Raw genomic sequence first — 57,671 nt, 5'->3', positions numbered from 1 at the left:
TACCAACGTGAGGCTCAGCGATTGCTTGTTGACCGTGAAGGTATGTTGGCCTAAAGCAATGATATTGTCGCCGTCCACATATAATTCCGATTTGTCTCGCAAGGTACGCAAAGCGTCTTCCTGAGATTTCTTGAGGAGGTTTTCTAAATTTTCGGCCTTCGACGTGTCGTTCAGGTTTTTCAGCTCAGCAACAAGTTGCCGAACCTTATCAATCATCAGGTCGGCCGCATAAAAACTGAAGATATCTTCCCGATTACTGAATGTAGAAGCTTTGTTCTCAATGTTTTTAAGAACGCGCAGGCCGATCTGTTCGAGCGATCCCGTACGTTTATTAATTTGTTCAACAAGCTGTTCCCGACGCGTTTGGAATACTTTGATGATTTCGTCCCGTTTGTCCGCGACTTTCAGGGCGAAATCATCAAAATCGGCAAACTTACTTTCGAGTTCCTCCAGTTGAACCAAAATTTTAGTGTAGTAAGTGTCTACTTTGTCGGCAGATGTGGATAGCTCCAAATAGTTCGTTACAGATTGCTCCAATAACGTCAGCTGAGCCGCGAATTCTGCCGAGGCTTCCCGACCCCGTAATGATTCGAGCTTTCGGGTCAACTGGGCGCGGACCTCATTCAGCGAGGAGAAGATCAGGGATATTTTTTCCGCAATCTCTGTAGTCTGCGTGGCATCCTCGATTTTTAAGCTATGGAGAATATCGATAAGCAATTCGAGCTCGTTGGCTATGGTCAGGTTATTTTCCTCGATAGCCTTTGCCTCAATCGCTTTTTCGATATGTGTTACAGCTTCTTTTTGCAGTAGAACCCGTTGCTCATACGGCGCTAGCGCTTCCGTACGCAATAAAAAATCGACGGTCTTTTTCGAAAGATCGTTCGTTATATCGTGTAAAGTTTCTTCCAGGACGTGCACACGCTCGAGATGCATGTAGCGAACATGTTGAAGCTCTATAACTTCACCCAGCAGACGTCTGCTGTCCGCAAGTTGATGAACCAATTGATCCAACTGATTCACCACCGTGCCCTGTATGGAAAATTCTACGCCTTTCAACTTTTCCTCTGCAGCATGTAGCCGCTCTTCTGCATGCTTACGCTGTGCTTGTACTTTTACAAATTCATCGATAGCGGCATTGGCGATCTCTTGTATCTGCTTTAGGGGTGTTCCCAAGCTTGATAAAGCCTCGTCCTGAATCCAGAAGTAAGCATCAAGTAAATTGCCGGATTTTTTCAGGATATCTTCATAAAGCCCCTCATAGCTATCTTCCTTATTGACCAACTGGATTACTTCCTGAACTTCGGCCATCGCCTGAACGATCTGCTTATTGCCCACCTTGTACAGCGGATCATTTTTTTTGTCCTCATTCTCCCGAAGAGTCTCCATGTAAGGCGTTTCCCAGATCTGCACCTGATGGTGGCGGGTGGCTTCGGCTTCCGTTCGAAAGTACGTCAGGCTACCGTCCTTGAAAATGGTGAACCCGTTGCAGATAATCGGCGTTTCCACAGACTGCTGTATAATATTATACGACAAAAGGATATAGGTATTCGTTTCAGCCTGATGGAAAATATATAGAAAATCCTCTCCATTGGGCGATGTGATCTTTCTTAGAAACGTCACCTGATCCGGACTTCCTTCAAAAATCTTGTACGTGCCATTTTGAAGATAATACCCGCTCGAAAAAATGAGTCCCTGATTGTCGGGAAGCAGGATAGCTGAGTTGTTGAGCGATTTTAGATGAATGACTTCCTTTGTCCGCTGATTAAATACATATGCCCTGAAGTCTTCTTGATAAGGTTTGATCCGGATAGCGATCAGATTGCCCAAGTCGGCATAGTAATATTCCGCGTCATCTAATTGCTGATCCACATTGGTAACCTTTTCCGAATAGATCCCTTTCCCTGTTTCCGTATTATTTTCAATTTTAAACGTGATGTCGCCGTGTAAGGCTTCAATAAATACCTTGTCTAAGATTGAAATGTGCGGATATTTACCAAGTCGTCTATCTTCTAGGCTCGTTTTTGTCCAGTCAAAATCGAATTGGGACGGAAGCCGTACTTCATGTACGCTGCGGTCGTCTTGGTAGTGTAATTTACCATCCTTGATCAGCCATTTGAATGCTTTCAGGTCCGTAGCTTTTTTACTGGTCTGAAAGATCATATACAGGTAATTTTCGGTGCGACGGAATTTAGCGAAGATGGAATCGCGATAGTATTTGTAAAGATTCTGATAATCCGCAACGAAATTAGGATCGTTGATTAAATCCAGCGACTGGGGGATGAATTGATTGTTTTCAAATAAGTAAATACTAAAGACATCATCGAGCTTGATTTCTGTTCGCAATCCAAAGTGGACATTGTATCCGAAAATACAGACCTTGTCGATTGCAACAATACCCCGTGCGACACAATTATTTTCCGTCGTGATACGTTGATTCGCTTTGAGCACAAAGGACGTGGCATTGAAGATGTCTTTCCGGGCATCGTTCAATGTCTGCAACCGGCGTATGAGATCATCCTTTTGCGTTTGTAAACGTTTTCGGATGATTTCATACGCACCCTGGTCAAGGTTATTGTTTTGTTCTTTCATATACGAGGCTTACGATTCGTCACGCCTTACGCGTACTAGTTTAATGTTTTGTTGGAAATGCCCAAGTTATTGGCTAATCCAAATAGCGATCCAATGAAGCTGCTGTCTTCCTTATTGTCGGTAGCGGCCTGTTGTAGTTTGATCAGGGCTGCCGATACCGTCAAGTTTTTAATATCGTTGGAGGAAATGCCATATTTCTCAGCTAGTCCACGGATTTTCTCACTGAGATCACCATTTCCATGCTCTCCGACCAAGGAATTTTTTATGTCTGTAGCATGTTTTGAATTATTAATTAAATGGTCGAATCCTTTGGCATTCGATACCTGCCGGACGATGTTTTCGAAAAACAGGGTTTCGCCTCCTACGATGTCTATTTTGGCAGATTTCAGTGCTTCCGAAAGGACGTCGGCTTGTGCAGATGCAATATCTTTTTGGATCTGAATATGTGCCAGCTCGATATCGCGCTCTTTCTGTAGCCGGAGCTTGAATTCTTCGTGTTCTTTGCCCACTTCATCCAGCTGTTTCATGGCAGCCGCTTTCTCTTCAATACCTTTTGCTTCGGCAAGCGCTTTTTCGCGGACAATTTCAGCCTGTGCTAGACCTTCTTTACGCAGTGCTTCCGCCTTTTTCTCGATCACCGACGCTTCCACGGTCCCCTGTTTTTCCTCTGCCTCCGCTTTGGCGATCATTACCTCGGCTTCCGACAGTCCAATAGCGGCTTCTTCTTTCGCTTGTGCCTCCGCAATAATTTTGCGGGCCTCCGCTTCTTTCGTTGATGCTTCTTTTTTCGCTTCCGCATCGATTAAGAGCTCCTGCGCTTTCTTTTCTGCGATCTTTCGAGCGGCTTCCGCATCTATTACTTTCTTTTCCGCTTCTTGCTCGGCCGCAATTTTTGCAGCTTCGGCTGCTTTCACTGTCGCAATCAAACGCTCCTCTGCCTCTTGTGAAGCGGCGATTACACCGGCTTGCTTCTTTCGTTCCACCTCGCGGAAGGTCTCCACGTCTTTCACTGACTGCTGCTCTTCAATAACCCCTTTCTCCAATTGCACCCGCTCTTTGATGACCTGCTGTATGCCTTTCTTTTCTGTTTCGATAGATCGCTCCTTATCTATCTGCGCAAGAGAAACAATACGTTCTCTCTCCGTAGCCTCCAACGCCCGATCTTTTTCAACACGTTCGGTCTCAATGGCATCTGTACGCAGTTTGTTTTTCTCTGCAATGATAATCTGACGTAATTTGTTCTCTTCCTGTATCGCTAGTTGCTCTTCCGTGGCAATGCGCACAGTCTCTGCTTTCAGGCGTTCCTCTTCGCGCACCTTGGTCATCTCCGCTTCTTCCCGGGCTTTAATATTGTCGATCTCCCGACGTTGCTTTTCCTCTTTCTCTGCCAGTTGCCGCTCCAGCTCTAGGATAGCTTCCCGCGCTTCTACGTTTTGTTTCTTGATAACTTTTTCCTCTTCACGACGTATCAGGTTTGCGTTCATGTTTTGCTGCGCCGTCAGCTCGGTGATCTTTTTAATACCTGCCGAGTCTAAAATATTATCCGGACTTAAAAACTGTAGCTCTGTTTGTTCTAGGTAATCAATGGCGCAGTCATCCAAGATATACCCATTCAAGTCTGTACCAATAATGTTTAAAATTTCCTCCCTAAACTCCCGGCGGGCTTCATACAATTCGATGAAGTCGAATTTCTTTCCAACAGTTTTTAAAGCTTCCGAAAATTTCGATTCAAAAATATTTTTAAGTGTTTCGGGCTCGCTCGCGCGGTCGCATCCGAGATTCTGCGCGACGTTCACAACATCGTCGACCGACTTGTTCACGCGTACAAAAAATGCCACCTTAATATCTGCCCGTATATTGTCTTTGCAGATCAACCCGTCGTGCTGCATCCGGGCAATTTCGATTTTCTTCACGGAGATATCCATGATTTCCATTTTGTGGAAAACAGGGACAACATACATCCCCTTATTAAACGCGACTTTGGAGCCTCCAACCCCCGTACGCACGATGGCCTTCCCCTGCGGGATTTTTTTGTAGAACATGCTGAGCACGACAAAGAAAGCGAGGATCAAGAAAACGACTGCGCCTACGGCAATCAGAATCACTCCAGTCAGTCCATCGATAAATAATAATGTGTTAATAGTCATTGGTCAATATGATTTAGTTAGAGATTGTTTACTGTAATTTCTTTTCGGACAAAGTAAAATTTTCTGTCGACGGATTCTTGCACCACGCTGATCTCGTCGCCATAGGCAATAGGTTCTCCCGTTTGGCTTTTTACATTCAGCCGGATAACGTCTTGATTTATGATAAAATCGGCCGAACCGAGCCTGTCTCCCTCAATGGAGGAACGCATTGTTCCCATGCGGCCTAGAAAATCGTGAGCTTCCTCGCCCATGTAGCCGACTTTCTTGTAGAGCTTCGCCACGGGAATGGTGACGTAGTGCATCAGCAAGTAAGTCAATAGCGCGACAGGGACAAGAACAAAGACCGATTTCCAACCAAACTGAGCTAAATTAAAGGCGAACGAGGAGGCTATTGTCACCAACCAGCCTATCAGTTTGAATAAAGTTACGATCACCATAAATGGTGCCTTACCGACATTTATAAAATCCATGGCTTTTGTTAATAAAGAAGGTTCACCATGTGCGTCTATGTCTGTGTCATCGGGCATCTCGACTTCGTGTACATCAGCGCCTTCGAAGCCAACGTCGACAGCTGTACCCCCTATATCCATGTCAAAGCCATCCCCCAGCAGCATCGTAAACAACCAATATAACAGGGATATGCCCGTTAATACCGTCATAATGGCATTGGGGAGTGGGTGGAAAAGCAGATGTAAAATAGCGTCCATGGTCATTCAGTTAGTTAAGGGGTCGTTTGAACGTGTAATGGAACGTCCATGAGTTGCCGTTCACGGATAAATCTTGCATGCATACAAGCTCCCATCCTTGTTGACCCAGTTCATTTAAGATTTTATCGATCTCTTCAGGCTCTAACTTCGTCCCCCAAAAACCCTTTGGTTCAATCTTTACGGTTTTGTATTCGTATCGTTTCATATTATTCTAATCCCATTTGTTGTTTTAATGCTTGTAATTCCTGTTGTACGGCTTGTTGCTGTGCTATTCGTTCCTGTTGAGGGGCGTTTGTTTGCTCCTGCGCAATTTCGGCATAAGCTTCTGCCAATGCCCCGTCTTCTGCTACCTTAGTTTTCATCCGCTGGAGCATATCCAACGTGCTATTCGTGTCGATATGTGCCATATGTTGATTGGCAAACAAGGCGGCTTGATTGACTTTTTGTTTCGCCTTCAGTGTCGTTAACTCTTTTTCCCACTTGCTGATGTTGAATTTTAAAATCTCTATCTGCGTATGGATTTCGTCTGCTTTGGATGCATGGTGCACCCCCTCTAACCGGAGTTCATGGGCATCATCCAGGTCCCTTTTTTTTAATAAAAGTGCTTCGGTGGCCAACTTCTCGGCTTTTACGGGATCTAAAGCGCCTTCTTGTACCTTTTGCAAGGCTGCCCGCGCCTTTTCTGTCCACCTAGCTCCACCGTCTGCTTTCGCTGCCGCCCTATTTTCGAAACGAATCGCCGTAGCCCGAACTTTGGCATAAGCCTCCATTGCGTCAGCCAGTTGTGTTTTCATATCTCGGATACCCTCTTCCGTTAGGGTGATTGGATCTTCCATTTTATCGACCAGGGCATGGATCTCTGCTTGTCCAATTTTTAGTAGTCTTTTGAAAATATTCATCATATTATGTTTTTGAAAAATGTAAGAGTTGCTCATAATACTCGCTCAGCAACAAGGATAGCGAATTGACTGCCGCTTCGAATTCATTTTGATCGAGATTGTGTACCTGTAACGTATAGCGAAATATAACTTTCTTGCCATCTTCAGTTAACGCAAATCCGCCATGTACAATGTCCCTGTTTTTCATAAGCAGTGCCTTAAATGTCTGCAGATTGTCTTGATCTACTGTAAACAGGTATTGTTCAAAAATAAGGATTGGAGGTGCCACGCCGATGATTAGGTTGCGGATTCCGTCCGCGTCGCTTTCGATCAGAAAGAAACCTTCTTGTTCACTTTTTTTCCGAATAGTGAAACCGCTGTGTTCAATGTATTTTTCAACTTTATGGAATGGCATTGGCTAATAAAATTGTATATTTGCTTATATTGTTTGCATAAAGATATGAAATGCAAAAATATTTTGCAAATTAAATTACTGTAAATTTTGAAATGAGTCAGATTGGGAATAATATTAAGAAGCTAAGAAAGGTGAAAGGGCTCAGTCAGCAGGCTTTTGCAGATTTATTTGGGCTAACTAGAGGAAATATTTCATCGTATGAAGAGCTGCGAGCCGAACCGAAGATCGAGGTTATGCTACAAATTGCAAAATATTTTAGCATACCCGTAGCCGAATTGCTTGAAAAACAGCTAACCGTAAATGAGATTTTGAATTTCGAAGATCATTTTATTGTAGAAGGCGAGGGGATGGGCACTCATCGATTGACGAAGATCCCTTTTTTAGATCGCGACTTTTTTAGACAAGGTGCGATTAGCGAGGGGCGTCACGACCAGTTGCCCACCTTACTTTTGCCGTTAGAAAGTAACAGTCTATTAATCGCGGTTGAAAACTGTTCGTATTTGCCTCATCCTTCCCCTTTCCCTTTTGAGGAGAATACCATTCTTTTCTTTGAGCAGGTTAAGGTGGATATTTTACATACCCTTCACGATCATATTGGTTTTTTCGAAGGGGAATCGCCTTTTTTTGGGCGTTACGACGTACAAGGGCAAAACATTAACTTGGTGCTTAATGATTGGAAAAAGGAAGTTTTTGCACCCGAAGAAGCGTATCACTTCTGGAAGTTGTTTGGTAAGTTTGAGCGCGTGCTTTAGTTGTTTCGATGGACAGCACCAATCTTTTTACAATTGGAAACGGCTAGGCCATTTCCAATTTTAAGAATCGAGCAGTTTCATTCTGTTTCTGCTTGATAAGATCTTCTGGTACACCAGCAAACATAAGTTGTCCTCCGTTTTTTCCGCCTTCAGGCCCCATGTCAATCACCCAGTCCGCTGTTTTTACGACGTCCAGGTTGTGTTCGATGATCAAAACCGTATTGCCTCTATCCACCAGTCGGTTGATAACACCCAGCAAAACGTTGACATCCTCAAAATGTAATCCCGTCGTTGGCTCATCCAAAATATAGAAGGTGTTGCCTGTGTCCTTTTTGGATAGTTCAGTAGCAAGTTTTACGCGCTGTGCTTCTCCTCCCGATAGCGTGGTGGATGACTGACCTAAGGTGATGTAACCTAAACCAACATCCTGTAATGTTTTTATCTTTCGATAGATGGATGGGATGTTTTCAAAGAAATCAACAGCCTCATCGATGCTCATGTCCAACACGTCTGATATGGATTTTCCGCGGTAGCGGACTTCAAGCGTTTCGCGATTATAACGTTTGCCTTGGCAAGTTTCACAGGGAACCTGTACGTCGGGCAAAAAGTTCATCTCAATGATTTTCATCCCGGCTCCTTGGCAAGTTTCGCACCGTCCCCCCTTCACATTGAAAGAAAATCTGCCAGGTTTGTATCCACGGATCTTCGCTTCCGGTAGCTGTACAAACAGCGTGCGTATATCCGAAAATACGCCGGTATACGTAGACGGGTTGGAGCGGGGCGTACGCCCAATCGGACTTTGGTCAATTTCGATAACCTTATCAATGTGTTCGAGACCTTCTATGCTCGTGTAGGGCATGGGGGTTGCCTTGGCCCGGAAAAAGTGTTTGTTGAGGATAGGGTATAGTGTTCCGGTAATCAGGCTAGACTTACCGGATCCGGATACACCGGTAACAAGTGTAAGTTTTCCTAAAGGAAAATCGACGCTTACATTTTTTAAATTGTTCCCTTTGGCGCCCGTAAGAGACAGCACGTGGCCGTTTCCCTGGCGTCGTACCTTAGGAATAGCCACTTCCTTCTGTCCATTAAGATAGCTCGCTGTGAGCGTGTTTGCCTTCATGATTTCTTTCGGTGTACCTTGGGCAACAACCTTTCCACCATGTACGCCGGCTTCCGGCCCCATATCAATGACATAGTCTGCATGTAGGATCATGTCCTTGTCATGTTCGACAACAAGCACGGAATTGCCGATATCCCGCAGGTTCTTCAATGAATTGATCAGCCGCTCATTGTCGCGTTGATGCAACCCAATGCTTGGTTCGTCCAAAATGTAAAGCACATTCACGAGTTGTGAGCCGATCTGCGTAGCTAGGCGTATGCGCTGCGCCTCACCGCCCGACAGTGTTTTTGAAGATCGGTCTAGCGTTAAATAGCTTAACCCTACGTCTAACAGAAAACCAATTCGTGCCCGTATTTCTTTTAAGATTTCGGCGGCAATCGTGTTTTGCCGTTCATTCAGCCGGCTTTCGATATCCCTGAACCATTCTTGGAGACTGTTGATGTCCATGCTGGATAGCTCGTGGATATCCTTGTTGTCTAGTTTAAAATGAAGCGATTCTTCTTTCAGCCGCGCGCCCTGGCATGCTGGACAAGTGACCTTCGTCCGAAAGTCATCCAACGTTGGCGCGTCGTCAGTGCTTTTGCCATTGATCTCTTCCAACATCTTAAAGAGACCTGAAAATTGTACCTTATATTCCCGGGCGCCATAGCTGCCGTACGAAATCGTTAGCGGCATCGGTTCTTCTCCGCCGAACAAGAGCAGGTCGAGCTGCTCCCCGCTCAGTTTTTCGATCGGGGTTGTCAATGAAAAATCCAGCTTTTTGGCCACGGCTTTAACAACCTGAAACGTCCAAGATTCACGTGCCGGACCCAACGGCAGGATCGCACCCTTTTGGATGCTCAACTTTTTGTCGGGAACAACAATATCCTTGTCGATCTCAAAAATGTATCCCAAACCGTCGCATGTGGGGCAAGCACCGTATGGTGAGTTGAACGAAAAGGTGTTCGGTTGAGGTTCATCATATGATATGCCCGATTCCGCATCCATCAGATAGCGGCTGAAAAAATGTTCGCGTCCTTCCTTATTGGCTATTTTGATAATCCCTTTCGAGGTTTTCATCGCCTGCATGACGGAGGTGTAAAGCCGTTTCTTGTCGTTTTCTGAGGCATGAAGGCGATCCACGACAATCTCAATATCATGAATCTTATAGCGATCTACCTGCATTTTCGGAACCAGATCTAAGATTTCTGCGTCTACACGAACCTTCGTATAGCCCTGCTTGCGTATTTGCTCGAAGAGCTCGCGATAATGGCCTTTTCGTCCCTTTACAACGGGAGCTAAAATATAGATCGGTTCGTCCTTGAACTCGTCCATGATCTTCTCTACAATCTGTTCTTCAGACATGCGCTGCATTAACTTTCCCGTGACATACGAGTAGGCTTCACTAGCTCGCGCATACAATAGCCGTAAAAAGTCATAGATCTCTGTAATCGTACCAACTGTAGACCGTGGATTTTTGTTAGTGGTTTTCTGTTCGATGGAGATTACAGGGCTCAGTCCAGCGATCTTATCGACATCCGGACGTTCCATGCCGCCTAAAAATTGACGACTGTATGCCGAGAATGTTTCCATATAACGACGCTGCCCTTCCGCATAAATCGTGTCAAATGCCAGTGAGGATTTACCACTGCCGCTAAGGCCGGTGATCACCACGAGCTCATTCCGCGGAAATCGAACATCAATGTTCCGCAGATTGTGCACACGCGCACCAAAAACTTCAATTTCACTTTGTTCGCCTAAATCGATATGGTTATGCTGCTTGGAGGAAGTCATGCTGTATTGTTCTGAATTTTGCAAGATACAAAGGTACAGAATTTTAGATGCACTCGTGTGGGGACGACTACCTGAAAGTATAAATTTTGAAATTAAAATGATAACCACGACAAAGGTTTGTGAAATCTACCGAAAACCATTTCCGCAATATTTTGTACTTTGGATGACGTAAACAAAGCTGACTTGAAAAAACTTGACTTAACAAAGCAGGAGAAGGAGATCGTTGAACACGCTCTAGATCATTGGCAAGCCTCGAATTTGTTGGATGTAGATAAGGTAGAAGAATTAAAACAGTCTATCGAAGAGAAAGGCTTCGAATGGAAAACCCTGGCCCGTTACGCCTTTTGGGTGGCGCTGGTATCCCTCATATTTTCAGTATTGTCGTTATTTGCTGATGATGCGATGGTGCGTTTTGTCGAAAAATTTTATGAAACGCCCAATATCGTTTTTTGCCTGTTCTTTGCAGGGGTTGCCGTCGGATTTTATGTGCTCGGGTTCCGGAATAAAGAGAAGTATCCAGAAAAAACGTTTTCGAACGAAACGCTTATGCTTGCGGGATCATTTGCTACGGCTGCTTGCATAGGCTTTCTTGGACAGGTGCTTGACCGAACGACGAGTCACTATACGCTGCTTTTTCTATTGTCTATTGCAATCTACGCCGTATTATCGGTCAAGCTTCATTCCAAGCTGATCTGGGTATTTACATTAGTGGCCCTCGGAATATGGTTTGCGACCGAAACAGCGTACCATAGCAATTGGGGTTTCAAGTTTTGGGGAATGAACTACCCGCTGCGGTTTACACTTTTCGGCATATTACTTACCACATTTGCAGTTTGGGGACAAAAGCGCATACACGTGCTGCAACCGTTCCAGTCGACAAGTTATGTCGTCGGACTTTTGTACACCATGATTGCCCTCTGGTGCCTATCTATTTTTGGTAATTACAGCAGCTTCGATGCTTGGACACAGGTTCGGCAGTACCATATTCTCTATTGGGGAATTCTGGCGATTGCCTTGTCGTTGGGGCTGGCCTTGTACGGCATGCGTACAAAGGACAACGTGTCGAGGGATATCGGATTTGTCTTTTTTATCCTGAATTTATACACGCGGTTTGTAGAATATCTCTGGGACAATATCAATCGAACGATCTTCTTCCTCCTATTGGCCGTTTCCTTTTGGTTTGTCGGGCGATGGGCCGAAAAAGTCTGGAGTAAAGGCCAGTCTAGCGAAAGGTAAGGCTATAGGTAATCTCAACACCGCCCGCCGCCAGCATATCATGTACCGAGCAATATTTTTTTACAGCCAACTCTGCAGCTTTCTGTGCTTTTTCTTGATCGATATTTCCCGTCAATATAAAAGAGATATGGATGTCCGTGAAGATGTTCGGAATCTCCTCCCGACGTTTTCCTTCAACTTCTACCTGTATATCGTCAATCTCTTGACGTTGTTTTTTGAGTATTGTAGTCAGATCGAAAACACTGCAAGAGCCCAGGGCCATTAATACAAGTTCCATCGGACGTACGCCTTTGCCTTCGCCTCCGATGCTGTCCGATCCGTCAATATTTACTTTTACGGCGGATAATTCGCTAGAGGCTTCGAAATGTACGGCTTCATTTTTCCGTTGTAATTGAACTTTCATGTTTTTTTAAATTAATCGTGCGTGTTTTACAGTATGCGTAGGACAAAGATACAGTTTCCCCTCCTGAAAAGAAAGTACACCGGATCGGATTGCGCGAAATAGCCCCTTGCTCGCGTCGATCTGCGTAACGAACCGTTCGGCGTGCAGGCGGCGCATGAACAGTGGCTCTATACTAAAAAGAGACGCTATATCGGCGTCTCTTGGTAAACTATAGCGTTTTCGAATCGTTATGGGAATTTCACGCCCCGATAGTGCGTAGCATCTACTTTTGTCAGCTTGCTGCCGTATTGTGCATTGATCGCATCTATAAATAGATTGGCAATAAGCGCATTGCCCATCGGCGTTAAATGTATACCGTCTAGGGAAAATGCGTTACCCGTGATGAAAGCCGCATTGACACCAATACCATTGTACATGATGCCCGGGCTTTTCACTCGGTTTAAATAGGCATGTGCGTCGGCTAAAGCCAATTTTTTAGCGTCGGCCACGTCGGCAATAATTTTGTTGAATTCATTAACACGAGCTTTGATCACCGTTACTTCCGCCGGATCCAATACATATTTGCTTTCAATGGGGTTGCCCGGATTTAAACCATAAGGAATAGGATTTTCTGTCGATGTGGAACCTAACAGACCCGAGGACGCAAACGGAAGGACAAACAAGTCGGCGTCGGTAGCCGCCCGTGCCACACCGGCTCCGGTTCGGATATAGATGTCGGTAATGCTGGCACCGCTCGCGTTGACCGCGGCAATTAGAGCCGCCCTTGTTACTGTTGTGAAATATGGGATAGCTGTCACATCGGGAATTGTCGCGACAACCCCTTTTTGTTGATTGGCTGTTAATGCGCCAATGAATTGGTTGTATCGCTCGTTGAATGTAGCCGCCGTCGTCAATGTTTTTGTCGGATCACCTTCCACGGCAACCGCGCCGTTCATGGCATAGCCTAGCACGTCATTATTGCCTAACCAAAAGCTGAAAAACGTGTGGTTTTTCTGACTCGCGTATTGCATATACGTGGTCGCGCCCACCTCGGCATCGGACAGCAAACGCTCGAAATACATATTTGCCGCGCTAAAAGCCGGCCACACCGACAGGTCCAGGCGCATTCCGGGCACACCAAGGTTTTCAATGTCGTCCGTATATTTGGCTAGCCTTCCTTCAGCACGGTACGCAAGGTTTGTCGTCACGTTTTCTAATTGGGGTTGGCCGTTGACCAATGCCGTAAGCTGTAAATATCCCGATCCGTTACGTTGCTCATCCGAGAAAAAAGGGCTGCGAAATTCACCACCGCCTACTTGTTTTAACTGGGCGGCAATTAAGTTCGGATAGGCCACCTGCTGCCCTTCTAAATAAAGTCCCCCATCCGCAAATCCAGCCGTTAATGAGTTCCCGACAGCAATGTATTTAGAGAAATCGGCCTGTCCGGCGCTGGGTTGAAATCCTTCAATTTCCGGTTTGCAAGAAGACGCTAAAGCAATGGCTAAAATGCCTAGGTATAGCTTTATATTGTTGACTAATCTTTTCATCGTGATTACCATTTATAAGTTAAGGATAAGCCTGGCGCATGGATATTTGTTTTGTACGTTCCAGCAAGGCCGGTTCCGGCGCTTTGAACGGTGCGCTCCATGATGCGCTGGAATACATATGCCCCGGTGATATCCCATTTGTCGTTGATATCATATGTAAAACCTATAGAACCCATCATGCGGTTATTGTCCGGTGTTTCAGGCGATACATACGGTCCGCGCACCGGTGTATATACATAGCCTGCTCCAGCGCGTAGCGTAAACTGATCGGTTGTCTTATAATTCACCCCTACTTTTGCCGAAAGGGCATTTTCATATTTTTTGATCTGTTTCGTATCGGTCAATACAGGTGTATTATCCTTGTAATCAAACACCAACTCCTTGTAAATCGAGTATCCGATCAACGTCGCATCCGCCGCAATATCTACTTTTTCACTAGCTGGGAAGCTTAAGCCGATGTTGAAAGAAGACGGAAGAGGTAGTTCTGCATCGAAGGTTGTATTCGGAAAGGAAGCAGCCAATGCAGGAGGAACCGTGAACTCTGCGTCGCCATCTTTTAACTTGGTGACGACTTTGGATCGGTAGCTCAGGGAAATGGCAACATTGTCTTCTAAGTGATAGTGTACACCGACATTGAAACCCATACCGGTGCCAACGCCCGAAAGCTCCGCTTTACCCGGTTGCCCGTCTGCGCCAGCTGTGGGGATAGAACGGGAAAGATCCACTAGTCCTACATTGTATACAAAACCCCCGCCAATTCCGAAGTTCTCGGTAAGCTTAAAACTTAAGGTTGGCTGTATGTATATGGCGCGCATCTGCAGATGGTTCAGTTCGTATCTCCCGGGCCATTGGTCGCCCCAATCAACCGAGCCACCGAATGGAGTATACACGCCAATACCAGCCTTCCACCACGAATCTTTGGGCCCGAAAGCCGCAAAAACCGAGAAAGGAGGGGTGATTTTGAATTTTGTGTGGTGAACATCATTGCTATTAAGCTCGCGAAAAGCGGACCGATACATGACCCCACTAGCGCCTATTGAAATGGCGTTGTGGCCCATTTTGGCCAATGCTCCCGGACTGTAAAATATGGAAGCTTCATCGATAAACAAAGCTGATCCGGCTCCCGCCATACCTACGGCTTTTTGACTTTGCGTGTTTACTTGTGATCCCTGCGCCCACAATAAAGTGGGGCTGGCAAGTAATAATCCGAGTAGTAATCTTTTCATATGTGAATAGTTTATTCTTCCAATGGTCATTTATGGAACATCAATTAGCTATTTTTTGTTTTCACGACAACGTCCTGGTTAGCGGATTTCTGAACGATAAATAATATGCTAACATAGTATTTTTTTGGTTGTAAAACAAATTTGTTCGAAAAATAAATAACGAGGTATGGAAACGTTCTACATGTGTTGTACAGTTTCGTTGAAACGCATTGTACCTTAATGGGGAATACCACGCGCTGGCCGTCAAAAAAAATAAAAAACATAGGAAAGTAGTAGACTAAAACAGTTAAATTTGCTCATCATGGAAAAAGATCAATCTAAAATCATTCGGGAACAAGCACCGCGGTCAGCGACGAGAGAGCATTCTGTCCCTTTATATTTAACGTCGAGTTTTATCTTTGATAGTGCCGAACAAGGTCGTGCTATCTTTGCCGAAGAAGAAGAAGGTATGGTCTATTCCCGTTATGCAAATCCCAATACAACGGAGTTTATCAATAAGGTCTGCATCTTGGAAGAGGCGGAAGCAGGACTGGCTTTTGCTTCGGGAATGGCAGCCGTTTTTGCTTCGTTTGCAGGATTCATTCGTCAAGGCGATCACATCGTGTCATCGCGGGCTATTTTTGGTTCTACCCACCAGTTGTTTACGCAGCTTTTTCCACGCTGGGGTGTTACCCATACATACGTAGATGCGGTGGATAACGATGCATGGGAAAAGGCGATCCAGCCCAACACCAAAATCGTGTTTCTAGAATCACCGTCTAACCCGGGGTTGGAGTTGGCCGACCTCGAATTTTTAGGCAAGTTAAAAGCAAAATATCCACACATCATTTTTGCTATTGACAACTGTTTTGCGACGCCTTATTTGCAAAAGCCATTGCCGTACGGTTTTGATCTGTCGATTCATTCAGCCACGAAATATATGGATGGGCAGGGACGTGTACTAGGAGGGGTAATCGTCGGAAAACAAGAACTGATCGATCAGCTTATGTTTTTTATCCGTCATACGGGTCCAGCAATGTCTCCATTTAATGCTTGGATCTTGTCAAAGAGTTTGGATACCTTAGGGTTACGGATGGATCGACATTGCAGCAATGCGTTGGCCTTAGCCGAGGAATTGGAAAGACATCCGGAGATTGCCGACGTAAAGTATCCATTTTTACCTTCCCATCCTCAATATGAATTGGCAACTAAACAGATGAAAGCTGGCGGGGGAATTGTAACGTTTGAAGTGAAAGGTGGAAAAGAGCGTGCTTATCGTTTTTTAGACGCGCTGAAAATGATTTTGTATACGTCCAATCTAGGGGATGCCCGTTCCATTGCTACCCATCCTGGCTCAACGACACATTCGAAATTAAGTGAAGAAGAGCGGTTGTTTTTAGGTATTAAACCAGGTAGTATCCGGCTATCGGTAGGGATTGAAGCGCAGGAAGATATTATTGGTGATATTCTCCAAGCATTGGATATCTCCAAATAAGTTGCCTGATCGGAAAAAACAGTCCAATCTTCGTTGTACTGCATGTCCGGTAAGGCCGGTTGAAAAATTTTAGTGTGACCGACTTCCGGCTGGAAATAAAAAAAAGCAATCTGCGAATGTCAGGACGCAGATTGCTTTGCTAACCGTCTTGATAAGACGAAATGTTAGAATACTTTTATAAAGCGGCAAGCGCCTGCTCGTAGTTTGGTTCTTCTGTTGTTTCTGCCACCTGCTCGGTGTATTTTACCGTGCCATTTTCATCGACAACCACCACCGACCGGCTTAATAAACCAGCTAAAGGCCCATCCGCAATGCGCAATTGATAAGCGTCCGAGAAATTGCTGTCTTTGTATTCGGAGAGCGTAACAACATTTGCAATACCTTCGGCAGCGCAAAAACGTCCCTGAGCGAATGGGAGATCGCGCGAAATACACAATACCACCGTATTGGCTAAACCCGCCGCCTTTTCATTAAATTTACGTACCGATGCTGCGCAGGTCCCTGTATCAATGCTCGGGAAGATATTTAAGATTACTTGTTTACCTTGAAAATCACGCAAGCTTTTCTCAGACAGATCACCTGCTGTTAATGTAAAATCAGGAGCTTGAGCCCCCACTGCGGGCAAGTTGCCCTGTGTGTTTACTGCTGTACCTTTAAATGTAATTTGAGCCATTATGTATATCTTTTGAAATATGTCCATTAAGGTACGAAATAATATTCGATTTGGAAGGCCGGCGCCTAGATGTGCCATCTAAATTATTCCTATGCTGTGGTTTTTCTTGACAGGTTGCATTCCTATCAATCTTTTTTTGGGGGGGGGCTGATAGTTTGTTCTCAACACCACAATGGTCAACGTCCTTTTATTTTTTTACCCTTCCTGTAATTTTTTTATGATGTTAGCACCAGCTCAAGCACTCCATGTCCCTGGGTTTAACGAACGGTCAGGATACGGCGGGAGCTGGCAGACAGCCTATTAGGATCACCCATGTGTGGAGTGATCTCAAATTGCGCTATCGTTTGCGTATACTGCTGCCGGGGAAAATATCATTCATAATGCTTATTTTCACTGATTATAGCACAAAGACATGAGAAAACCTACATCCTTTTTATTTTCGATGCTGGTACCAGCGTTCTTATGGGCGCAGGAAGCTCCAAAACCTTACGGAGCGTTACCGTCCGAACGGCAGTTGCGTTGGCACGAGATGGAAACCTATTGTTTGATCCATTATACGCCGACCACCTTTCAAAATAAAGAGTGGGGATTTGGCGATGCCGACCCGGCGATTTTCAATCCTAAAAATTTCGATGCCGGTCAAATTGCGGCGGCCGCGGCGGCAGGAGGGTTCAAGGGCTTGATCTCCGTTGCGAAACACCATGATGGATTTTGCTTGTGGCCCACGGCGACAACGGCATACGGTGTGAAAAGTTCGCCCTGGAAAAATGGAAAAGGGGATATGGTGAAGGAGTTTATGGAAGCCGCTCACCGGCATGGGATGAAATTCGGTGTTTACTTATCCGCATGGGATAGAAATGATACCCGTTACGGAACACCTGCGTATGCTGATGCGTATCGGGCTCAGCTGACAGAACTGATGAGTAACTATGGTGAACTGTTTACCTCCTGGCATGATGGGGCCAATGGTGGGGATGGATATTATGGAGGAAAGAACGAAAAACGGATTATCGATCGATCCACCTATTATGCATGGCATGAAAAGACTTGGCCTATTGTACGGGAGAAGCAGCCGATGGCGGTTATCTTTTCGGATGTAGGTCCCGATATGCGTTGGGTAGGAAATGAGCATGGCTTCGCCGAGGAGACGAGTTGGGCAACCTTTACGCCGAAAGGCATCGACGGACGTCCGCCAGTGCCCGGAGATTCCGACTATACCCAATCGCCGACAGGAACACGCCATGGTACCCATTGGATACCTGCAGAGTGTGATGTTCCGCAACGGCCAGGATGGTTTTACCATGCTGATCAAGACGCGCGGGTCAAGACGCCAAACCAATTATTTGAAATCTATATGAAGTCGGTCGGACGCGGCGCAAATATGAACTTAGGCCTTGCGCCGATGCCCGATGGCTATCTGCATGCGAATGATGTTAAATCGTTGAAGGCCTTCGGAAAGAAACTACATGAAACGTTTAAAACAAATTTAGCACAAGGGGCAAGCGTAAAGGTCTCTAACTTACGGGCGCAGTCGGCCCGCTTTGATGGATCACGTATCCTGGACGACGACCGATACAGCTATTATGCACCGGATGACGATGTGCACGCACCAGAACTGGAAATCACCTTGGATGGAGCGCAGGAGTTTGATCTTATCCGTTTACGCGAAAATATCAAATTAGGCCAGCGTTTAGATAGCGTGGTGATCGAAACAAAACAAGATGGCGATTGGAAGCGATTGGTGTCTGCGACAAGTATTGGGGCAAACCGATTGATCAAACTCGATAAACCGGTACGTGCAACACAACTGAAAATCCGCTTGTTTGCTCCTGTAGCTCCAACATTGAGTGATTTTGGGCTTTTTAAGGAGTTTGACGAGCCTTTTTCGTTTGATACACAAGAAACAGAACGTACTCCCTTATCCAATGAAGACTTTGTCGTGAAAACCGCCAACGGACTTCCGAAAAGTGTAGACGGTAATGCCGATACATGGGAGTCCCTATCCACTTTTGACGCTGGTGTTCTCTTTGAGCTAAAACAGCCCGTGGCCGCTATCGGTTATCTGCCACGCCAAGACGGGAAAAAGGACGGAATTGCTCTAAAGTACGAGATCGCGTCGAGCCAGGACGGAAAAATATGGACGCTCGTTAAGGCCGGCGAATTCTCTAACATTCAAGCCAATCCTATAGAACAGGTTATTTCTTTTGACGGGCCTGTACGCAGCAAGTTTCTTCGCTTTGTGCCGAAGGAAACCGTCGGTAAAACATTTTCTGTGGCATCATTTCGTTTATTTAAATAAAAAATGAACCATTCAACAATCATTCGACGACTGGTATTCTTCACCATGTTGTTCAGCGGGACACAGGCATCAGCCCAACAGCTCGCCATGTGGTATGATAAGCCTGCTGAGCGCTGGGAAGAAACACTGCCTTTGGGGAATGGACAGATAGGTATGATGCCCGATGGAAAAGTCCGTGATGAATCTATCGTGACCAATGAAATCTCGATGTGGTCAGGAAGTCCGGAAGATCCGAATAATTATGAAGCATTCCGCAGTGTGAAAGACATTCAGCAGTTGCTCTTTGCCGGAAAAAATGATGAGGCGGAAGAATTGGTCAATGACAACTTCGTATGTGTTGGAAAAGGTTCGGGACATGGCCGGGGCGCCAACGTTCCGTACGGGTGTTTTCAGAATTTTGGCTATCTGAACTTTCTGCACACCATACCCGGGGAAGTTAGCAACTATAAACGAACCTTAGATCTCGCAGGGGCAAAAGCAACCACTTCGTTCGTGGCGAATGACGTTCGGTATCTGCGCGAGTACTTTACCTCGTTTGATCGTAATATCGGTGTGATCCGGCTATCCGCGAGCAAAAAAGGAAGTATTACGTTCGCTACACATTTTTACAGGGACGAAAACCTATCGGATATGCAGGTTTCCGAAACCGGATTTCGTTGGGGGGGCGCATTGCCCGACGGCAGGGGCGGAAAAGGCCTGCAGTTTGCCGGAGGCGTGAAAATCGTGCCGAAAGGAGGCACCAAGATGGTGTATGACCATCAGGTGATCATCAAAAATGCTGATGAAGTACTCATCTACTTTACGGCAAGCACGAGTTATTACGGACATGATCCGAAATTGGCCGTGACGGAAGTCCTGAAAGACGCACCGACATGGAAATACAGTAAAATACGCAACGATCACCAGCAGCGCTATCGCACCGTTTTTGATCGGGTATCGTTGAAGATAGCCGACGAAGCGCCGCGTGATGATATCCCTACAGACCGACGAATACAGCTGTTTTTCGAGAACCCCGCACAAGACAATGCCATGGCGGCCTTGTACTACCAGTTTGGGCGCTACCTGAGCATCGCCAGTACCGCGCCGCAAGTAGAAAAAGCGCTCCCTCCGAATTTGCAGGGGTTGTGGGCTCATCAAATACAGACCCCTTGGAATGGAGACTATCACCTCAATATTAATGCACAAATGAACCATTGGGGTGTCGAGGTCAGCAACCTTTCGGAGTATCACAAGCCTTTTATCGAGCTGATCAAACGGATTGCGAAAGAGGGAGAAAAAACTGCCAAAGCTTACTATAACGCTCCGGGCTGGGTGGTGTACATGATGACGAACATATGGGGCTATTCGGCACCGGGCGAACAAGCATCGTGGGGTGCCAGCACGGCATCGGGTTGGTTATGTAATCACCTGTGGGAGCATTACCAGTTTACGAAAGATAAAGCCTACCTCGCGGAAATATATCCTATCCTAAAAAATGCGGCCGTTTTTTACAACGCCACATTGGTGCAGGATTCTAAAACAGGCTGGTGGGTCACATCGCCCTCCGTGTCGCCAGAAAATGCTTTTCGTCTGCCCAATGGAAAGACTACCGCTGTGGTGATGGGACCAACCATAGATAATCAAATTGTACGCGAGCTGTATGAATCCGTGATACAGGCCAATGACATATTAGCGTTGAATGACCCATTTGCGGATACATTAACGAACCAACTCCGTGATGTACCACCTCCGGTGGTTATAAGTAGTTCCGGCCGCGTCATGGAATGGTTGGAGGATTATCAAGAAGTGGAGCCCAAGCACAGACACGTATCGCATTTATACGGATTATATCCAGCCCGCTTTATCTCACCGGTAACGACGCCCGACTGGGCGGAAGCTGCTCGAAAAACGCTTGCCGTACGGGGGGATGAGGGAACGGGATGGTCCCGTGCCTGGAAAATTCTTTTTTGGGCGCGCTTGCATGACGGCGATCATGCCCTTGAAATTTTACGGCAGTTGCTCAAACCCGCGTTTGTCGATGCTACTACCTATGCAGGAGAAGGAGCGGGCACCTATCCGAATCTTTTTTGTGCACATCCGCCTTTCCAGATAGATGGTAATTTTGGAGGATCAGCCGGCATTGCGGAGATGTTGATCCAATCCCATGATGGTTATATACATTTACTGCCTGCATTACCTAAAGCATGGGCCAGTGGCGCCGTGAAAGGGCTAAAAGCCAGGGGCAACTATACGGTGGATATGGTCTGGGAACAAGGCAAGGTCGTAGACTATCGTGTGCAAGGACAGCGAGGAAATGAGGTCCGTTTACTTGTTAACGGCAAAGAAATAATAAAAAAGTTGTAGAAAAAATCAGGATATCGTTCCTGATTTTTTTTTATCTTAGGGAAACGAAGCGATTATGAACCAGTTTCCTTGGGGCCTTTTTATTTTGCTTTGCTGTCTGATAAGCTGCCAGCAGAAGAAGTCGCAGTCCGATACCGCAAAGCAGTCCGCAACCGGCTATCCAGAAGCCTTTAAAATCCGCCTGACAGGAACGATAGCACTTCCCGATAGTACCAAGATCTATGTGAATACCGATGAAAATACGTTGCAACCATTGCTTTCCGCTTACGTGAAGCAGGGAAAATTTGCGTTGGAAGGAGAACTGACGGAACCAAATTTCTATAACCTAGTGATTCAGAAGAAAAACTTCAAAGTGTACCTCGAGAACGGTGCTGATTACACGTTCAAGGGGGAGGTAGGCAGTGCGGGACGTATAACACATGGAGAAGTCACAAGCAGCTCCAAGATAATGAATGACTACGTCCGCTTCCAAAAGCTTTTCGAGCAACGGCATGGCGCACTCTATGCACAATCCAGAGCTTTGGTGGACGCCCTAAATAACCCAAAGACTTACCGAGATGCCGTCGGAAAGTCATTGGCCTTGGATGAGCAGAAAAAACGCCTCAAGGAAACGATTCAGGACGAATTTTTAGATGATGGAGATGTTCACCCAGGCATGAAGCTCTTTATTATTAAAGAAGACCGCATCGGTCAACAAAATTATAAGCGGTATGATCATGTACTCCAGCGCGTGCCGGATACGTTGAAGAATACCGTTTTATATAAACAAGCCAAACAGAAAGTGGACGCCGTAAAGAGCTTTTACGATAATATGCCCAACTTTCCCGATATATACCCAAGAAATCCAGCCGGTGATAGCCTCAAGCTAGATCGGTTTAAAGCAGAAGGAACATGGCTAGTTGTCTTCTGGGGCAGTTGGAACAAGGAGTCAAAAGCGGATATCCGAATGATTAAGCGCAAAGCTGCCGCATTGGCCAGTATGGGGGTTAGGCCGATCTATCTAACGTGGGATAAAGACTTCGATGCGTGGAAAGCGGCGAGCGATGAACTGAACCTAGGACAGGATAACTACCGGCTCAATGCCCAGGACCAGGAATTTGTGGTGAACCACTACGGTGTCCGGGCAATGCCGCATTATCTACTTGTTGACGCAAGCGACCGAACGATTATCAATCCTGATTTTCGGTATCCATTACATGGCCGACTGGAATCGTCTATTGAAAAAGAATTAAATAAAAAATAAAAAAACACTCCTTGAGAAATTCGTCCGCGGAAGTGTCTGTCAAAGATCGTACTACCTTGTTCGACAAAGAGAAGTTACATTCAACCTACCGCCGGGGCGAATATATGGCTTCCTTTATCGTGAACCTATTCAACATGCCGCTGACTATTTTGGATGGAGGCCACGTAGCAATTACTATGTAGCATGTATTTTCGAACGGTTAGGCAAAGATTTTTGGCGTGCTGGATAGCTGTTCAGTTACCGCGACGGTCAACATAAACTGGTGCTGAATCGTTATTCTAGTCAAGTAGTGTTTGAATTTACGGACGAGCGAAGCCTGACAAGTGTGGTCAAGATGGCGATCAACAGAAGGCATCACCGTGAGTTCTACGCCTTTTAATCCATCATTGACGAATCCCATACTGGATCAATCGGAGGTTGAGTTAAAGCCAAATTTTTGCTATGGGCGGCAAGTAGATCAGCTTTCATCAGTTCTTGGGACACATCTCCGCTCCGTTTTCGCTTGCCTATACGGTGGTAGTGTTCGATGGCGAGGATAACTATTGCGCAGTTTCTCTTTGGGAGATGTCGTCCGGAATAACATGCAACTGGTGTTCCGGGGAGAACTCCTAAACGGTCTGCAACCAACACCCATATTTATTATCCGTCTTAATGAAGAATGGGACGGAGAAGAATTGTAGACTACGAGTAGGCAAAAATCACCAACAACAAAAAGGGCAATTCATAAAAACTGCCCTTTTTATAAGTGCGATAGCTTTATGGGAAATTGATAAACGTTATACTAATTGTTCTAACAGGTTATTCCAACTCACAAGGTCGCCTACAATATTGTTCAGATCAGCGGCAGGAACCCGTTCCTGTTCCATACTATCCCGATGGCGGATCGTAACGGTATTGTCTTCCAGCGTTTGGTAATCCACTGTTATACAAAAAGGTGTACCGATCGCATCCTGACGGCGATAGCGTTTGCCTATTGCATCTTTCTCGTCATATTGGATGTTAAAATCCAGCTTGAGTTTCGCCATGATTTCCCGTGCTTTTTCCGGTAGTCCGTCTTTTTTTGTCAATGGCAATACTGCTGCTTTAACGGGTGCTATAGACGGGTGAAATTTGAGTACTACCCGGGAATCCTGTTTATCAGCAGTAGATAAGTCCTCCTGTACGAGTGAGTTCGCTAATACCGTTAAAAAAAGACGGTCTAACCCAATAGACGTTTCGATCACATACGGAATGTAGTTCTGATTGATCTCCGGATCAAAATATTGCATTTTTTTCTTGGAGTATTCCTGATGCTGTTTTAGATCAAAGTCTGTGCGGGAGTGGATGCCTTCCACCTCTTTGAAACCGAATGGAAATTCATATTCGATATCGACCGCAGCATTGGCATAATGAGCTAATTTGACGTGGTCATGGTAACGATATTTTGCAGGATCGGATCCGAGCGCCAAATGCCACTTTAAACGTGTTTCTTTCCATTGAGCATACCATTCCAATTCAGAACCTGGGCGCACGAAGAATTGCATTTCCATCTGCTCGAATTCGCGCATACGCATAATAAACTGGCGTGCTATGACTTCGTTGCGGAAAGCTTTACCGATCTGTGCAATACCAAACGGTACTTTCATGCGGCCGGTTTTCTGCACATTCAAAAAATTAACAAAAATCCCTTGCGCCGTTTCCGGGCGTAGGTAGACCTGTTCGGCTCCGTCGGCCATCGCGCCCATCTGTGTAGCAAACATCAAATTGAATTGGCGCACATCGGTCCAGTTTTTAGTCCCGGAAATCGGGCAAACAATATTATGTTCTTCGATGATCGTCTTTAGACGAGTTAAATCATCGGCGTTTAGCGCATCGTCCAGATCTTTCTGCAATTGGGCTGCTTTGTCGGTTTTGCCGTCTTTTTCGTAGCGGTCAATTTTGTCCTCGATCAATTGGTCTGCGCGATAGCGTTTTTTTGAATCCTTGTTGTCAATCATCGGATCGTTGAAGCCGTCCACGTGGCCAGAGGCTTTCCATGTCGTTGGATGCATGAATATTGCAGCATCGATACCGACAATATTCTCGTTTAACTGCACCATGGATTTCCACCAATAGGTCTTTAGGTTGTTTTTTAGTTCCGAACCTAACTGCCCATAATCGTACACGGCACTCAAGCCGTCGTAAATCTCGCTCGAAGGGAATACAAATCCGTATTCCTTAGCATGAGATATGATATTCTTGAAAAAATCGTCTGTTTGCTTGCTCATAAGAGGCAAATATAAAGATTAGATATTAGATTTACGTAAAGTTGCATCACGGTAAAGGCGCGAAGATGTCGCTACGTAAAATCGTGTGGATCGAAGCACACGTCGTCAGTCGTACCGCTCGCGATTCGACGCATACACGGCTTCACCGTTTACACATACAGATCACGGATTTGCTGAGAAGCATTTTTATTGTCTACTTTTTTTATAATATGATCAATGACGCCCTCCTCATTGATGACAAATGTAGTACGCGCTGTTCCCATATATTTCTTGCCATACATGTTTTTTTCTACCCATACACCGTAGTCGTTGACAATCTGCTGTTCTTCGTCTGCTAGCAGGTTGAAAGGTAGGTCAAACTTCGTAATAAACTTCTGGTGCGACTGCTCACTATCGATACTGACGCCGAGCACTTCAAAGCCTTCACTGACCAACGACTGGTAGTTATCGCGGAAATTACATGCCTCCGTTGTACAGCCCGGTGTATTATCCTTTGGGTAAAAGTATAGGATCACCTTTTTTCCTTTGAAATCAGACAGTTTGATAGTATTTCCCGTTTGGTTTTTTGCGATAATTTCAGGCGCTTTATTGCCTACTTCTAATGTTGTCATATAATCGTTTTCTTTCTGTTCGTTTTTGTACAACCCTTATCGGGTAAAGGAAGCTTCATATGTTTTTTCATTGTCCTTCCAATCCGTGACCACTAATTTGAACGTATGCTGACCTTTCGGTAAAGAAGGGTCGAAGCGGTGCCACAGATGCCTGTTTTTAGAGTCGTATTCCATCAGCACCCATTGATCGTCGATATACGCATGAAAAGACTGAATTCCTGAAAAGTTGTCGCGGATGGTAAAGTCGATCTTGCTTTGTGCTGCAACACGTTTACCATGGCTGAAATTGCGTGGCACGATGGTAGGGGCAATGGTATCAACGGCCACGTAAAAACTCCCGAAATTGCGTGTGTTGACCGTTACCCAGCCATCATCAAATTTACCCCCTTCCGCACCGTTTTCCGCCGAGGCGATTAACGCTTTAGATTGGAGGTGAGTAGGGAGGTTGGTCGGTTTAATACGCAAAGCGTATGCCGAGAATAATGGGGTGAACGTGTTATGTACCCGGTGTGTTACGGAATATCCACCAGTCGGCTGAGGCGCTGTACTGTAAGCAAAATCAACATTGTCGTACAAGACACCTTTCGGTACCTGAACTTGAAATGCGTCGGTCTGGTAACTGTTCTCTTGGTCGTATTTGAATAAAGCGACACCTTGGTGCTTGCGCTCAGCGGCTCCAGAGGGTGAAGGCACGTTTTTTACTTGAAAGTTCAGTTCACTGCAGTTTCCCTGTGCATCTTTTACGACATATTTAACGTCGTATATTTTTTCTTCGGGCAATTGGATAACGCCTTGATTTTCCAGTGTTTTGAAAATTTCGATCGGGTTTCCGGGATCTTTAAAGCTCTTTTGAACTTTGGCTTTCGTTTTTTTCCAATAAGGATAGTCTATATACGAATGAATGGCCCTAGATGTATTGAAGTCAAGCTCCTCGAACAAGACGGTTGACAGTGCCTTTCCGTCCACGAAAAGCTCGATCGAATATAATCCATTCTGAAATCCGCCTGCACGATGACGATCCACCGCGTTTATCCCTAATCCAAATTTGCCGTGCACGGTGATTGGTGCTGTGGAAGCTAACACATAACGGCCGCTTTGTAAAGCACGGGCGGTTACTGGTCGACGAGGAGTATGCTCATTGAAGATGGAACTGTTCAGGTCATAGACCATTATGCTGTTGATTGTCGGGTTAAAGCGGTCGGTAAATCGCAATCCGAAAAGCTGTGGATTGAGCGGATGCTGACTCTTTGAGTCCCGGATTTCAAAATGAAGGTGAGGACCTGCAGATCCGCCCGTGTTGCCGGCGTCGCCAATATATTGCCCTTTGGTGAGTTTTATCTGATTTGGTTCGACGGTTACATCGACATCAAAGCGTTTCTGCTTATATTGTTCCGCCCGGACAATATTGGTGATCACATCATTGAAAGCATTCATATGCAGGTATACGGATGTATAGCCATTAGGGTGGTCGATATACACTGAGTTCCCTCCTCCTCCAATCTGTACTCGGACACGCGACACATACCCTTCGGCAGCCGCGTGCAAAGGCAAGCCTACCCGCTGTTGTGTGCGGTAATCGTCGCCGGCATGGAAATGCGTAGAACGCAGTTCTCCGAAGGTTCCCGATGCGTCCGGAGCGATATTCAGCGGATTTCGGAAATAGCCCTGGGGATATGTTCTAGAGGTGATAATGTCTTTATTCTGCGCATTCAGACCGCCCCATACGGAAGTCAAACACGCCAAGAATACACTATATTTTTTCATCAATCGTTTGTTTAAAATATGTACGCGCTTACGCTGCAAAAGCCATGCTAACTGTTCATACCCGTATACTGTTTTTGTCGTTTTCTGTGAAGACTCTCGTATGGGTCCTATTTGATGTAGCAGGTAAACATCGATCGAGCACCAATAAACCCTTCAAATTTATCGCCAATGGCAATAGCTCCTACGCCGACTGGCGTGCCCGTGTATATAAGGTCTCCTTTGCGCAAGGTGATATATTGGGAGATGAAGACTAATAGGGTGTCGAAGTCGAAAATCATATCTTTCGTATTGCCCGATTGCACCGTATTGCCATTTTTTTGCAACGAAAAAGACAGGTCTTTCAAATCGGCGAACTCCTCTTTCGGAAGGAGCGGGCTAATAACGGCTGAATGGTCGAATGACTTCGCCAGCTCCCAAGGCAGGCCTTTGTCCTTGTGTTGAGATTGGATATCTCGTGCCGTAAAATCTATTCCTAGACCAACAGCGTCATAATATTTATGTGCAAACTTTGGGGCAATATGCTTGCCTTCATTGCAGATGCGAATAACCACTTCTACTTCATAGTGAATATCGTTGGAAAATTCGGGATAGTAAAAATCTTTGTTGTCTTTCAGCACCGCTGTATCCGGTTTCATAAATATCACCGGAGTGGAGGGAACGGGGTTATTCAGTTCTTTGGCGTGATCGATATAATTTCTGCCTACTGCAAGTATCTTCATATATGTAAAATCTATGTTTTCAGAAGTAAACCAAACGATCAGGCTTGTTAGAGCCATGGCGTACGATGGTAGTTTGGTTTCTGAAAACGCGTAAAAACGTGGTTTAACAAACTTAGTAAATCTTATAGCCTTATCCAAGAGAAGGATATAACACGGGGTGGGAATACAGTAGAAAATAGTCTTATTATGAAGGTGTAAGGAAGTATTATAGAGGGGTTGTAGAGTATGGCTATATATCTCCCCATAAAATTTTCGAATTTTCTCATTTATTTTAACCTTATTATCAGATTGATAATTTGTTGTTTTGATTATAATAAATAGCTTATTATGGCGATACTTAAACAGGGAATTGATGGTGCCTTTTCTGGAAAGGCCGTCTGAACGCGCCCTGCGCAACGGTAAAGCATGAAGGTGGCTTCGGAATTTTGTACATGTCCGTGATGGGGCATTTACATTTTGCATTGCCGACGTGATTGACGCGGCACACCTTAGGTTGGTGGTAGTCGCATACGCGTTGGGCAATGCGGTCGATTTTGGTTCTGTCAGCATATATCCGCAAGACGGGCAGGTTCATATTGTCCTGATGCCTTTTTTTGAACAAATTCCTGACTTAAACCCCCTATATAGGGTATCGCGATACGCTGGCAGATGTGTGCTCGGACTCAGTTTATTTAGGATGTTTTTAAGAAGGTGTAAAAAATACACTATAATTCCTTTAAATTGAGAGAATACTGTTACATTTATCGAATGGAACATATAGAAGCCGTCCTGTTTGATTTAGATGGAACGCTCATTGACTCGGAGCATTTTTACTATAGCAATTGGAAACCTTTGCTCGCTATGCATTTCGGACTAGAAATAAATTTTGACGATTGGATCCGCTATTTTGCTGGACACACCTTGGTGCGGAATGTCCAGTTTCTAAAGGAGCATTGGGGGATTGATACGACGGAAGAATTTATGTGGAAGGAAACGCGGGCGGCCTATGCAAAGGCTGATATGACCAAGATTGCGCTTATGCCTTATGCCAGGGAAATTTTAGACGCATTGCAACAAGCGGGCAAGCGTATGGCATTGGTGACCTCCAGTTACCAAACGACGGTAGACACCGTATTGGGTCATCATGGTCTCTTGCCGTATTTTGAATTTTTTGTTACCCGGGAGAATGTGGAGTATGCAAAACCTAACCCTGAACCTTACTTACAAGCTGTGGCTCTTCTTGGGGTAGCCAACGAACACGTGGTGGCTATTGAAGATACGTCAACCGGGCTGAAAGCTGCACAAGACGCTGGGATTACCTGTATCGCGGTTTCCAGACAGGCTGTGGAGCGACCGAAGCTGGAAAAAGCTTCCCACCTCGTGGAAAACTTGTTGGAGGTTTCGCAGATCTTGCTGTCTTCACACCCGTCGTAATTGTTCGATTTTTATAGTTAATTTAGAAGCTTTAATACCAAAGATATATGAATAGAAGATTGGCCATCAAGCAATTGTTTGTTTTGGCGGGAGGGATGATGATCGCTACCTCTTGCTCGACAAAGAGCAATTCCGCGTCTATCGCATTGAACAATGTCGCATTCACCGCCTCGGACGAAGCATTGCTCGCCAATTTGGTGGATGCAATCATTCCCAAGACGGACAGTCCGGGGGCAAAAGAACTTCATATACACCTGTTCGTGATGAAGATGGTTGATGACTGCCATAGCCCCGAAGATCAAAAATTGTTCATTAAGGGATTAGAAGACGCGTCGCCGTTGGCCGAGAAGCCCGCGGATGCGGTCATTTCGTATTTGAATACGCTGGAAAAAGAGGATGTATTTCTGAAGATTTTAAAACAACGTACGGTACAAGGCTATCTAAATTCGGAATATGTCATGAAGAATAAACTAAAGTATGAATTGATCCCTGGTCGATATGATGGGGCAGTAAAAGTGAATGCGTAAGACATGGCAAATATAAATATAGATTCGCAGAAAGACAGAACGTATGACGCCATCGTCATCGGTTCGGGCATCAGCGGTGGTTGGTCGGCGAAAGAACTAGCCGAGCGTGGGTTGAAAACCTTGGTGCTGGAGCGCGGGAGAGATGTGCAGCACGTGAAAGACTATCCCACCACAAATATGTATCCTTGGGAATTTGAACACCGGGGAGAAATGCCGTATAAAGTGCAACAAGAAAATCCGATTGTTAATCGTTGTTACGCTTTTCATGAGGATGCCGCACACTTTTTTGTTAAGGACAATGAGCATCCTTATATACAGGACAAACCATTTGATTGGATCCGCGGATATCAGGTAGGTGGTAAATCTTTGTTGTGGGCACGGCAGACACAACGCTGGTCTGATTTCGACTTCGAGGGGCCGGCACGAGATGGGTTTGCAGTGGATTGGCCGATACGCTATGCGGACTTAAAACCATGGTATGATTACGTAGAGCGTTTCGCCGGTATATCTGGAAATCGGGATGGTTTACCCGAATTACCAGACGGAGAGTTTTTGCCCGCTTATCCGTTGAATGTGGTGGAGAAATATTTCAAGCAGAAAATGGAAGCTAAATATCCGGCGCGCAAAGTGATATCTGCCCGGTGCGCGCATATTTCCAAACCGCAACCGATACACATCGAACAAGGCAGGACACAATGCCAAAATCGGACGTTGTGTCAACGAGGCTGTCCATTTGGTGGTTACTTTAGTTCGAATGCTTCGACCTTGCCTTGGGCAGCCAAGACCGGAAATATGACCTTGCGACCCGACTCGGTTGTTCATTCTATACTCTATGATGAAACCAAGAAGCGCGCTGTTGGCGTAAAGGTTATCGATAGGAATACGAAGGAAGAAATGGATTTTTATGCCAAACTGATCTTTGTAAATGCAGCGGCTATTAATACCAACCTAATTCTTCTCAATTCGCGGTCGGGCAGGTTCCCGAACGGATTGGGTAACGATAGCGAAACATTAGGCAAGTACGTCGCTTTTCACAATTATAGCGCCCGTATCTATGCGGAATATGATGGTCTTCTCGATTTTAAGACAGCGGGTCGAAACCCTGCAGGGGGAGGATATATTCCTCGATTTAGAAACCTGCATAAACAAGAGATGGATTTTTTACGAGGATATGCAGCCGGATTCGGCGCATGGCGCTCCTCGAACACAGACCGCTCCGGTTTTGGGAAAGAGTTGAAAAACAATTTGTTAAACCCCACACTCGGGAATTGGGGAGTAGGATCGCATATGATGGGTGAAACGATTCCGAAGGCCTCGAGTTATGTCGCCCTGGATGCACAGAAAAAAGACGCTTGGGATGTGCCCTTGTTAAAAATTAACATGGACTACGACGATAACGATGAAAAAATGAAGAAGGATTATCTGGATACGATGGAGGAGATGTTTGTAGAAGCTGGTTTTACAAATATTCGTCGGGACGATCGATGGCAAGCTCCCGGGCTGGATATCCATGAAATGGGAGGCGTGCGCATGGGAACAGATCCAAAAACATCGATGCTGAATAAATGGAACCAAATGCACGCCGTGCCGAATGTTTTTGTGACGGACGGTGCAGCCATGACATCCACCTCTACGCAAAACCCTTCGCTTACCTATATGGCATTTTCCGCACGTTCGGTTGATTATGCGGTAAGCGAAATGAAAAAGGGAAATATCTAGACGCAGTTTAATGATCTCGTAAACATGCTCGGTTGTAAAGACCGGGCATTTTTTTTTCTTTTTAGCAAAAAAAATTTTTTGGGTTATCTTCCCCATAAATCCGTTTCCATATAACCTTTATTATTTCTTGGTTTTCCATGCACGCCGTCGGTGCTAATATCGTTTTAGCAATGTAGCTAAAAGGTTTAAAATCAGATGTGAAATTGCTGCAAGGCTTTGTTGTTTCAGACTAAATGTGTTAATTCGTGTTAACGTTTACGGATTATAAACCGGCTTTTGTAACTCCTTTTTTGACGAAGAACGGGGAATTATGATTGTCCATTTGGAAAAACGTGCTAGCTAAACTACAACTTAACAAACTTTAAACTTATGTGGAATTCTGACAAACTTAAAAAAAGTGGAAGCAGGCTTTGGATTATTCCGCTCGCCCTTCTCGCAACGAGCTATGGTCAACTCCATGCACGCCCTGATCTGACGAAAGAGAAGATGTACGGCGTGCCAGCTCAGCAAACTGTCAACGGAACCGTCAAAGATGCCAATACCGGGCAACCCATCGTGGGCGCGACGATTACCGTAAAAGGGATGACAACCGCGTCGCAAACAAATGATAAAGGAATGTTTTCCATTGAAGCAAGCTCGGGTCAGGTCCTAACGGCAAGTTTTCTGGGGTACAAAACAGCAGAGTTAACGGTCGGTTCGGGTACGGTAAACTTCTCCCTGCAATCCGATGAATCTGCGTTGGAAGAAGTGGTGGTCGTTGGATACGGAACACAACGGAAAAGCGAAGTTACATCTGCTGTGGCTTCTGTAAAGGAAAAGGATTTCAACCGCGGCGGTATGCGAAGTCCTTTGGAGTTGGTTCAGGGGAAAGTTGCCGGTTTAAATATTACCAGACAGCACGGAAGCAATCCGAATTCGGGCACAAGTATACAGCTTAGAGGAATGAGCTCTGTGAATGGCGCTTTAAGTCCGTTAGTGGTCATCGACGGTATTCCAGGCGGTAACTTGGACCTTGTTAAACAAGGTGATATAGAATCCATAGATGTCTTAAAGGATGGTTCAGCTGCCGCAATATATGGCACTAGAGGGAATAACGGCGTAATTTTAGTGACCACAAAAAAGGGACGTAAAAATGTCGACCCCCAGTTTGAGTATTTTACCTACGGCCAGCGGGAATTCGTCGCAAAAAGGCCCAATATGTTAAGTGCTAGTCAATTTCGCGACTATATCGCGCAAGGGGAGATAGACGAAAAGGAGGACCTCGGGGCATCAACAGATCTTTTCGATGAATTAATCGACAAGAATAATTTCTCGCATTTTCATAATTTCGCGGCCACAGGTGGAGGTGAAAAATCCAGTTATCGCGTATCACTCAATTATGAAGACGCGAATGGCGTCGCCGTACAGAACGGTCGGGATCAGTTTGGTGGGCGTATCAGTGCCTCACAAACAGGTCTTCAGGATCGGCTAACCTTTGATGTGAATATAGCTGCCAACTTCAATAAAGCGAATTTACTGGGTGGGAAATCGGATGACAATGGAAATGTTCCGGATTTCGAGCAAGCTGTGCAACGAAATCCTACTGCTCCGCTGTACAATCCCGATGGGACATTTTACCAAACGCAGGCTTACAACAATTATAATCCATTAAGCCGCTATGCTTATCGGATAGATGAACGCGAGCAACAGACGTTTTCGGGAGATGCTCGAGTGAAATTGCAACTTATAGACCAATTGAGCTGGACCGCATTTGGTTCCTATGTTCGGGACAATTTCAATGATAGGAATTACCGCTCAACATTGGACTGGGATCAAAGACTTAACTCGAACTACCAAGGGATGGGATACGCCTCCAAGAGCAATGAATTGTCATGGACAAAGACTTTTGAAACAATGTTTGATTATAACCAGACATTCAACGAGGAACATAATGTGACAGGTTTATTGGGTTATAGTTATCAATATGGCACGTTGGAGCGATTCAATGTGAATAATAACGGTTTTACAACAGATGGCTTTTTAGACTGGAATTTGGGTTCGGGAACCGCGATTACGAATGACAAATTGCCCCGCCCGGGCATGGGATCGTTTAAGGAGGATAACACCTTAATCGCTTTTTTCGGTCGTGTCAATTACAACTATAAGCGTAAATACTTTGTAAGTGCGATTTATAGACGAGAAGGTTCTTCTCGTTTTGGCGCTAACTATAAATGGGGTAATTTCCCGGCGATCTCGGCAGGATGGACGATCACCGAAGAAAGTTTCTTAGCGGATAATCCAGCAATTAGCAATTTAAAAGTGAGGTTGGGGTACGGGGTGACCGGGAACCAGGACATTGGAAACTATCAATCCCTTATCACCCTGGGTACTGGGGGAGTATATCCACAAAATGGTGTTTATTACCAAACGTATGGACCCAATAAAAATCCAAATCCGAATCTACGATGGGAGCAAAAACAGGAATGGAACTTAGGGGTTGATTTTGGCTTCTTGAATAATCGCATAACTGGCGCGTTGGATGTGTACAGTCGCAATACCGTAGATCTTTTATTCAATTTTAGAGCACAAATGCCATCGTATCTACCAGGCGGTATTTTTACAAATGTGGGATCGATAAGTAACAAGGGTATTGAGCTTCAGGTGTCGGCGTTGGCCATGCAACGAAATGATTTCTCTTGGAGCATCGATTTTACCGGAAATTATCAGAAGTATCGTCTAACAAAGCTATCGAACGAAATCTACAAAAATGATTGGTTGGAGTACGGAGGATTACCGTCTCCCGGAAACTTGGGTAGTGCAATCCGTCTGGAGGAGGGAGGCGAAGTAGGCGCATTTTATGGCAAACGCTTTGCTGGTTTTACAGACGAAGGAAAATGGTTATTTTATAAAGCGGATGGTTCTACCGCTTTGGCGCGAGAAATTAATAACGACGATTTAACCTACATCGGAAATGGCGTACCAAAATTCCAGGCCTCGTTTGGCAATCGTTTTTCCTATAAAGGTTTTGATCTCACCGTATTTTTCCGTGGTAAGTTCAAGTTCGATATATTAAATACGCCACAACTGTATTTTGCAAATAAAAAATGGTTGCCAAATAACGTATTAGAAGAGGCTTTTACGAAGCATGGGCAATTGAACGACGATCCGCAATATTCAGACTATTACTTGGAAAATGGAAGCTTTGTTAAACTGGATAATATTACGCTTGGCTACAATATAAAAATGAAAACAAGCTATGTCCGTAACTTGTATGTATATGCCACAGGGCGAAATATTGCGACGTTTACTGGATACTCCGGTCTTGATCCTGAAATTAAAGATACAGGTTTTGACGCGGGAATTGACTGGCGGGGATTCTATCCGCGTACCAAATCATGGTCGATCGGTTTAAATGTTGGTTTTTAAATTTTATGAAAAATGAGACAGATGAAAATAAATGTATTGGGTGGAATTAACCTGCTCATTGGAGGGATGTTAATTTCGAGTTGTACTAATCTGGATGAAACGTTGTATAGTTCGTTAAATAAAGACAATTTCTATAATAATAAATTGGAGGTGAATCAAGCGGCGTTACGACCGTTTACACATATGCAGGCGTGGTTGGCTCCTACTGGCCAAAATGGCTACTATTATCATTCCGAACTCAGTGCCGACCAATTGGCCTGGCCACAAAAAGGAAGGCATGGCTATGATGGAGGAGACCATTTTAGAATGCATTATCATACCTGGACAGATAATGAAAACAGGATGCGCATCGGATGGGAATTGTTATGGGGTGGACTTGCGTATGTGAACGCAGCGATTTCGGATATTGAGGAGCTCGACTTAGCCAGAGTGGGAATGACAGAAGACGAGCGAGCAACGATGGTGGCGCAACTGAAGGTTCTTCGGGGCTATCATTATATGAAGATCATGGACATGTGGGGGAATGTTCCTTTAGTGACAAAAGTCGGAGACCCGTTGAATCCAGAGACACGTCCCCGTTCCGAAGTGTTTGCTTTTGCCGAACAAGAAATCAAGGCGAATGTCGATCTATTACCGGCAACGAGCGCGGAGAATATCGGCCAGGTTTCACGAGCAGCGGGTTATGCCATGTTGGCAGAGCTCTATTTGAACGCGGAGAAGTGGTCCGGAAATGAACGGTGGGACGATTGTATAGCGGCCTGCGACAAGATCATTTCGGGGCAGGCAGGGGGAATTGGCGGCACACCGAAGCTCGCTCAAGATATCAATACGTTATTTGCTAACGACAATAGTGCGAATCCAGAATCCCTCTTTCAATTTCAATACAGCCGAAAAGCTGGATTTACGTTTGATTGGGGAGGATTCTTTATGGGATACGATAATATTAAAGAGGTATTGAAAGTTGGTTACGGCGGTTGGAATGCTTTTGTGGTAATCCCTTCGGCGTTTGATGCCTATGCAGAAAACGATCTCCGAAAGAAAGATTGGTTTCTTTTTGGGCCGCAGTACAAGTATGGTACAAACCAACAGGTGTTGGGAACCGAAGAATGGAATGGAAAACCATTTGCATACGTTAACTCCATCCGCCGGGAAAGTGAAGGAGATGTGACGTCGGAAGGCTCCATGGCGGAGGGAGAAGAAAACTCGGGAGCGCGGTTCCATAAGTATAAGTCGGGTACGCTAGACAATCCGAATTATCAGGAAAACGACTATATTATCTATCGGTTGACGGAGATCTATTTCAATAAAGCGGAGGCCATCATGCGTAAAAATGGGGGTACAGCAGATGCCGAAGCGGTGGAGCTGATCAACACATGCCGGAAGCGCGCATTTTCTAATGCGGATTGGGCATCCGCACAATATACGGCCGCTACGCTAACGCTGGATGAGCTTTTGGCTGAGCGCGGGCGGGAGTTTATTTTTGAAGGGAAAAGGCGGACGGATCTGATCCGGTTCGGCAAATTCACGACGGCTGCGTGGTGGGACCACGAACCTTCGAATGACGCGAATAAAGAGTTATTTGCTATACCGCAAACGCAGATTGCGATCAACCCGAATCTAAAACAAAACCCGGGTTATTGAGCATACTGAAGTTATGGTGAAATCTTGGATTGACCATACGGATCTCGCTATTGAGCCGCCATTAGGATGATCTAGGATTCCTTAAAAAAGCATAAAGGGCTTGTGATTTGTCATGCACAGGCCCTTTTTATTTGTCGTCTCCCTGCCCCATTGTCCGCGACGCTTTTGTTACGCTTCTTTTAGCAGATCCCTCTTTATTAGTAGTTATTTACTACTACAGCCCTTTCGGTACTAATTCTTTCTTTAAGCTGTTTTTTAACCGTTATTTCTATGCTAATATCGTTTTAGCGAGCTTGCTAAAAGGTTTAAAATGAACAAGAAAGTTCGGAAAAGTTTTTTTTGTTCGAAACTAAATGTGTTAATTCGTGTTAACGTTATACTGATTTAAGCCTGTCACGCCCTGTTTCACATCCTGTGAAGCGCGTGCTGATCGACAAGAAAATCGGTACATCGTACGGCTAAACTATATTTTACAAACATTAAATTTATGTGGAACATTGACAAACTAAAGCTATCCAAGGGGAAACTCTATGCGTTCTCATTGGCCATCCTGGCGACTAGCTATGGTCAAACTTATGCCAACATCAACTCAACTAATTTAACGTCTTCGACAGATCTTTCGCAACAACAAACCGTTTCCGGACGCGTCACCGACGCGAAAACAGGCGACCCTATAGCTGGGGCGACCGTCAGCGTACGGGGCACGACCACGGCCACGCAGACCGATGAAAGTGGCGCGTACAGCATACAGGCTAGTGCGGGACAAATGTTGGTCTGTACCTTCGTCGGATACAAGCCCATTGAGTTGCCCGTAGGTACAGCAAATGTAGATTTCCCGTTAGAACCCGACGGAGAATCATTGGATGAGGTCGTGGTCGTTGGATACGGTACAATGCGTAAATCGGATGTAACCGGTTCCATTTCCATGGTAAAGGGACAGGATATGATCAAGAACCAAAGTTTCAGCGCGCTGGAAAATTTACGCGGTAAGGCGGCGGGGGTGAACATCTATTCCAATTCCAGTCAGCCCGGCGCGTATGCAAATCGTGTGGTCATCCGCGGACAGGCGACAATCAATTCATCTTCCAATCCGCTTTACGTGGTAGATGGTGTGGTCATGGAGAATTTCCATCTGTTGAACCCGAATGATATCGAGCGGATTGAGGTCTTAAAAGACGCATCATCAGCTGCTATCTATGGAGCGCGTGGAGCGAATGGTGTTATTCTCGTGACGACAAAGCGCGGAAATAAAGACGGTACCAAATCGATCAGTTATCAAGGCTCCGTGACGTCTAATTCGGTGCAACGGTATATGGATCTCTTGAACGCTCAAGAGTGGGTCGACGCTTTTATGATTGGCCTGGAGAATGAGAATAAGTGGCAAGGGAAGTCTTGGTCCTTGGATAAAAAGTCTTGGTTCAATGATCCAAATTATTTTGATAGTAACGGTAACCCGATTTACGATACCGATTGGCAACGAGAGGCAACTCGTCACTCGATTTCCCAAAATCATCAGATTAACATCCAGCAGGGCGATGAGAAATCTTCCGTCGGTGCTTTTTTGAATTACTCGGATCAGCAGGGGATCGTGCGGAATACCGACAATAAGCGGATCAACGGTAAATTGGCGTATGATGCTAAACCAAAAGATTGGCTTTCAACAGCCGTGAACTTAACCGTCAACCATACTTGGGGAAGATTTACACCAGAAGATGGAGGTGGACAGGAAGCGCGCCGTACCATGATCGAGATGCTGCCTTGGCTGCCGGTTTACGAACCCGATGGTACGTACACAAACTCATCTTCATCGACGTTACCGTTGGGATTCGAAGGTATGTCTAATCCTGTATCTATCCTGGATTTACAAAAACGTATGCGCTATAACACCCAGATCTTTGGTAATGCGGCCTTTACTTTTCACTTGATGGACGGTTTGGATTTAAAAACGCAAATCGGGGTTGACAAACAGCGTAAAGATTATAAAGGGTATTCTTCCATTACATTGAACAATATTTCCATGCCAAATGGCTGGGCGGAGATAGAAAGCGAAGATGTGCTGTATTGGCAGGAAGAGACCTACCTGACCTATAATAAGACGTTCGATAAGCATCGTATTAATGCCATGGCCGGTCTATCCTGGCAAGGGCGTACGATGAATTTTAATGGTTCGCGTACAGAAGGGTTTACTAATGATTTCTTCGACTGGAACGACATGGGCGTGGGCAGTATCCCACAAGCCCCTGAATCGGCTTACGACAAATGGGCAATGAATTCCTATTTCATGCGTGCAGCTTATTCGTATGATGATCGTTATTCGGCAACAGTGACCGGTAGGTACGATGGTTCTTCGAAATTCGGAGCCAACAATAAGTTTGCTTTTTTCCCGTCTTTGGGATTGGCTTGGAACATTTCCAATGAGGAGTTCTTGAAGAGCAATCCGTTGATCAGCAACTTAAAGTTACATAGCAGTTTCGGTTTAACCGGAAATTCGGAAATCGATCCCTACGGCTCTTTGGCGATGGTCGAATCAGGTACCATCTTACTAAATGGCTCGCGCTCTGGTTATTCGTTTATCAATACGATGCCTAACCCGAATCTGAAATGGGAGCGTACAGCAACGTACGACGTCGGTTTGGAGTTAGGTTTGTTTGCCAACCGGTTGAATTTTGATGTGTCTTATTACAACCGGACAACGAAAGACTTACTGTTAGCCAGACCGCTACCTGGATCGACGGGTTTCTTGACTGTGATGGAAAATGTAGGATCGGTACGAAACCAAGGAATAGACCTCATGATTAACGGTACGCCTGTACAACGTGAAGATTTCTCTTGGAACGCTACGTTTAATATGAACTACAATAAAAACAAGGTCCTTCAATTAGGAGAAAACGATGAGGATATTTTGATGAATAATTGGGTCGGCGGACCCAACAGTATTATCCGCGTCGGTGAAAACTTAAATAGTTTCTACGGCTACCAACGTAATGGGATATATACTGTTGAGGATTTTGAACGTGGAGAAATAGAGGAGAGCAAAATTGGTAGGCCGAGACGTTCGGCTACGCAGCAGATTCTTGGGAAGGGCGTTCCAGATTTTACCGGGAGCTTTATCAATACATGGAATTACAAGAATTTTGATTTGACCTTGGATCTGCAGTTTGTGTACGGTGTAGAAACCATGCAGCAGTTTTTCCACTCGACCTACGATCGTTTTGGGATTACCAATGGCTTGAAGGAAATCTTGACAGATGCGTATAACGGGTCTAATCCGAATACACAGCAACAGGCTATTTATTTGACAAACGGAGGGCATGCCGGTCAAGACACCAATGTGGATTCCTCTTGGGTGGTTGACGGCTCTTACCTGCGGTTTAACTTGATTCAGTTTGGTTACAGTTTTGATGCTGCAGTAGCGAAAAGACTGGGCGTATCGGCGTTACGTATTTATGCGAATGCAAGTAATCCCTGGGTGATTACCTCGAAGGATTTCAAAGGGTACGATCCAGAAAGTACATCACAGGGGCCAAATAATGAATTTGGGCAGAACATTACGTTTTTCTCTTATCCTAGAGCAAAAATGTTCACGTTTGGCTTAAATCTAACATTGTAAATTATTAATGAAATTCAAGATGAAAATAAGAAATATTGTTTGGAGCTTATTATGTGGAGGTGTCCTTGGATTCAGTTCATGTGAAAGCTTTCTAGAGGAGACTCCGTTATCGGATCTGAACAGAAATATATATTATGAGAATGAAGCGCAAGCCATTGAGAATATCAATTCGATGTATCGGAGAGGAGCTCCCGTGCGTTATGGCGTAGCTCCCAGTGCCTACATTGGGCCGACAGCTTCTATCAATACCATGCTGACCGGATATTTTACAAATAGCTACGAGGGGCAGGAACTTATTACCCAATATGCCCGATTGCTAACGCGTCAACAGAACACACGTATTGTATCCAATACGATGAATACAATTTGGAATGAGTCCTATCAAGCGATCAATATTGCAAATGGCGCTATAAAGTATATCCCGACCATTGATATGGATGAAGAAAGAAGGGCCGTATTGGTAGCCGAAGCAAAGTTCTTCCGCGCATTCAACTACTTTTATTTGGTGAAGACATTTGGTCCACTTCCGCTGAGCACTGAGCCATATGAAAATTTGGAAAATCTATATTTGGAACGGCAAGGTATAAATGAGGTATACGCACTTATCGAAGCGGATTTACAAGAAGCTGTTGACGTATTGCCCGCCACGGCTTTTTTGGATAATGGTCGGAGAATTACGAAGTTCGTTGCTGCCATGGCGTTAGCCAACGTGTACCTACAGCAAGAAAAATATGAGCAGGCCGCGACTTATGCAAAAATAGTGACCAACTCGCCCCATAGTTTAACGACGAATACGGACCTAGCTGAAAACAGTGCGTATAATAAACTGCGTACCCAGGACAATCTTCCCGAAACTATCTATTCGTATGAATTTGACGAAACAATAAGCAACAGTAGCTGGTGGCCGACTTATGCATTTAGTTCTACCGCAACCTCGGTATTCGATACGTATTCTATTTTCGAACGTATTTATGGGCCGACAGATCGCTTCTTGAATGTCTATACGCCGAATGACCTCCGAATTAAACCAAATCAATTCTATCACTGGGAATATACCAATCCTGACAACGGCAAAACGTGGACTTCCACAACAGCTGGTGTATGGTACTTTTACGATGAGACGGCACTGTTATCCACTGGTCGGGGGACAAAAGACTGGAACATCTATCGTTATGCAGAAGCGCTCTTGATTGCTGCGGAAGCCCTTGTAAAATCTACTGGTTCGGTGAATGCGGAGGCAGCAGGCTATCTGGCGCAAATCAAAGCGCGCGCAGACGTGACCGGGAAGAGCATCGCTTCGTACACGACAGAACTGCAGGCATTATCGGCACAGAAGTTTGTCGAAGAGTGTTGGACGGAACGGTTACGCGAACTGCCATTGGAGTTTAAAATGTGGGATGATTGTTTGCGCACAAAGAAGTTTCCAGTGATCTCTGCTACCCAAAAGGGTGTAGTAACCTATCAAAATCTGGTAGGGGCTTCGAACGCTTCGGGAGCTGTATTTAAGCAAACTGATTTGGTGTGGCCGATATCGATGGACGAACTGCAACGCAATACTAAGCTAACACAAAACGAAGGGTATTAATTTTTGCTTTCTGAAGCAAACGGGGAGGGGTCAGGCGATTCCTCCCCGTTTTTTTTGAAAGGTGTCTCCGCCTATGACGCAAAAAAGCCTGGCTGTAAAGTAGATCAGCCAGGCTTGTAGGTATGATACGGGTATGTTTGTTTATACCTCTACGGATACTTCCATTTTAAAGTCGTCGTCCTTTAAATGTACGATTTCCATGGCTTTTTCATAGTTGGTCGACTTTTTAGAGAAGAAGTCGTGCTGTGTGGTCTCCGTGTTTAGGCCATTTAATACGATTGGATTGACTTGTTTTACTTCGAAAATAGGATCGAATCCTAAATTCATCAGCGCCTTGTTTCCGTTGTAACGTACATATTCCTTCACTTCAGCCGTTAAGCCTACCACGGTGTACAGCTCTTCCGTGTATTTGAGCTCGTTTTCATACAATTCGTTCAGCAGATTCAAGAAACGTGCTTTCACTTCTTCTTTGTTTGATAAGCGGCTAAAAACCTCTTGAGCGATCAAGCCGACGAATACCCCGTGAATGGATTCATCCGCTACAATTTTTTTGATAATATCAGCTGACGCGACCATCTGTCCCTGTCCGCATAACCATAGCGGCAGGAAGAAACCGGAATAGAATAGGAAGGACTCCAAAAGTACCGAAGCAGCTAACGCCATAAACAGCTCTTCGTCGGTAACATTTTCTTTGTCAATAGCCCGGTAATATTTGTCAATCGTGCTGGCTTTGTATTGTAGAAATTTATTTTCTTTTACCCAGCCGAATACGTCGTTGATCTCATTGGTTGTGGATACCGTCGTAAAAATGGTGGAATAGGATTTGGCGTGGATCGCTTCCATCATACACATGTAGGATAAAACAGCCTTATTTTGAAGCGAACCGATATGATCGATGATTTTCGGCATGCCCGTGTGGCTCTGTAGCGTGTCCAACAGGGTTAGTCCGCCCAGCGCTTTCTTATAACATTCCTTCATATCCCAGCTGAGACCTTTCCAGCTGTCGATATCTTTGGAGGGAATATATTCGGTATCGATCCAAAATTGCTTAATATTTTGTTCCCAGAACATCAATACGTAATCGTTGTCTGGTGTATTCCAGTTTACGGCGGTAAATTGTTTCATGTTAAATCGTCTTGAGAGTGGAGACACGAAATCGGAAACGGTCTATCACAGGATAAACAGGTTTCCGATTTCTCGTCTGCTATGTGTTTAATTTTTTTATTTCCAGTGGGCCTGTTATGCGGAACAGGAGATACATTCTTCGACGGTCGATTTCCTTGTTCTGGTGTAGTATAAGGATTTCAGACCTAATTTATGCGCATAGATATAGTATTTCGCTAAATCTCTCGTAGAATCTTTTGAATTCGTATGAAGAATTGTCGAAACGCCTTGGTCAATATGCCGTTGTATAACCGATATCAGTTTTAGCACTTTGAACTGATCCATGTCGTAGGCCGATTTGAAGTAGAAGTAATTGTCGTTTGTCAAATAAGGCATAGGATAATAGGTCGTGCTGTCCCCGTATTCGCGCACTTCGATAATATCAACCACCGGCATAACAGAAGCTGTTGCATTCATAATGTAGGACGTCGACTGGTTCGGAGCGATAGCCAAACGGTAAGCGTGATAGATGCCATGTTCTTTCACCTGTGCTTTCAGGTTTTCCCAATCTTGACTTGTTGGAATATGTATGCCTTCAAACAGTTCTTTAATCTTATCGGTCGTCGGCGTGTATTCGCGGGATGTGTACCGGTCAAAGTAGGTTCCGTCCGCATAGGCTGATTTCTCAAAACCGGTGAACGTAGCTCCGCGCTCTTTCGCGATTTCCATAGAAGCTTCTAAGGAATAATAATTCATCATCATGAAGAATGTATTTGCGAAGTCAAGGGCCTCCGTTGATTCATACATGATAAAACTTTTCGCTAGGAACCCGTGTAAGTTCATCGCACCCAATCCAACGGAATGAAGTTCTCTATTTGCTTTCGCGATAGAAGGGACCATATCGATATTGGTCACATCGGTTACTACCGTCAACGCGCGCATCGCTGTCTTAACGGTTTCTTTGATGCGCTTATTATCCATGACCGTCGCGATGTTCAGGGAACCCAAATTACACGATATACCATATCGGATGGTATCTTCTTGTCCATAGATGTTAATGTCAGACACTTCGGACACTTGCATAATCTCGGTACATAGGTTAGAAAATTTTACTTTTCCAAGTCCGTTTAATGCATGGACTTTATTTGTGTTTTCTTTAAAGAAAATATAAGGATAGCCTGACTCTTTTTGGGTTTGCGCAATACGAACCAACAGATGACGTGCATTAATCTTCTTCTTTTTCACATTTGGATTCGTAATCAGTTCATCATACATGACGTCCATATCCAATTCATCGAGGTATTGGCCGTACTCTTGCATAACGGTATGTGGATAGATCAGATAGCATGCTTCGTCCTTCTCTGCAAGCTCCATGAATTTATCCGGTACAATGATGCCGATGGAAAGGGATTTAATACGTACTTTTTCGTCGACATTGATCTTTTTACAATCCAAGAATTCCTCGATGTCCGAGTGGAAAATGTTCAGGTATACGGCTCCAGCGCCTGGACGTTGGCCCAATTGGTTGGCGTAGGAGAAGGTATCTTCCATGATCTTCATAATGGGCAATACGCCACCGGCACGACCGTCGACTCCTTTTATGGCTTCGCCGCGTGCGCGGATTTTGGAAATATTAAACGAAACACCGCCACCGATAGAAGATAGCTTCATGGCCGAATCTACGGCATAACCAATACCGTTCAGGTTGTCACCGATCTCATCCAAAAAGCAGGAAACCAGCTCACCGGAACGTTTCTTACCAGCGTTCAAGAATGTCGGGGTAGCGGGTTGATATTCTTGATTGATCATGATTTCGGCGTACTCGATAGCTTTTTGTACACCCTCTTGGCGAGCCAAAAATAAAGACACTGCGACAACACGGTCTTCATAGCGTTCTAGGAATTTTTCACCAGAATCGTCGCGTAACGCGTAGCTTTGAAAAAATTTGAAAGCAGCCATGAAAGACTGAAAGCGGAATTTTTTCGCATATACAAAGTTGAATACTTCTTCTATTTGCTCGAAGGTAAACCACTCATAAAAGTCGATGTAATAGTTGTTTTCTATTAAGTAATCTATTTTTTCTTTGAGTGTATAAAAGAATACTGTATTCTTGTTTACATATTCCAAGAAATAGGCGCGCACAGCTTCTTTATCTTTGTGTAAGCTGTACTCGTCATCATGCTTAATCATGATCTCATTATTAAGCAATATCCAATTTTTTGCTACCTCGTTTGCTATCATTGTACTGGTGTTTAATTATGTCAATAAATTGATTAATATCTTCCATGGTGCCTGAAAGCTCGAATTTCATGGCTAATGGAACATCGTAATCTTCGGATACTTTGTCGGCGGCCAGCCCAAAGTTCTTTCCCCAATTTCTGTTTCCACTCGATGTCACCGAATAGATTTTGTGGGCATGATTATCCATAAACTGTTTTGTGTAATCCGGCACACATCCCAGTTTGGTGGTGTAGGTAATAAGATGTCCTGCCTCCGGGACATCTAAACCATCCTCTATTTTATGCGCGTGCCAACCGGTGATCTGTATCACTTTATGAATGAAACGCTGTACATTTCCCGTTTTCGAATCGTAATATAGATGAACCATATCTCGCTTGATTTGGGTGAAACTTATTAAAGTGCTATTGTGGCCAATTCTTCTGGTTTGAAACCAATGATGCGTTGTTGAACTTCTTCATTGTCTAGAACAAGAACAGTAGGAACAGTCCTGATTTTAAACTTAGCTGCTAAATCAGGCTGATCAAAAGGATTAACCGTTTCATAGCGGATACCTTTGTTATCTAAGTACGCTGACACTTGTGCGCATGGTGCACAGTCATTTTTTTCGAATTTAATGATTCTTGCCATGTTGTTGTTAAGTTTAATTTGCGGTGCGGGTTATCTCCCGCAACCTAGAAGTTAAAAACACGAAACTTGGAGCAGATGTGCATCTCAAGCCTAACAAATATCCAATATTTTAATTCGGAGTGGGAGTGATACTTTTCCACATGCCGCGGAAAACTTGGGAATAAACCGCCTTCCCTGCTTGTTTTTTAATGTAAAATACTGAGCAACAGTTTGTGATAAGAATGTTGAAAACTTTAAAAAGGCCTTTGTGGCCGAAATTCTACGGTAAAAATACAGTAAAATTTTAGGTGTTTATAATGTGGAAAACTGATTGAATTTTGACGGATTTTTCCTTCCTTCTGTGGGTGAAGGTGTTGGTGTTTTGTCAACCGGCGTTCGCCTGTTATCCCCCCCGGATACGCCCCGATCCGGAGGGAATACCAAGCAGCGTATGTACAGATTTATTAAATAATGTTTATTTTAGCAGAAACTAACACATATATGAAACTATTCTTTAACCTTTTACTTTTTTTATCCCTGCTTAGCTGCGTACAAGCGCAGGAGAGTATCACTTTTCAGAAGCCTTCCGCAGAGATTTTGCAACTAGCGGATTATCAGCGTCCGCCCAGCGTCAGTATGAGTCCGGACGACCAGTGGCTGATCTTATCGTACAGGCCTACCTATAAGGGGCTGGATGAATTGAACCAGCCCGAGGCCCGCCTCGGCGGTTTACGCATCAATCCGGTCACGAATATAAGTGGAGCGACAGTCTATATGAATAATTTAAAGGTTAAACGCTTTGGGGCAGAAAAAGAGACGCAGATAAACGGGCTTCCAAGCCCTGCGAAAATAGCCAATTTGGGATTTTCTCCGGACTCGAAACACCTCGCATTCACGCATACCACTGCCAAAGGAGTGCAGCTTTGGGTGGTCGATCTGCAATCTGCAACGGCAAAACAAATTACCGACGACGATTTAAATGCCAGTATGGGGACGCCCTATAGCTGGTTTCGAGATGGACAACGATTGTTAATAAGCAAGCTGCCCGCGGGCCGAGCGGATCTGATTGATACCGAAAAAGCGCTCCCTAAGGGGCCAACGGTTTCCACGAGTGGTGGGCAAGTGTCTCAATTGAGAACGTATCAAGACTTGTTAAAAACGCCCCAGGATGAGACGAATTTCGAGACACTCACTGCCTCCGAATTATACCGTGTCGACTTAAACGGGCAGCAATCCAAGATCTTAGATGCGGCGATATATACACAACGGTCGTTTTCGCCAGACGGGAAGTACGTGTTGGTGACCACCTTGAGCAGACCTTTTTCGTATGTGGTGCCTTTTTATAACTTTCCGCAAAAAACTTCGGTGTACGATACGGATGGTAAATTGATCCGTGTCGTTAATGAAACGCCCTTGATTGAGGTGATGCCTAAAGGTTTCTCCTCGACACGAAAAGGAAAACGCAATATGAGCTGGCGAAACGACCTACCATCCTCATTGGTTTATGTGGAGGCTTTGGACGAAGGAGATGCGGCTAAGAAGGTGGAGTTTCGCGACGAGATTTTCTCGTGGGATCTACCTTTTACGGAAGCCCCCGTGTCTTTAATGAAAATCACCGATCGGTATGCGGGAATTATTTGGGGAGACAAAGAACACGCGCTCGTCTACACACGCTGGTATGATACGAGGAATGAAAAAATATTTCTTTTAAATCCATCAACAAAAGAAAAGAAACTGGTTTCCGAGCGCAATTCGCAAGATGTGTACAGTGACCCCGGAAGCGTACATATGGAACGCAACGAATTTGGAGCGTACGTTATGCTTGTAAAAAATAAAAAAACGTATTGGATTGGTGATGGCTATACAAAAGACGGACAATTTCCGTTTGTAGAGGAACTGGAATTCGGGAGCTTAAAGAAAAAGCGGCTGTACACCTCCCAAGTGAAGGGCAAGAAAGAAGATATATCTGCTATTTTGGATGTGGATAAAGGGGATATTTTGGTATCCCTGCAGTCGCCCACAGACTACCCGAATTATTACACGAAAAATATGAAATCGGGAAAAGCGATTGCCTTGACGCAGCTTGAAAATCCGTTCAAAGGGCTTGATGGTGTACATAAAGAGGTGATTCATTATAAACGGAAGGACGGTGTAGATCTAACCGGGACGCTTTATCTGCCGGCAGGATATGATAAGGCCAAGAAGGAGAAACTTCCATTACTGATCTGGGCTTACCCTACCGAATACAAGGATAAACAGACGGCCGGGCAAAATACCGCTAATCCGAACGAATTCACCTATCCGTCCTACGGGTCATTTGTGTATTGGGTAACCAAAGGGTATGCCGTGCTGGATGATGCTGCTTTTCCAATTATTGGTGAAGGTACTACCGAACCAAACGATACATTTATCGAACAATTAGTAGCCAATGGGGAGGCTGCTATTGATGCAGTGGATAAACTGGGTTATATTGATCGTACCAAAGTCGGTGTAGGGGGGCACTCCTATGGGGCGTTTATGACAGCGAACCTCTTGACACATTCGAAGTCGTTCGCGGTCGGTATAGCCCGATCGGGTGCTTATAATCGTACCCTAACACCATTCGGTTTCCAATCGGAACAACGCAACTACTGGGATGTACCGCAGGTGTACAACACTATGTCACCTTTCATGCATGCCGACAAAATGAAAACCCCGATGCTGCTGATACATGGGGCAGCGGATAATAACCCGGGTACGTTTACCTTACAGACAGAGCGTTACTTTCAGGCGCTGAAGAATCTCGGGGCGCCCGTTCGCATGGTGCTGCTCCCTTTTGAATCGCACGGGTATGCATCGGAAGAAAATATTCTGCATACATTGTGGGAACAGGATCAGTTTCTAGAGAAATATTTAAAGCATTAACGATTTCGATACGCATAAAAAGAGTCTTTGTTTTTCAAAGACTCTTTTTTGTACGTGTATCTTTTTTCCGTTGGAAGTACTCGTTTTATTGAGCAGCTTTCACGTGAAAAGGGATGGTGTAGGTTCCCCATGTAAGGGTGACCGTTCCGTCTGCGGATGCGGATATCGTGAACTGCTCCTGCGAGGTTTCGCTTGTTCCGTTAGAGACGTCGACACGCAAAGCATCTTGTGCTTGGTCGTATTTCGTACCCCATTGATTCCATGTTTTGTTGAAGATGAGCGTGGTTTGTTGTTCGCCAGGAATAGAATATAAGCTATACTTACCGGCGGGTAGCTTTTTGCCTTCGATCGTTACATCTTTGTCCACAGCAAATGTAGTCGCTTCATTGGCTCCTGTTCGCCACACTTTGCCTGCCTCTGCGATATCAACTCCCAACTGACGGCCTTTTAACGACGGTTTGCTGTAATGGATATCTATGGTTATCCCGTCTGTGGTAGTTACATTCACACTGTCTGGTGGGCTCGGTCTTTTGCTTTTGTCGGTCTGTCCAAAGCTGAAGGAGCAGATCATGGTCAATAAAAATAGGATGCTTGTTGCTTTCATGTTTTTTCGTTTAAATACGTCTGTTTAGCATAACAGCAAAACGGTGTTTTTGTTTTTTTAGTATAATCGGTTAAGCCAGCTTTTGTTGAAGTACTCTTTTACTTGCCTCCTACGCTTTACTACTTTGGCAATCGGCCGCCTAAGCTTATCGTGAATATTGACGGGATTATTTTGAGTAGGAGTTTAAATAAAATTGAGCAAATAATAATACATAAAAACGGAATAATAAAATAACCAGCCAATTGTCCCCAACCGGATCCGAATAATGATGAATTATAGAACGCGCCTTTTAACCAATTTATAATATAAATTTCATGAACGACATAAATGAAAAACGCCAAGGAGCTTCTTTCGTAAATCCATTTGGGTAGCCGATCTGCCTTGACCAGTTCATGAAAAAGATGTAAAGTGGTTGCGACGCCAAAGACAATAAATAGACGGACCAGGTATTCGTGGTTCTCCTTGCCGTTTTGACTAAGGGCCGCAAACAAAAATACCAATGAAAGCACAAGTGATGGTACTTTTATACGGTCAAATAGATATAGGAAGTCGATGCGGTTGATCGCAAAGTAAGCTCCTACAGAAAAAAAGAATAGCGCAGTTGTACTGACACCCGTAATCGGAAGTTCCCAAACAAATAGGTATGCAATGCCCAGGATTAGCAATCCGTACCATCGTGTATACCGCATCAAGAGAAAGATGCACGGTGATAACAGCATCATACATACAAGGTCTCTGATATACCATAACGGAAAATTGATCGGCATTCCCCAAAAAAGCTGGTATATCGATGTCTCAAAAAAGCCGTTATAGCCTTCTTCGGCAGGTTTGCCGATCTTAAGGAATAACATATTTTTTAGGAATATTGCGGCGATCAAAAGCGAATTCCAAATAAGGTACGGCACCAAAAGCGTCTTCAGTTTTTTCTTAATGCTTTCGAGATAAAATTGCTGAAAGGAGCCAGCTAACCTATTGAAAAAATAATAGCCAGAAATTAAAAAATAACATCGTACCGAAATTTTTGCAATGTGGTGGGAAAATAGTTCAGAAATTAACACATAGATATGATGGCTATCCATTTTCCATGCGATAACGGGGGAGGAAAATGGTACAAGATGTGCTATGACAACAAAAAAGATCAAAGGCAAGCGAAGCGAATCGATTACTTTAGACAATTCTTGTTTTTTATTTGATGAGATTTTATCCATGTATACGAAATGTATCACGTGTCTAAATTAAACATTTAGTTAAAAAGAGGTGTGAAATCCCATTGATTGTGCCAGCCCTCTTGTGTATTTGTAGAGGCTATGCTACATGACTGAAGGGAGCGGTGTTAAAAATGTACAAATATGCGTTTATTTATATTTTCCATAGTATCTTCGTATTCGGTGTAAATTACCCTATATGAGAGCAGTTAGATATATCGGTTACGCGTGTTTTGCCGTTTTGATGATCGCGTGTAAAAAGGAGATCGACAAACCCGAGCCAGAACCCGAGCCGGAACCTCCCGAAATCACTGACCAGCAGGTGATTCGCGAAGGGATTTATGATTATTATAATAAATACTCGTTGTGGACAACCTCTATTGACGACTTAGAAGGCGATGTATTGCGCACGTTTACAGCGCAGTATACCAGTTATAATGGATTGTTGTCTGCCCTGAAGGAAAAGACACCGGCGTATTCCTTTGCCGCGTATACGTATTTGGATGTTAATCCCGGTACCCACTACGATCGTTACTCTTATCTCGTCGACGATAATACGTCGAGCGGTCAGGTCAGTCGAGCAGATGGTTTACGTATGGATACGAATGAAGGGTACGGAATGTATACGGGATGGGTGATCGTTGATGAAGCGAACCGAAAGGCTTTGCCGGTGCTCTACTTTGTGGAGGGCGGATCACCGGCGGCCGTGGCAGGTATAACACGGGGAACAAAAATATTGGCGCTCAACGGTGATTCTGATATGCAGGTTTCGTACACCTGCTCGGGCGGGAGTTGCTCCGTGAGTTCTGCTGATCACCTGGCGTTCCAGACGAAATGGAATAATGCCTTGGCGGGTAGCAGCATGGAATTAACAGTACAGAACGTTGATGGAAAACAACGTGAACATACGTTGACGTCTATCACGTACGATATCGATCCCATATTGGCGGATACCGTGTATGCGGATAGAAAAGTGGGGTATTTTGCGTTTTCGTCTTTTGAGGAGACAGACCCAAATACCGTTAATCGAAGTAACTTTGAAGCTATTTTTGATGATTTCGAACAAGCAGGTATTCAATCGCTTATCGTTGATATGCGCTATAATACCGGGGGGTATGTAAATACAGCAGAATATTTGGCAAATAAAGTTATCGGGCCTGGAGGTAATGGAAAAGTGATGTTTACCTATGAAGTGAATGATTACTTGAAGCCGTACACCATCAACGCTGGTGATGGACTGGATTTTCGTCCGGTTAAATTTGCTAGGGACAATAGCCTGGCTTTAGAGGCGGTTTATTTTATCGTGACCGAGCAAACGGCGTCTGCGGCCGAACTGCTCATTAACGCGCTGAAGCCGCATATGAAGGTAGTTTTGGTTGGAGAAACGAACCGTACATATGGCAAACCTGTTGGTTTTTTTGAACAAGAGATTCGGTCGAATCAGCTGAAGGTATCGCTTTGGGCAACCTCCTTTAAGACGAAAAACGCAGCCGGAGAAACAGATTATTGGAATGGGTTATCTGTCGATGTCGATAAGATGGCTGTGGATCGAATCGGTCGGAACTTTGGGGATCCTACGGAAGATATGATTGCGAAAACGTTGCAATTGATTGCGGGGACTACGGCGAATAAGGCGACTGTTGTGCGCGTCGGGGCCAAATCGTCGACGCTATCAGGTAAATTCGATTTCGTGAATAAGCCGACGGAAAAAAACATGTTGAAAAAACGGAAACAATAGCTATTCCGGATCGATAACCTGTCCTGATGGATGCATTTAATGACTATGTGGAGGCTCTTTGTTGTAGAGAAGAAAGCGGGCAACGGTTGCCTTTGGCAGACGAATTGAACATGCTGCGCGCATCGTTGTCGATGGAAGCGATCCAATTTTTGCAGAGGCGACTCCACTTGCTTTTTGCAGACGAGCATCCAGATCACAACACGTGTTTTATTGCACATAACGAAGGGATTCGGGATGACTATAAATCCGTGTTCCGTGTGCAAGATATTTTTTATTGCTTGATTGCAATTGCTGCCCAGAAAGCTGACCTGATGTCCTCCAAAGAACGTATACCTGCTGATCGAAATATGTTTTGGAAATTGGTGGCTCAAGGCCAGGTTTATTGGGAAACGTAGATCGTGGAACGGCTAGATAACCAAAAAAAGAATCCCCGCTATCCATCAAGGTGTAGCGGGGATTCTTTTTTATGTAATGTTTAAATTTTTCTCGATAACAAGAAGCCTATTTTGCAATCGTGATCACCGCTCGGCTTAAACGAGGATCGTTGTAATACATATTCTCGACCCCACCTTCGTGTGAGATCTCCAGTTGACTAGGTGACACACCAAACTCTCTGACGAGCACTTGATAAATTGCTTCAGCTCGTGCTTTACTGAGTCTATCGTTTATGGTTGGCGTTCCCGTTCCTTTATCTGCATAGCCGGTAACTTTGTAAACAATGTCGCTGTTTCCTTCCCTAATAGTTTTGGCAAAGAATCCTAGATTTACACGGGCCTCATTGCTTACATTGCTGCTGTTGATGGGGAATGTTACTAAAATTGGAGCCGCTAATATTCGTTGTTCAACTTTGATTTCCGTTATCGTTTTATCGCCCGCTTCTTGTAGCTGTTTGCGCAGTGCGTCGTTGTCGGCCGCCAGCTGGGCAACCTTATCCCGTAAGTTTTGTAGTATGGCCTCGTCATAACTAATAATCGTTGTCGAACTCTTCTCCCATTTTCGTTTGTTAAATTTATAAGCGACACCGATGTGGGTGCTTAATATACCTTCGTTCCGACGTCCACCAATTTCTCCGTCGAACCGGTCGTTGACCATCCCGCCACGAACATCTAGCGTTAAATCAATGGCATTGGAAAGCCTAAACGTATTAAAAACCCCTAAGTTAGCACTGATCTCACGCTCGATAGGTTCGTCTGTGCTGACCATCCAGCCTAACCCTACGTATGGACTAATGGTGTAAAAGCGATTTTCTTTATATCCGGCAAGAATGTTGCTCAGATTAAACAGGACGTCACCGTGTAAGTGGTAATAATTAAATTCTTTATTGTATAGCCAATACCCTTCCCAAGGCTTTCCGTCGTAACGTTCCCCGGTAGAATGTGCTCCGTTTTGTGTAACCCCTTTGATTTTAAAACCGTTGACGCCGAGTCTGACGCCAACCCCCGGTGTAAACCATTTTCCTATGTTGATTTCGTAATTGGGAGTCAGCTTTTCAGAAAACTTCATTTGTTTATTGTGATCTCCAAAGTATACCTGAAAGCCGGCTCCGCCGGTAACGTACCAGTTGTCGAAGAATCGATTTGTAAAAACGCTGTACTTATCGTCATTGTAAGTTATTGTCGTGTCACGTTTGATCGTAGGATCGGTCTGTGCTTTGGTTAGTCCTTGCATAAATAAACCGCAAGCCAGCAGAAAAAGAAATTTATTCATTTTAAGTCGTTAGTTTTAGTTGTTGTTGTGCTACCTCTTTATTACCAGTCAATTGTACGGGAGTCATCTGGAAGAACTTTCCATTCTTCATAGACCTGTCCGTTCGTATTCTCCGGTTTTACAATTGCAGATCCTGCTGCAATACCCTGCTCCATTTCTATCGCAACAGTAATTATGCTAGGAGCGTTGTAGTCGTATTTGTGATCGTTATTCATGTTAAATGTTCTAATGGAAATTTGCCTACCTGTCTAAGACGATTAATTACAAGATATTTTCTTTCTTCCGGAACCTGTCCCGACGATAATCGTTTGTCCATCAACAAGCTGAGTTACTTTGACGCTGTGTGTCGTGCCATTGGGCCAAGGCACCGTATTGAAATACGAGCCCGTTCCGAACATCTCCAATTCGTACAGTGGCCCTCCGGACTTTTTGGCGCCATACATGGTTACCTGGCCAGTGCGACTAATGACGACTTTAATTAGAGGGTTTGCGGTAGTACCTTTCAATGTCCAGATAGGTTCAATATTTGTTCCTCCTTCGGTGTTCGTACCCTGATAAAGACTTTTATCTTTGAAGCGAATATTTTGCGCAGAAGATCCATTGGATTGGAATTGTATTTCTTTGGAAGCTAGTTTCGTTCCATTAACTACCATATTAAAGGCATTGTCTAGCTCAGTAATATCAAACACGAATCCGTAGTCAGCTCCAGGAGCAGTAAAAGACTTTTCGATGGTACCGCCGTTAGCGACAAAGGTTCCATTGAACCAGATGCCCTGTTTTCTGTTGTATGTTGCTTCCGGATAACGCCAATTTAAGCCTCCATCGCTCGTGACATTTTGAGTGCATGTCTTGAAATTTAGATTAAGCGTGTATTTGTGGCCAGGTGTAATTTTTAATCCCGAGATTAATAGGTTTGTTTTTGTTTCTCCATCGATCGTGATACTTCCAAAGTTAAGTTTTCCGTTTGCTTCCGTAGGATGGATCAGTAGTGTCGGCTGACTAGTTAGCGAGCGAAGGCCCGTGCCCAGCTTGGGAAACGTGACTGACGCCCCAGCATTATTCAAGCCCGAATAGGTTAATGTGCCATCTGATACTTTGTACGAGGCGCTGTAATGAGTAGGTCTTATGACAGGGTTAAGTACGCTGGTGATGGCACCAGTCATATTGATGTCCATCGTGATGTTGGTCGTTATTTCACTGTATAAATGGGATAAAACAACATTTAGAAAATTCTGTCCATCGACTAGTTTCTGTGTGGTCGTAAAATACATCAAATCGGCGCTTATATTATTTAGTACCGCTGTACTCCATTTGTTTTTATTGTCTATATTAGGTGTAGTGGTGGTGCTATTGATGGAGTAGGCTACAAACGTGTAGGTTTCTCCAGCGTTTAGCTTCATGGCGGTGGCATCTGTTGTTTTCGTTCCGGCTGTGAATGTTTGTTCTGTCACATAGTTTCCTTGTTGGTTATACACAATTACTTGATACTTCACGCCATCATCCAATGTTGTGCGATCGGTAATTGCTGTTGTCGACTTGTTTGTAGAGGCCTTCAATACGAATGGCCTAGCACTAGCCAACGCATTGTCTGTCAAGGAAACGTTGATGGCGCACCCTTCACTAAAATTTACATTTGTCGTTTGTGTCTCGGTGCTAACTGCAGAACTACGCATCGTAGAAGATATGCTGCTTTTTTGATTGGTTGAAGAATTTGTTTCTACAGATGTCTGAACACCTAAAAGATTTACAGTAACGGAAGCATCGCCCGCTGTTATTATGTTTTCTTCTTTGTCTTTACAACTTTGCATACTTAGGATAGATAGCAAAAAGATGCTCGCGTATACCAGTTTATTTAGTCCCTTGACATGTTTCAGTTTCATTTCGAAAAAGGTTAATTATTTACATTTCAATTGTCGTTCCTGATGTTTATTTATCGAAGCTTACCTGTCGCTTAATGGCTGTTGAAACGATTGCATTACTCATGCGTATTTGTGCATGATGTTATTCTTTAATGCTGACAAATGTAGACACTTTATTAGTCAAACAAATGTATTGGTGGTTATATATTTGTTTTTGTAGAAAATAAACTACATAGTGTTGTGTTTTAATGAAAGGTCCGGGTGTATGTAGTGGTTCCTTGTTTTTTTTCTCTTATTTCTTCTGTTTTTTAATTAAATTTATCTTTTGTGTATTTTAGGTTGTTTAGAGAAATGTTTTTTATTTTCTTTTCTTTTTCTTTTTTAGAATTGGTTCTTTGTAGATTTCTGATTGGTTAAACTAATTTTTTTGTAGCGGATCTGCTACATAGGTAAACCCTCGGTGTCTCGCTCGGTGGGCGCCCAAAAATTATTTAACGTATACGGCCTAACCGGGAAATCATGCACGGTAGCTTCTTGAGGAGGATAGCCATTTTCTACCGTGTAGGCTAAGCGCCACAATTATAATTTGCATTTTTTATGTCCCTCTGTGTTTTAATACATTTGAAGCAATTTTACTCAAGCTGATGAAAAAGGGTCTGCGTTACAAACAAAAAAGTAAGAGAGAGATTCTTGAGATTTTATTCAAAATAGCCGGAGGCCAATTATTACTCGAAGAAGCAATAGAGGAATTTGGCGTTTCTAAGTCAACAATGATCCGGTGGTTACGAAAATACAAACAAGAATTGGAAGACTATTTTGTTCAAAAGAAAGGAAAATAACTGCACTGATATCTGATTATGTTATGCGAAACTTCTTGTTCTGTTTGTCCTTGTGGATAAAGGGCTACAAATAATAAAGTTCTGGCTATTCCCTGCCAAATTCTGCTGAGTGATCTATTACTTTTGCAGAAATACCGTAAAAAAATACTAAATACAAAATCGTCATGAAACTATCGCATATCAGTTTGGCGCTATCGGGGCTTCTACTTTTGGCGTATTGTAGCGCAGGAAAAAAGAATGAGGAGAGTATTTCTATGCGATCTCACGTTGTGGTGGAGCAAGAGCGAGAGGAAGAATTATCGCGGTTGAGGGCTGATTGGAGCGGATATGATTTTCAAAAGACGGATCTCGCTCAATTGCCCGCATATTTCGAGCCTAAAATTGTTTCGTTTATCGAAAAATTAAAACCGTTGACGAGCACAGAAAGTAATACGGCTATAAAAACGCTGTTAGATAGTGCTTCTCAAAATAAAGAAATATATACTTACTTTATAGAAACGTTTGGCAACTACTTGTATGATGCCAATTCCGTCTTACGTAATGATGCATATTATGCCGCTGTGCTGGAACATGCGGTGGCTTCCCCATGGATGGATCCTGACAAGAAGACAACATATCGTAACATGCTTGATCTGGTCCGAAAAAATATGCCGGGCATGCATGTCGCTGATTTTGCTTTTATCAACAAAGACGGTGCCCAGCGGCGCTTTTATGAGCTGAATGGTGAACCTCGTCTGTTGATATTATATGATCCAGTTTGTGCACCGTGTAGCGAAGTGATCCAGCAGGTCGCCAAATCACAATCGTTGGCAACATGGGT

The 57,671-nt window shown here is 44.5% G+C and carries 44 protein-coding genes (2 of these 44 running past the window's edge); 19 read left to right on the top strand and 25 right to left on the bottom strand.

The window, feature by feature from the left end:
- The 6 genes in view from ACFSR5_RS20310 to ACFSR5_RS20285 are tightly spaced (at most 35 nt apart) and all read right to left on the bottom strand, a layout consistent with a single transcriptional unit that may run on beyond the window.
- Window positions 1-2,589, bottom strand: the 5' portion of a protein-coding gene (locus tag ACFSR5_RS20310) for a DNA repair ATPase (RefSeq protein ID WP_380906408.1). The gene continues 2,238 nt to the left of window position 1, outside the view; only the first 2,589 of its 4,827 coding nucleotides appear in the window; its start codon is at window positions 2,587-2,589; its stop codon lies off the left edge, out of view.
- Window positions 2,590-2,624: 35 nt separating this feature from the next.
- Window positions 2,625-4,736 (bottom strand): flotillin family protein, encoded by a 2,112-nt coding sequence (locus ACFSR5_RS20305; protein WP_380906406.1) that lies wholly within the window; start codon window positions 4,734-4,736, stop codon window positions 2,625-2,627.
- A gap of 17 nt (window positions 4,737-4,753) precedes the next feature.
- Window positions 4,754-5,443: a hypothetical protein gene (locus tag ACFSR5_RS20300; protein ID WP_380906404.1), complete on the bottom strand. Its 690-nt coding sequence runs from the start codon at window positions 5,441-5,443 to the stop codon at window positions 4,754-4,756.
- Window positions 5,444-5,453: 10 nt separating this feature from the next.
- Window positions 5,454-5,648, bottom strand: coding sequence for a DUF4177 domain-containing protein (locus ACFSR5_RS20295; protein WP_380906402.1), 195 nt, complete (start codon window positions 5,646-5,648; stop codon window positions 5,454-5,456).
- Window position 5,649: 1 nt separating this feature from the next.
- Entirely contained in the window at window positions 5,650-6,345 is a 696-nt protein-coding gene (locus ACFSR5_RS20290) for a PspA/IM30 family protein (RefSeq protein ID WP_380906401.1), read from the bottom strand.
- A 1-nt stretch (window position 6,346) separates the two neighbouring features.
- On the bottom strand, window positions 6,347-6,736 hold the full coding sequence (locus ACFSR5_RS20285) for a YbjN domain-containing protein (protein WP_380906399.1): 390 nt from the start codon (window positions 6,734-6,736) through the stop codon (window positions 6,347-6,349).
- 92 nt (window positions 6,737-6,828) lie between these two features.
- Here ACFSR5_RS20285 and ACFSR5_RS20280 point away from each other — a divergent pair, with 92 nt between their 5' ends.
- The gene (locus ACFSR5_RS20280) at window positions 6,829-7,488 is read left to right on the top strand and encodes a helix-turn-helix domain-containing protein (RefSeq protein WP_380906397.1); all 660 of its coding nucleotides are present in this window, start codon (window positions 6,829-6,831) and stop codon (window positions 7,486-7,488) included.
- 43 nt (window positions 7,489-7,531) lie between these two features.
- Here ACFSR5_RS20280 and uvrA read toward each other — a convergent pair whose 3' ends face one another.
- Window positions 7,532-10,381, bottom strand: coding sequence for an excinuclease ABC subunit UvrA (gene uvrA / locus ACFSR5_RS20275; RefSeq protein ID WP_380906395.1), 2,850 nt, complete (start codon window positions 10,379-10,381; stop codon window positions 7,532-7,534).
- Window positions 10,382-10,564: 183 nt separating this feature from the next.
- On the opposite strand from uvrA, the gene ACFSR5_RS20270 reads away from it, so the two are divergent.
- Window positions 10,565-11,617 carry a DUF2157 domain-containing protein gene (locus ACFSR5_RS20270; protein WP_380906393.1) on the top strand — a complete coding sequence of 351 codons (1,053 nt, stop codon included), beginning with the start codon at window positions 10,565-10,567 and terminating at the stop codon, window positions 11,615-11,617.
- Here ACFSR5_RS20270 and ACFSR5_RS20265 read toward each other — a convergent pair.
- The 3 genes from ACFSR5_RS20265 to ACFSR5_RS20255 all read right to left on the bottom strand — a co-directional run bounded on the left by ACFSR5_RS20265 (window position 11,604) and on the right by ACFSR5_RS20255 (window position 14,772).
- Entirely contained in the window at window positions 11,604-12,020 is a 417-nt protein-coding gene (locus ACFSR5_RS20265; protein WP_380906392.1) for an OsmC family protein, read from the bottom strand. The two genes, ACFSR5_RS20270 and ACFSR5_RS20265, sit on opposite strands and share 14 nt — an antisense overlap.
- A 227-nt stretch (window positions 12,021-12,247) precedes the next feature.
- Window positions 12,248-13,546: an SGNH/GDSL hydrolase family protein gene (locus ACFSR5_RS20260; protein ID WP_380906391.1), complete on the bottom strand. Its 1,299-nt coding sequence runs from the start codon at window positions 13,544-13,546 to the stop codon at window positions 12,248-12,250.
- A gap of 5 nt (window positions 13,547-13,551) precedes the next feature.
- Window positions 13,552-14,772: an OmpP1/FadL family transporter gene (locus ACFSR5_RS20255; protein WP_380906390.1), complete on the bottom strand. Its 1,221-nt coding sequence runs from the start codon at window positions 14,770-14,772 to the stop codon at window positions 13,552-13,554.
- Between the two features lie 301 nt (window positions 14,773-15,073).
- On the opposite strand from ACFSR5_RS20255, the gene ACFSR5_RS20250 reads away from it, so the two are divergent.
- Window positions 15,074-16,246, top strand: a complete 1,173-nt coding sequence (locus tag ACFSR5_RS20250) for a trans-sulfuration enzyme family protein (RefSeq protein WP_380906389.1) — start codon at window positions 15,074-15,076, stop codon at window positions 16,244-16,246.
- A gap of 175 nt (window positions 16,247-16,421) precedes the next feature.
- Here ACFSR5_RS20250 and tpx read toward each other — a convergent pair whose 3' ends face one another.
- Window positions 16,422-16,919, bottom strand: coding sequence for a thiol peroxidase (tpx, locus tag ACFSR5_RS20245; RefSeq protein ID WP_380906388.1), 498 nt, complete (start codon window positions 16,917-16,919; stop codon window positions 16,422-16,424).
- Window positions 16,920-17,331: 412 nt separating this feature from the next.
- On the opposite strand from tpx, the gene ACFSR5_RS20240 reads away from it, so the two are divergent.
- From ACFSR5_RS20240 to ACFSR5_RS20225, 4 genes are read left to right on the top strand one after another with little or no spacing between them, the layout of a single operon-like run.
- Window positions 17,332-19,218 carry an alpha-L-fucosidase gene (locus ACFSR5_RS20240; protein WP_380906387.1) on the top strand — a complete coding sequence of 629 codons (1,887 nt, stop codon included), beginning with the start codon at window positions 17,332-17,334 and terminating at the stop codon, window positions 19,216-19,218.
- A 3-nt stretch (window positions 19,219-19,221) separates the two neighbouring features.
- A complete protein-coding gene (locus ACFSR5_RS20235; RefSeq protein WP_380906386.1) occupies window positions 19,222-21,561 on the top strand; it encodes a glycoside hydrolase family 95 protein in 2,340 nt (779 codons plus the stop codon).
- A 55-nt stretch (window positions 21,562-21,616) separates the two neighbouring features.
- Window positions 21,617-22,804 (top strand): DUF4369 domain-containing protein, encoded by a 1,188-nt coding sequence (locus ACFSR5_RS20230; protein WP_380906385.1) that lies wholly within the window; start codon window positions 21,617-21,619, stop codon window positions 22,802-22,804.
- An 11-nt stretch (window positions 22,805-22,815) separates the two neighbouring features.
- Window positions 22,816-22,986, top strand: a complete 171-nt coding sequence (locus tag ACFSR5_RS20225) for a hypothetical protein (RefSeq protein WP_380906384.1) — start codon at window positions 22,816-22,818, stop codon at window positions 22,984-22,986.
- Window positions 22,987-23,003: 17 nt separating this feature from the next.
- Here ACFSR5_RS20225 and ACFSR5_RS20220 read toward each other — a convergent pair whose 3' ends face one another.
- The 5 genes from ACFSR5_RS20220 to ACFSR5_RS20200 all read right to left on the bottom strand — a co-directional run bounded on the left by ACFSR5_RS20220 (window position 23,004) and on the right by ACFSR5_RS20200 (window position 28,144).
- Complete coding sequence (locus tag ACFSR5_RS20220; protein ID WP_380906383.1) at window positions 23,004-23,204, bottom strand: hypothetical protein; 201 nt, start codon at window positions 23,202-23,204, stop codon at window positions 23,004-23,006.
- Window positions 23,205-23,580: 376 nt separating this feature from the next.
- On the bottom strand, window positions 23,581-25,050 hold the full coding sequence (locus ACFSR5_RS20215; RefSeq protein WP_380906382.1) for a glycine--tRNA ligase: 1,470 nt from the start codon (window positions 25,048-25,050) through the stop codon (window positions 23,581-23,583).
- 149 nt (window positions 25,051-25,199) lie between these two features.
- Complete coding sequence (gene bcp / locus ACFSR5_RS20210) at window positions 25,200-25,661, bottom strand: thioredoxin-dependent thiol peroxidase (RefSeq protein ID WP_380906380.1); 462 nt, start codon at window positions 25,659-25,661, stop codon at window positions 25,200-25,202.
- Between the two features lie 36 nt (window positions 25,662-25,697).
- Window positions 25,698-27,425, bottom strand: a complete 1,728-nt coding sequence (locus ACFSR5_RS20205) for a M23 family metallopeptidase (protein ID WP_380906379.1) — start codon at window positions 27,423-27,425, stop codon at window positions 25,698-25,700.
- A 107-nt stretch (window positions 27,426-27,532) separates the two neighbouring features.
- Window positions 27,533-28,144 carry a fumarylacetoacetate hydrolase family protein gene (locus ACFSR5_RS20200; RefSeq protein WP_380906377.1) on the bottom strand — a complete coding sequence of 204 codons (612 nt, stop codon included), beginning with the start codon at window positions 28,142-28,144 and terminating at the stop codon, window positions 27,533-27,535.
- A gap of 747 nt (window positions 28,145-28,891) precedes the next feature.
- On the opposite strand from ACFSR5_RS20200, the gene ACFSR5_RS20195 reads away from it, so the two are divergent.
- The 7 genes from ACFSR5_RS20195 (at window position 28,892) to ACFSR5_RS20165 (ending at window position 42,044) form a co-directional block, all read left to right on the top strand.
- Window positions 28,892-29,557: an HAD family hydrolase gene (locus ACFSR5_RS20195; RefSeq protein WP_380906376.1), complete on the top strand. Its 666-nt coding sequence runs from the start codon at window positions 28,892-28,894 to the stop codon at window positions 29,555-29,557.
- Between the two features lie 47 nt (window positions 29,558-29,604).
- Window positions 29,605-30,084 carry a gluconate 2-dehydrogenase subunit 3 family protein gene (locus ACFSR5_RS20190; RefSeq protein ID WP_380906374.1) on the top strand — a complete coding sequence of 160 codons (480 nt, stop codon included), beginning with the start codon at window positions 29,605-29,607 and terminating at the stop codon, window positions 30,082-30,084.
- A gap of 3 nt (window positions 30,085-30,087) precedes the next feature.
- Entirely contained in the window at window positions 30,088-31,803 is a 1,716-nt protein-coding gene (locus ACFSR5_RS20185) for a GMC oxidoreductase (protein WP_380906373.1), read from the top strand.
- Between the two features lie 369 nt (window positions 31,804-32,172).
- Entirely contained in the window at window positions 32,173-35,208 is a 3,036-nt protein-coding gene (locus ACFSR5_RS20180) for a SusC/RagA family TonB-linked outer membrane protein (RefSeq protein WP_380906371.1), read from the top strand.
- Between the two features lie 21 nt (window positions 35,209-35,229).
- On the top strand, window positions 35,230-36,849 hold the full coding sequence (locus ACFSR5_RS20175) for a RagB/SusD family nutrient uptake outer membrane protein (protein WP_380906370.1): 1,620 nt from the start codon (window positions 35,230-35,232) through the stop codon (window positions 36,847-36,849).
- A gap of 487 nt (window positions 36,850-37,336) precedes the next feature.
- Window positions 37,337-40,459: a SusC/RagA family TonB-linked outer membrane protein gene (locus tag ACFSR5_RS20170; RefSeq protein WP_380906368.1), complete on the top strand. Its 3,123-nt coding sequence runs from the start codon at window positions 37,337-37,339 to the stop codon at window positions 40,457-40,459.
- A gap of 19 nt (window positions 40,460-40,478) precedes the next feature.
- The gene (locus ACFSR5_RS20165; RefSeq protein ID WP_380906366.1) at window positions 40,479-42,044 is read left to right on the top strand and encodes a RagB/SusD family nutrient uptake outer membrane protein; all 1,566 of its coding nucleotides are present in this window, start codon (window positions 40,479-40,481) and stop codon (window positions 42,042-42,044) included.
- Between the two features lie 141 nt (window positions 42,045-42,185).
- On the opposite strand, the gene nrdF is transcribed toward ACFSR5_RS20165, so the two are convergent.
- From nrdF to ACFSR5_RS20145, 4 genes are all read right to left on the bottom strand, one after another.
- Window positions 42,186-43,169, bottom strand: a complete 984-nt coding sequence (gene nrdF, locus ACFSR5_RS20160) for a class 1b ribonucleoside-diphosphate reductase subunit beta (RefSeq protein WP_380906365.1) — start codon at window positions 43,167-43,169, stop codon at window positions 42,186-42,188.
- Between the two features lie 114 nt (window positions 43,170-43,283).
- Window positions 43,284-45,389, bottom strand: coding sequence for a class 1b ribonucleoside-diphosphate reductase subunit alpha (nrdE, locus tag ACFSR5_RS20155; RefSeq protein ID WP_380906364.1), 2,106 nt, complete (start codon window positions 45,387-45,389; stop codon window positions 43,284-43,286).
- Window positions 45,349-45,756: a class Ib ribonucleoside-diphosphate reductase assembly flavoprotein NrdI gene (nrdI, locus tag ACFSR5_RS20150; protein ID WP_380906362.1), complete on the bottom strand. Its 408-nt coding sequence runs from the start codon at window positions 45,754-45,756 to the stop codon at window positions 45,349-45,351. Before nrdI ends, nrdE begins: the two co-directional genes overlap by 41 nt.
- A 26-nt stretch (window positions 45,757-45,782) precedes the next feature.
- Window positions 45,783-46,016, bottom strand: coding sequence for a thioredoxin family protein (locus ACFSR5_RS20145; protein ID WP_380906360.1), 234 nt, complete (start codon window positions 46,014-46,016; stop codon window positions 45,783-45,785).
- A gap of 480 nt (window positions 46,017-46,496) precedes the next feature.
- Here ACFSR5_RS20145 and ACFSR5_RS20140 point away from each other — a divergent pair, with 480 nt between their 5' ends.
- Window positions 46,497-48,899, top strand: coding sequence for a S9 family peptidase (locus tag ACFSR5_RS20140; protein WP_380906358.1), 2,403 nt, complete (start codon window positions 46,497-46,499; stop codon window positions 48,897-48,899).
- 85 nt (window positions 48,900-48,984) lie between these two features.
- Here the strand turns inward: ACFSR5_RS20140 and ACFSR5_RS20135 are convergent, their stop codons facing one another.
- Both ACFSR5_RS20135 and ACFSR5_RS20130 read right to left on the bottom strand, forming a co-directional pair.
- The gene (locus ACFSR5_RS20135; RefSeq protein ID WP_380906356.1) at window positions 48,985-49,503 is read right to left on the bottom strand and encodes a DUF2911 domain-containing protein; all 519 of its coding nucleotides are present in this window, start codon (window positions 49,501-49,503) and stop codon (window positions 48,985-48,987) included.
- Between the two features lie 119 nt (window positions 49,504-49,622).
- Window positions 49,623-50,711: an acyltransferase family protein gene (locus tag ACFSR5_RS20130; protein ID WP_380906354.1), complete on the bottom strand. Its 1,089-nt coding sequence runs from the start codon at window positions 50,709-50,711 to the stop codon at window positions 49,623-49,625.
- A gap of 196 nt (window positions 50,712-50,907) precedes the next feature.
- Here ACFSR5_RS20130 and ACFSR5_RS20125 point away from each other — a divergent pair, with 196 nt between their 5' ends.
- Window positions 50,908-52,446 carry a S41 family peptidase gene (locus ACFSR5_RS20125; RefSeq protein WP_380906352.1) on the top strand — a complete coding sequence of 513 codons (1,539 nt, stop codon included), beginning with the start codon at window positions 50,908-50,910 and terminating at the stop codon, window positions 52,444-52,446.
- Window positions 52,447-52,472: 26 nt separating this feature from the next.
- Window positions 52,473-52,841 carry a hypothetical protein gene (locus ACFSR5_RS20120; protein ID WP_380906350.1) on the top strand — a complete coding sequence of 123 codons (369 nt, stop codon included), beginning with the start codon at window positions 52,473-52,475 and terminating at the stop codon, window positions 52,839-52,841.
- A gap of 106 nt (window positions 52,842-52,947) precedes the next feature.
- On the opposite strand, the gene ACFSR5_RS20115 is transcribed toward ACFSR5_RS20120, so the two are convergent.
- Genes ACFSR5_RS20115 through ACFSR5_RS20105 form a run of 3 tightly spaced genes read right to left on the bottom strand, consistent with a single transcriptional unit; the run spans window position 52,948 to window position 56,033 of the window.
- A complete protein-coding gene (locus ACFSR5_RS20115) occupies window positions 52,948-54,153 on the bottom strand; it encodes an OmpA family protein (protein WP_380906348.1) in 1,206 nt (401 codons plus the stop codon).
- Window positions 54,154-54,194: 41 nt separating this feature from the next.
- The gene (locus tag ACFSR5_RS20110; RefSeq protein WP_380906347.1) at window positions 54,195-54,368 is read right to left on the bottom strand and encodes a hypothetical protein; all 174 of its coding nucleotides are present in this window, start codon (window positions 54,366-54,368) and stop codon (window positions 54,195-54,197) included.
- Window positions 54,369-54,410: 42 nt separating this feature from the next.
- Complete coding sequence (locus ACFSR5_RS20105; protein WP_380906345.1) at window positions 54,411-56,033, bottom strand: hypothetical protein; 1,623 nt, start codon at window positions 56,031-56,033, stop codon at window positions 54,411-54,413.
- A 623-nt stretch (window positions 56,034-56,656) separates the two neighbouring features.
- Between ACFSR5_RS20105 and ACFSR5_RS20100 the strand changes: the two genes are divergently transcribed.
- Together ACFSR5_RS20100 and ACFSR5_RS20095 are read left to right on the top strand one after the other, a co-directional pair.
- A complete protein-coding gene (locus ACFSR5_RS20100; protein WP_380906344.1) occupies window positions 56,657-56,851 on the top strand; it encodes a hypothetical protein in 195 nt (64 codons plus the stop codon).
- A gap of 164 nt (window positions 56,852-57,015) precedes the next feature.
- On the top strand, window positions 57,016-57,671 hold the 5' portion of the coding sequence (locus ACFSR5_RS20095) for a DUF5106 domain-containing protein (RefSeq protein WP_380906342.1). Its footprint extends 253 nt past the window's final position; the window shows 656 of its 909 coding nt (coding positions 1-656); the start codon lies at window positions 57,016-57,018; its stop codon lies beyond the right edge, outside the window.

It is taken from the genome of Sphingobacterium suaedae (genome assembly GCF_042684625.1).
GTDB lineage: Bacteria > Bacteroidota > Bacteroidia > Sphingobacteriales > Sphingobacteriaceae > Sphingobacterium > Sphingobacterium suaedae.
Note: the sequence above shows the minus strand (reverse complement) of the source record. Positions and strands in the feature narration are given on the sequence as shown.

Coding starts and splice junctions, on each gene's coding strand:
- ACFSR5_RS20220 (WP_380906383.1), bottom strand. CDS start 23,204: ATGGGATTCGTCAATGATGGATTAAAAGGCGTAGAACTCACGGTGATG.
- ACFSR5_RS20265 (WP_380906392.1), bottom strand. CDS start 12,020: ATGAAAGTTCAATTACAACGGAAAAATGAAGCCGTACATTTCGAAGCC.
- nrdF (WP_380906365.1), bottom strand. CDS start 43,169: ATGAAACAATTTACCGCCGTAAACTGGAATACACCAGACAACGATTAC.
- ACFSR5_RS20105 (WP_380906345.1), bottom strand. CDS start 56,033: ATGAAACTGAAACATGTCAAGGGACTAAATAAACTGGTATACGCGAGC.
- ACFSR5_RS20285 (WP_380906399.1), bottom strand. CDS start 6,736: ATGCCATTCCATAAAGTTGAAAAATACATTGAACACAGCGGTTTCACT.
- ACFSR5_RS20195 (WP_380906376.1), top strand. CDS start 28,892: ATGGAACATATAGAAGCCGTCCTGTTTGATTTAGATGGAACGCTCATT.
- uvrA (WP_380906395.1), bottom strand. CDS start 10,381: ATGACTTCCTCCAAGCAGCATAACCATATCGATTTAGGCGAACAAAGT.
- ACFSR5_RS20305 (WP_380906406.1), bottom strand. CDS start 4,736: ATGACTATTAACACATTATTATTTATCGATGGACTGACTGGAGTGATT.
- ACFSR5_RS20180 (WP_380906371.1), top strand. CDS start 32,173: ATGTGGAATTCTGACAAACTTAAAAAAAGTGGAAGCAGGCTTTGGATT.
- ACFSR5_RS20115 (WP_380906348.1), bottom strand. CDS start 54,153: ATGAATAAATTTCTTTTTCTGCTGGCTTGCGGTTTATTTATGCAAGGA.
- ACFSR5_RS20205 (WP_380906379.1), bottom strand. CDS start 27,425: ATGAAAAAATATAGTGTATTCTTGGCGTGTTTGACTTCCGTATGGGGC.
- ACFSR5_RS20300 (WP_380906404.1), bottom strand. CDS start 5,443: ATGGACGCTATTTTACATCTGCTTTTCCACCCACTCCCCAATGCCATT.
- ACFSR5_RS20140 (WP_380906358.1), top strand. CDS start 46,497: ATGAAACTATTCTTTAACCTTTTACTTTTTTTATCCCTGCTTAGCTGC.
- ACFSR5_RS20230 (WP_380906385.1), top strand. CDS start 21,617: ATGAACCAGTTTCCTTGGGGCCTTTTTATTTTGCTTTGCTGTCTGATA.
- ACFSR5_RS20280 (WP_380906397.1), top strand. CDS start 6,829: ATGAGTCAGATTGGGAATAATATTAAGAAGCTAAGAAAGGTGAAAGGG.
- ACFSR5_RS20295 (WP_380906402.1), bottom strand. CDS start 5,648: ATGAAACGATACGAATACAAAACCGTAAAGATTGAACCAAAGGGTTTT.
- ACFSR5_RS20170 (WP_380906368.1), top strand. CDS start 37,337: ATGTGGAACATTGACAAACTAAAGCTATCCAAGGGGAAACTCTATGCG.
- ACFSR5_RS20120 (WP_380906350.1), top strand. CDS start 52,473: ATGGATGCATTTAATGACTATGTGGAGGCTCTTTGTTGTAGAGAAGAA.
- ACFSR5_RS20125 (WP_380906352.1), top strand. CDS start 50,908: ATGAGAGCAGTTAGATATATCGGTTACGCGTGTTTTGCCGTTTTGATG.
- tpx (WP_380906388.1), bottom strand. CDS start 16,919: ATGGCTCAAATTACATTTAAAGGTACAGCAGTAAACACACAGGGCAAC.
- ACFSR5_RS20175 (WP_380906370.1), top strand. CDS start 35,230: ATGAAAATAAATGTATTGGGTGGAATTAACCTGCTCATTGGAGGGATG.
- ACFSR5_RS20215 (WP_380906382.1), bottom strand. CDS start 25,050: ATGAGCAAGCAAACAGACGATTTTTTCAAGAATATCATATCTCATGCT.
- ACFSR5_RS20145 (WP_380906360.1), bottom strand. CDS start 46,016: ATGGCAAGAATCATTAAATTCGAAAAAAATGACTGTGCACCATGCGCA.
- ACFSR5_RS20165 (WP_380906366.1), top strand. CDS start 40,479: ATGAAAATAAGAAATATTGTTTGGAGCTTATTATGTGGAGGTGTCCTT.
- ACFSR5_RS20100 (WP_380906344.1), top strand. CDS start 56,657: ATGAAAAAGGGTCTGCGTTACAAACAAAAAAGTAAGAGAGAGATTCTT.
- ACFSR5_RS20235 (WP_380906386.1), top strand. CDS start 19,222: ATGAACCATTCAACAATCATTCGACGACTGGTATTCTTCACCATGTTG.
- ACFSR5_RS20190 (WP_380906374.1), top strand. CDS start 29,605: ATGAATAGAAGATTGGCCATCAAGCAATTGTTTGTTTTGGCGGGAGGG.
- ACFSR5_RS20185 (WP_380906373.1), top strand. CDS start 30,088: ATGGCAAATATAAATATAGATTCGCAGAAAGACAGAACGTATGACGCC.
- ACFSR5_RS20130 (WP_380906354.1), bottom strand. CDS start 50,711: ATGGATAAAATCTCATCAAATAAAAAACAAGAATTGTCTAAAGTAATC.
- ACFSR5_RS20255 (WP_380906390.1), bottom strand. CDS start 14,772: ATGAAAAGATTACTACTCGGATTATTACTTGCCAGCCCCACTTTATTG.
- ACFSR5_RS20240 (WP_380906387.1), top strand. CDS start 17,332: ATGAGAAAACCTACATCCTTTTTATTTTCGATGCTGGTACCAGCGTTC.
- nrdE (WP_380906364.1), bottom strand. CDS start 45,389: ATGATAGCAAACGAGGTAGCAAAAAATTGGATATTGCTTAATAATGAG.
- ACFSR5_RS20260 (WP_380906391.1), bottom strand. CDS start 13,546: ATGAAAAGATTAGTCAACAATATAAAGCTATACCTAGGCATTTTAGCC.
- ACFSR5_RS20110 (WP_380906347.1), bottom strand. CDS start 54,368: ATGAATAACGATCACAAATACGACTACAACGCTCCTAGCATAATTACT.
- ACFSR5_RS20290 (WP_380906401.1), bottom strand. CDS start 6,345: ATGATGAATATTTTCAAAAGACTACTAAAAATTGGACAAGCAGAGATC.
- ACFSR5_RS20200 (WP_380906377.1), bottom strand. CDS start 28,144: ATGAAGATACTTGCAGTAGGCAGAAATTATATCGATCACGCCAAAGAA.
- bcp (WP_380906380.1), bottom strand. CDS start 25,661: ATGACAACATTAGAAGTAGGCAATAAAGCGCCTGAAATTATCGCAAAA.
- nrdI (WP_380906362.1), bottom strand. CDS start 45,756: ATGGTTCATCTATATTACGATTCGAAAACGGGAAATGTACAGCGTTTC.
- ACFSR5_RS20135 (WP_380906356.1), bottom strand. CDS start 49,503: ATGAAAGCAACAAGCATCCTATTTTTATTGACCATGATCTGCTCCTTC.
- ACFSR5_RS20250 (WP_380906389.1), top strand. CDS start 15,074: ATGGAAAAAGATCAATCTAAAATCATTCGGGAACAAGCACCGCGGTCA.